At 60.6% G+C, this 55,503-nt stretch carries 55 protein-coding genes; 32 read left to right on the forward strand and 23 right to left on the reverse strand.

From position 1 onward, the window contains the following. Nucleotides 1-108 precede the first annotated feature (108 nt). The 9 genes from ACOZK9_RS02040 to ACOZK9_RS02080 all read left to right on the forward strand — a co-directional run bounded on the left by ACOZK9_RS02040 (nt 109) and on the right by ACOZK9_RS02080 (nt 9,129). The gene (locus ACOZK9_RS02040; protein WP_058415496.1) at nt 109-555 is read left to right on the forward strand and encodes an NUDIX hydrolase; all 447 of its coding nucleotides are present in this window, start codon (nt 109-111) and stop codon (nt 553-555) included. A gap of 59 nt (nt 556-614) precedes the next feature. After that, entirely contained in the window at nt 615-1,739 is a 1,125-nt protein-coding gene (gene mnmA / locus ACOZK9_RS02045; RefSeq protein WP_058415497.1) for a tRNA 2-thiouridine(34) synthase MnmA, read from the forward strand. After that, on the forward strand, nt 1,736-2,359 hold the full coding sequence (gene hflD / locus ACOZK9_RS02050; protein ID WP_058415498.1) for a high frequency lysogenization protein HflD: 624 nt from the start codon (nt 1,736-1,738) through the stop codon (nt 2,357-2,359). The genes mnmA and hflD overlap by 4 nt, the downstream gene beginning before the upstream one ends. Nucleotides 2,360-2,484: 125 nt before the next feature. Beyond that, on the forward strand, nt 2,485-3,855 hold the full coding sequence (gene purB, locus ACOZK9_RS02055) for an adenylosuccinate lyase (RefSeq protein ID WP_058415499.1): 1,371 nt from the start codon (nt 2,485-2,487) through the stop codon (nt 3,853-3,855). Between the two features lie 84 nt (nt 3,856-3,939). Further along, nucleotides 3,940-5,106, forward strand: coding sequence for a ribosomal protein uL16 3-hydroxylase (locus ACOZK9_RS02060; RefSeq protein ID WP_058415500.1), 1,167 nt, complete (start codon nt 3,940-3,942; stop codon nt 5,104-5,106). Continuing rightward, nucleotides 5,099-5,521, forward strand: coding sequence for a GNAT family N-acetyltransferase (locus ACOZK9_RS02065; protein ID WP_058415501.1), 423 nt, complete (start codon nt 5,099-5,101; stop codon nt 5,519-5,521). Before ACOZK9_RS02060 ends, ACOZK9_RS02065 begins: the two co-directional genes overlap by 8 nt. Nucleotides 5,522-5,734: 213 nt before the next feature. Then, nucleotides 5,735-6,472: a secretin N-terminal domain-containing protein gene (locus tag ACOZK9_RS02070; protein WP_421555173.1), complete on the forward strand. Its 738-nt coding sequence runs from the start codon at nt 5,735-5,737 to the stop codon at nt 6,470-6,472. 511 nt (nt 6,473-6,983) lie between these two features. Beyond that, a complete protein-coding gene (gene aceA / locus ACOZK9_RS02075; RefSeq protein ID WP_058415503.1) occupies nt 6,984-8,309 on the forward strand; it encodes an isocitrate lyase in 1,326 nt (441 codons plus the stop codon). 280 nt (nt 8,310-8,589) lie between these two features. Continuing rightward, complete coding sequence (locus ACOZK9_RS02080; protein ID WP_058415504.1) at nt 8,590-9,129, forward strand: DUF1523 family protein; 540 nt, start codon at nt 8,590-8,592, stop codon at nt 9,127-9,129. 75 nt (nt 9,130-9,204) lie between these two features. Here ACOZK9_RS02080 and ACOZK9_RS02085 read toward each other — a convergent pair whose 3' ends face one another. The 12 genes from ACOZK9_RS02085 to ACOZK9_RS02140 all read right to left on the reverse strand — a co-directional run bounded on the left by ACOZK9_RS02085 (nt 9,205) and on the right by ACOZK9_RS02140 (nt 20,010). After that, complete coding sequence (locus ACOZK9_RS02085; protein ID WP_058415505.1) at nt 9,205-9,783, reverse strand: TerD family protein; 579 nt, start codon at nt 9,781-9,783, stop codon at nt 9,205-9,207. A gap of 29 nt (nt 9,784-9,812) precedes the next feature. Beyond that, entirely contained in the window at nt 9,813-10,388 is a 576-nt protein-coding gene (locus ACOZK9_RS02090; RefSeq protein ID WP_058415506.1) for a TerD family protein, read from the reverse strand. Between the two features lie 32 nt (nt 10,389-10,420). Next, the gene (locus ACOZK9_RS02095; RefSeq protein ID WP_099239558.1) at nt 10,421-11,455 is read right to left on the reverse strand and encodes a TerC/Alx family metal homeostasis membrane protein; all 1,035 of its coding nucleotides are present in this window, start codon (nt 11,453-11,455) and stop codon (nt 10,421-10,423) included. An 11-nt stretch (nt 11,456-11,466) separates the two neighbouring features. Beyond that, nucleotides 11,467-11,916: a tellurite resistance TerB family protein gene (locus tag ACOZK9_RS02100; protein ID WP_421555174.1), complete on the reverse strand. Its 450-nt coding sequence runs from the start codon at nt 11,914-11,916 to the stop codon at nt 11,467-11,469. Between the two features lie 63 nt (nt 11,917-11,979). After that, nucleotides 11,980-13,155, reverse strand: a complete 1,176-nt coding sequence (locus ACOZK9_RS02105) for a TerD family protein (protein ID WP_421555175.1) — start codon at nt 13,153-13,155, stop codon at nt 11,980-11,982. Beyond that, complete coding sequence (locus ACOZK9_RS02110) at nt 13,152-13,742, reverse strand: TerD family protein (RefSeq protein WP_058415510.1); 591 nt, start codon at nt 13,740-13,742, stop codon at nt 13,152-13,154. Before ACOZK9_RS02110 ends, ACOZK9_RS02105 begins: the two co-directional genes overlap by 4 nt. Before the next feature lie 58 nt (nt 13,743-13,800). After that, nucleotides 13,801-14,751, reverse strand: a complete 951-nt coding sequence (locus ACOZK9_RS02115; RefSeq protein WP_421555176.1) for an HpcH/HpaI aldolase/citrate lyase family protein — start codon at nt 14,749-14,751, stop codon at nt 13,801-13,803. After that, nucleotides 14,751-15,845 carry a cysteine protease StiP family protein gene (locus ACOZK9_RS02120; protein WP_421555177.1) on the reverse strand — a complete coding sequence of 365 codons (1,095 nt, stop codon included), beginning with the start codon at nt 15,843-15,845 and terminating at the stop codon, nt 14,751-14,753. The genes ACOZK9_RS02115 and ACOZK9_RS02120 overlap by 1 nt, the downstream gene beginning before the upstream one ends. Then, nucleotides 15,838-16,596 (reverse strand): HAD family hydrolase, encoded by a 759-nt coding sequence (locus ACOZK9_RS02125; RefSeq protein ID WP_421555178.1) that lies wholly within the window; start codon nt 16,594-16,596, stop codon nt 15,838-15,840. Before ACOZK9_RS02125 ends, ACOZK9_RS02120 begins: the two co-directional genes overlap by 8 nt. Next, on the reverse strand, nt 16,586-17,722 hold the full coding sequence (locus tag ACOZK9_RS02130; RefSeq protein ID WP_421555179.1) for a phosphoribosyltransferase domain-containing protein: 1,137 nt from the start codon (nt 17,720-17,722) through the stop codon (nt 16,586-16,588). The genes ACOZK9_RS02125 and ACOZK9_RS02130 overlap by 11 nt, the downstream gene beginning before the upstream one ends. 70 nt (nt 17,723-17,792) lie before the next feature. Next, complete coding sequence (locus tag ACOZK9_RS02135) at nt 17,793-18,932, reverse strand: trypsin-like peptidase domain-containing protein (RefSeq protein WP_421555180.1); 1,140 nt, start codon at nt 18,930-18,932, stop codon at nt 17,793-17,795. Nucleotides 18,933-19,011: 79 nt separating this feature from the next. Continuing rightward, the gene (locus ACOZK9_RS02140; RefSeq protein WP_172979585.1) at nt 19,012-20,010 is read right to left on the reverse strand and encodes an ATP-grasp domain-containing protein; all 999 of its coding nucleotides are present in this window, start codon (nt 20,008-20,010) and stop codon (nt 19,012-19,014) included. Nucleotides 20,011-20,606: 596 nt separating this feature from the next. On the opposite strand from ACOZK9_RS02140, the gene ACOZK9_RS02145 reads away from it, so the two are divergent. From ACOZK9_RS02145 to ACOZK9_RS02220, 16 genes are all read left to right on the forward strand, one after another. Beyond that, the gene (locus ACOZK9_RS02145) at nt 20,607-21,020 is read left to right on the forward strand and encodes an NADH-quinone oxidoreductase subunit A (protein WP_015372409.1); all 414 of its coding nucleotides are present in this window, start codon (nt 20,607-20,609) and stop codon (nt 21,018-21,020) included. Between the two features lie 10 nt (nt 21,021-21,030). Continuing rightward, nucleotides 21,031-21,705, forward strand: a complete 675-nt coding sequence (locus tag ACOZK9_RS02150; protein ID WP_003174719.1) for a NuoB/complex I 20 kDa subunit family protein — start codon at nt 21,031-21,033, stop codon at nt 21,703-21,705. Between the two features lie 72 nt (nt 21,706-21,777). Continuing rightward, a complete protein-coding gene (gene nuoC / locus ACOZK9_RS02155) occupies nt 21,778-23,562 on the forward strand; it encodes an NADH-quinone oxidoreductase subunit C/D (RefSeq protein WP_099239578.1) in 1,785 nt (594 codons plus the stop codon). Nucleotides 23,563-23,564: 2 nt separating this feature from the next. Next, nucleotides 23,565-24,062 carry an NADH-quinone oxidoreductase subunit NuoE gene (gene nuoE, locus ACOZK9_RS02160; RefSeq protein WP_058415518.1) on the forward strand — a complete coding sequence of 166 codons (498 nt, stop codon included), beginning with the start codon at nt 23,565-23,567 and terminating at the stop codon, nt 24,060-24,062. After that, entirely contained in the window at nt 24,059-25,414 is a 1,356-nt protein-coding gene (gene nuoF, locus ACOZK9_RS02165; protein ID WP_058415519.1) for an NADH-quinone oxidoreductase subunit NuoF, read from the forward strand. The genes nuoE and nuoF overlap by 4 nt, the downstream gene beginning before the upstream one ends. Before the next feature lie 135 nt (nt 25,415-25,549). Next, nucleotides 25,550-28,264 (forward strand): NADH-quinone oxidoreductase subunit NuoG, encoded by a 2,715-nt coding sequence (nuoG, locus tag ACOZK9_RS02170; RefSeq protein ID WP_421555181.1) that lies wholly within the window; start codon nt 25,550-25,552, stop codon nt 28,262-28,264. Next, nucleotides 28,261-29,268, forward strand: a complete 1,008-nt coding sequence (gene nuoH, locus ACOZK9_RS02175; RefSeq protein ID WP_058415521.1) for an NADH-quinone oxidoreductase subunit NuoH — start codon at nt 28,261-28,263, stop codon at nt 29,266-29,268. Before nuoG ends, nuoH begins: the two co-directional genes overlap by 4 nt. Before the next feature lie 11 nt (nt 29,269-29,279). Next, nucleotides 29,280-29,828, forward strand: coding sequence for an NADH-quinone oxidoreductase subunit NuoI (nuoI, locus tag ACOZK9_RS02180; RefSeq protein ID WP_003174725.1), 549 nt, complete (start codon nt 29,280-29,282; stop codon nt 29,826-29,828). A gap of 9 nt (nt 29,829-29,837) precedes the next feature. Continuing rightward, the gene (gene nuoJ, locus ACOZK9_RS02185; RefSeq protein WP_421555182.1) at nt 29,838-30,341 is read left to right on the forward strand and encodes an NADH-quinone oxidoreductase subunit J; all 504 of its coding nucleotides are present in this window, start codon (nt 29,838-29,840) and stop codon (nt 30,339-30,341) included. Between the two features lie 2 nt (nt 30,342-30,343). Further along, nucleotides 30,344-30,652, forward strand: coding sequence for an NADH-quinone oxidoreductase subunit NuoK (gene nuoK / locus ACOZK9_RS02190; RefSeq protein ID WP_003174727.1), 309 nt, complete (start codon nt 30,344-30,346; stop codon nt 30,650-30,652). After that, nucleotides 30,649-32,502: an NADH-quinone oxidoreductase subunit L gene (nuoL, locus tag ACOZK9_RS02195; protein ID WP_421555183.1), complete on the forward strand. Its 1,854-nt coding sequence runs from the start codon at nt 30,649-30,651 to the stop codon at nt 32,500-32,502. Before nuoK ends, nuoL begins: the two co-directional genes overlap by 4 nt. A gap of 48 nt (nt 32,503-32,550) precedes the next feature. Then, the gene (gene nuoM / locus ACOZK9_RS02200) at nt 32,551-34,083 is read left to right on the forward strand and encodes an NADH-quinone oxidoreductase subunit M (RefSeq protein ID WP_058415524.1); all 1,533 of its coding nucleotides are present in this window, start codon (nt 32,551-32,553) and stop codon (nt 34,081-34,083) included. 7 nt (nt 34,084-34,090) lie between these two features. After that, on the forward strand, nt 34,091-35,554 hold the full coding sequence (nuoN, locus tag ACOZK9_RS02205; RefSeq protein ID WP_058415525.1) for an NADH-quinone oxidoreductase subunit NuoN: 1,464 nt from the start codon (nt 34,091-34,093) through the stop codon (nt 35,552-35,554). 240 nt (nt 35,555-35,794) lie between these two features. Beyond that, nucleotides 35,795-36,145: a type II toxin-antitoxin system RelE/ParE family toxin gene (locus tag ACOZK9_RS02210; RefSeq protein ID WP_058415594.1), complete on the forward strand. Its 351-nt coding sequence runs from the start codon at nt 35,795-35,797 to the stop codon at nt 36,143-36,145. Next, nucleotides 36,135-36,449 carry a helix-turn-helix domain-containing protein gene (locus tag ACOZK9_RS02215; RefSeq protein ID WP_058415595.1) on the forward strand — a complete coding sequence of 105 codons (315 nt, stop codon included), beginning with the start codon at nt 36,135-36,137 and terminating at the stop codon, nt 36,447-36,449. Before ACOZK9_RS02210 ends, ACOZK9_RS02215 begins: the two co-directional genes overlap by 11 nt. A 98-nt stretch (nt 36,450-36,547) precedes the next feature. After that, entirely contained in the window at nt 36,548-36,784 is a 237-nt protein-coding gene (locus ACOZK9_RS02220) for a DUF6555 family protein (RefSeq protein ID WP_058415526.1), read from the forward strand. Nucleotides 36,785-36,814: 30 nt separating this feature from the next. Here ACOZK9_RS02220 and ACOZK9_RS02225 read toward each other — a convergent pair whose 3' ends face one another. After that, nucleotides 36,815-37,015 (reverse strand): DUF6021 family protein, encoded by a 201-nt coding sequence (locus ACOZK9_RS02225; RefSeq protein ID WP_152748540.1) that lies wholly within the window; start codon nt 37,013-37,015, stop codon nt 36,815-36,817. A gap of 20 nt (nt 37,016-37,035) precedes the next feature. Beyond that, nucleotides 37,036-37,212, reverse strand: a complete 177-nt coding sequence (locus tag ACOZK9_RS02230; RefSeq protein ID WP_162839885.1) for a hypothetical protein — start codon at nt 37,210-37,212, stop codon at nt 37,036-37,038. 124 nt (nt 37,213-37,336) lie between these two features. On the opposite strand from ACOZK9_RS02230, the gene ACOZK9_RS02235 reads away from it, so the two are divergent. Continuing rightward, on the forward strand, nt 37,337-37,858 hold the full coding sequence (locus tag ACOZK9_RS02235; protein WP_421555184.1) for a DUF3087 family protein: 522 nt from the start codon (nt 37,337-37,339) through the stop codon (nt 37,856-37,858). On the opposite strand, the gene ACOZK9_RS02240 is transcribed toward ACOZK9_RS02235, so the two are convergent. Beyond that, entirely contained in the window at nt 37,855-39,219 is a 1,365-nt protein-coding gene (locus ACOZK9_RS02240) for an MFS transporter (RefSeq protein ID WP_421555185.1), read from the reverse strand. The genes ACOZK9_RS02235 and ACOZK9_RS02240 overlap by 4 nt on opposite strands. Nucleotides 39,220-39,417: 198 nt before the next feature. Here ACOZK9_RS02240 and ACOZK9_RS02245 point away from each other — a divergent pair, with 198 nt between their 5' ends. Both ACOZK9_RS02245 and ACOZK9_RS02250 read left to right on the forward strand, forming a co-directional pair. Continuing rightward, nucleotides 39,418-41,034, forward strand: a complete 1,617-nt coding sequence (locus tag ACOZK9_RS02245; protein ID WP_421555186.1) for an NADP-dependent glyceraldehyde-3-phosphate dehydrogenase — start codon at nt 39,418-39,420, stop codon at nt 41,032-41,034. A 91-nt stretch (nt 41,035-41,125) separates the two neighbouring features. Continuing rightward, the gene (locus ACOZK9_RS02250; RefSeq protein ID WP_058415531.1) at nt 41,126-42,187 is read left to right on the forward strand and encodes an FUSC family protein; all 1,062 of its coding nucleotides are present in this window, start codon (nt 41,126-41,128) and stop codon (nt 42,185-42,187) included. A gap of 170 nt (nt 42,188-42,357) precedes the next feature. Here ACOZK9_RS02250 and ACOZK9_RS02255 read toward each other — a convergent pair whose 3' ends face one another. Then, on the reverse strand, nt 42,358-43,110 hold the full coding sequence (locus ACOZK9_RS02255) for a TetR/AcrR family transcriptional regulator (protein WP_058415532.1): 753 nt from the start codon (nt 43,108-43,110) through the stop codon (nt 42,358-42,360). A gap of 236 nt (nt 43,111-43,346) precedes the next feature. On the opposite strand from ACOZK9_RS02255, the gene ACOZK9_RS02260 reads away from it, so the two are divergent. From ACOZK9_RS02260 to ACOZK9_RS02275, 4 genes are read left to right on the forward strand one after another with little or no spacing between them, the layout of a single operon-like run. Beyond that, nucleotides 43,347-44,051: an ABC transporter ATP-binding protein gene (locus ACOZK9_RS02260; RefSeq protein ID WP_421555187.1), complete on the forward strand. Its 705-nt coding sequence runs from the start codon at nt 43,347-43,349 to the stop codon at nt 44,049-44,051. After that, nucleotides 44,048-45,247, forward strand: a complete 1,200-nt coding sequence (locus tag ACOZK9_RS02265; protein WP_421555188.1) for an ABC transporter permease — start codon at nt 44,048-44,050, stop codon at nt 45,245-45,247. The genes ACOZK9_RS02260 and ACOZK9_RS02265 overlap by 4 nt, the downstream gene beginning before the upstream one ends. Continuing rightward, the gene (locus ACOZK9_RS02270) at nt 45,240-46,721 is read left to right on the forward strand and encodes a TolC family protein (protein ID WP_058415535.1); all 1,482 of its coding nucleotides are present in this window, start codon (nt 45,240-45,242) and stop codon (nt 46,719-46,721) included. Before ACOZK9_RS02265 ends, ACOZK9_RS02270 begins: the two co-directional genes overlap by 8 nt. Continuing rightward, nucleotides 46,711-47,958: an efflux RND transporter periplasmic adaptor subunit gene (locus ACOZK9_RS02275; RefSeq protein WP_421555189.1), complete on the forward strand. Its 1,248-nt coding sequence runs from the start codon at nt 46,711-46,713 to the stop codon at nt 47,956-47,958. Before ACOZK9_RS02270 ends, ACOZK9_RS02275 begins: the two co-directional genes overlap by 11 nt. A 342-nt stretch (nt 47,959-48,300) precedes the next feature. Here ACOZK9_RS02275 and ACOZK9_RS02280 read toward each other — a convergent pair whose 3' ends face one another. Genes ACOZK9_RS02280 through ACOZK9_RS02310 form a run of 7 tightly spaced genes read right to left on the reverse strand, consistent with a single transcriptional unit; the run spans nt 48,301 to nt 55,456 of the window. Further along, entirely contained in the window at nt 48,301-49,704 is a 1,404-nt protein-coding gene (locus ACOZK9_RS02280) for an FAD/NAD(P)-binding protein (RefSeq protein WP_421555190.1), read from the reverse strand. A gap of 12 nt (nt 49,705-49,716) precedes the next feature. Further along, complete coding sequence (locus tag ACOZK9_RS02285; RefSeq protein ID WP_058415538.1) at nt 49,717-50,484, reverse strand: ABC transporter ATP-binding protein; 768 nt, start codon at nt 50,482-50,484, stop codon at nt 49,717-49,719. A 3-nt stretch (nt 50,485-50,487) separates the two neighbouring features. After that, on the reverse strand, nt 50,488-51,828 hold the full coding sequence (locus ACOZK9_RS02290) for an ABC transporter substrate-binding protein (protein WP_421555191.1): 1,341 nt from the start codon (nt 51,826-51,828) through the stop codon (nt 50,488-50,490). 23 nt (nt 51,829-51,851) lie between these two features. Next, nucleotides 51,852-52,901, reverse strand: coding sequence for a branched-chain amino acid ABC transporter permease (locus ACOZK9_RS02295; RefSeq protein WP_421555192.1), 1,050 nt, complete (start codon nt 52,899-52,901; stop codon nt 51,852-51,854). Nucleotides 52,902-52,905: 4 nt separating this feature from the next. After that, nucleotides 52,906-53,787, reverse strand: coding sequence for a branched-chain amino acid ABC transporter permease (locus ACOZK9_RS02300; RefSeq protein WP_058415541.1), 882 nt, complete (start codon nt 53,785-53,787; stop codon nt 52,906-52,908). Continuing rightward, a complete protein-coding gene (locus tag ACOZK9_RS02305; protein ID WP_421555193.1) occupies nt 53,787-54,557 on the reverse strand; it encodes an ABC transporter ATP-binding protein in 771 nt (256 codons plus the stop codon). The genes ACOZK9_RS02300 and ACOZK9_RS02305 overlap by 1 nt, the downstream gene beginning before the upstream one ends. Then, complete coding sequence (locus ACOZK9_RS02310; RefSeq protein ID WP_421555194.1) at nt 54,554-55,456, reverse strand: acyl-CoA synthetase; 903 nt, start codon at nt 55,454-55,456, stop codon at nt 54,554-54,556. The genes ACOZK9_RS02305 and ACOZK9_RS02310 overlap by 4 nt, the downstream gene beginning before the upstream one ends. Nucleotides 55,457-55,503 lie beyond the last annotated feature (47 nt).

A 55,503-nucleotide genomic window follows, 5' to 3' on the forward strand; every position in this document is an offset into this window, starting at 1 on the left:
GCTCCCGATGGCGGTGGGTCAGTCAACTGATACTTGGCTGACTCACCACCATCGGGAGCAAGCCCCCTCCCACATTGACCCAGTCATCTCCAGATCTCGAGGCTCCCCATGACCTGGCAACCCCACATCACCGTCGCCACCGTCGTCGAAGACAATGGCCGCTTCCTGATGGTCGAAGAGCTCAAGGGCGGCCGCGCGGTGCTCAACCAGCCCGCCGGCCACTTGGACCCGAATGAAACCCTGACCGAGGCCGCCGTGCGCGAGACCCTCGAAGAAACCGGCTGGGACGTCGAAGCCACCGCCATTCTCGGGATTTACCTGTACACCGCGCCGAGCAATGGCGTGACCTATCAACGGGTGTGTTTCATCGCCAAGGCCCTGAAACACCACCCTGACTATCAGTTGGACGAGGGCATCATCCGCGCCCGCTGGCTGACGCGGGACGAACTGATGGCGGTGCGCGACGACTGGCGCAGCGAGCTGATCATCCGCTGTATCGATGATTATCTGGCGGGTCAGCGCCACAGTCTCGAATTGATCCGCCCTTCTCTTTAGCCTTGCGGGCGCGAGCCTGCTAGAATCGCGTCCTTTTTAAAGACACCCGTTGAAACCTTATGCGTGATCCAGCCCCTTCTGACACACAAAAGAAGCGCGTCATCGTCGGCATGTCCGGCGGCGTGGATTCTTCCGTTTCCGCCGTTCTGCTCATGGAGCAGGGTTATGAGGTGGAAGGCCTGTTCATGAAGAACTGGGAAGAAGACGATGGAACGGAATATTGCACCGCGATGGACGACCTGGCGGACGCTCAGGCCGTTTGCGACAAGATCGGCATCAAGCTGCACACCGCCAACTTTGCCGCTGAGTACTGGGACAACGTGTTCGAGCACTTCCTGGCCGAATACAAAGCCGGTCGTACGCCGAACCCGGACATCCTGTGTAACCGCGAGATCAAGTTCAAGGCGTTCCTCGACTACGCCATGATTTTGGGCGCAGACCTGATCGCCACTGGCCACTACGTGCGCCGCCGCGACATTGAGGGCCGCACCGAACTGCTCAAGGGCCTGGACGCGAACAAAGACCAGAGCTACTTCCTGCACGCCGTCGGCGGCGAACAGATCGCCAAGACCCTGTTCCCGGTGGGCGAGCTGGAAAAACCCGAAGTGCGCAAGATTGCCGAGAAACACGGCCTGGCCACGGCCAAGAAAAAGGATTCCACCGGTATCTGCTTTATCGGCGAGCGCCGCTTCAGCGATTTCCTCAAGCAATACCTGCCGGCACAACCGGGCGAAATCAAAACCACCGAAGGCGAGGTCATCGGCCGCCATCATGGCCTGATGTACCACACCATCGGCCAGCGTCAGGGGCTGGGCATCGGCGGGCTGAAAGATGCCGGTGAAGAGCCGTGGTACGTGCTGGTCAAGGACCTGGAACACAACGAGCTGATCGTTGGCCAGGGCAATGAACACCCTTGGCTGTTCTCCGGCGCCCTGCTCGCTTCGGACATCTACTGGGTCAACCCGGTCGATCTGAGCACACCACGCCGGCTGACCGCCAAAGTGCGCTATCGCCAGAGCGATCAGCCGTGCACCCTGGAAAAAACCGCCAGTGGTTATCGCGCGACCTTTGATGACCCGCAACGCGCGGTCACGCCGGGCCAATCCGTGGTGTTCTACGACGGCGAAATTTGCCTGGGCGGTGGCGTGATTGAAGTCGCCGAGCCCTGGAGCCGTCAGGCATGAGCCCGACCCAAGAGCAACTGACCGCACTCGGCGGGGTGTTCCTTGCCGCCGTGCTGGTGGACAAGATCGCCAAGACCGGCCAGGTCACCGAGGCAGGCCTGACCTGCATGCTCGGCAGCCTGTTGATACGCGACCCCAAGGACACCCTTGAGGTGTACGGCGGTGATGACTTGGCGCTGCGTGAGGGTTACCGCGCGCTGATCGGTGCGCTGGAGCGCGACCCAAGCACGTTGCAGCGTGAGCCGCTGCGCTACGCCCTGTCGATGCTCGGCCTTGAGCGCCAACTGGCCAAGCGCGAGGACATGCTCGACACTATCGGCAAACGCCTGCCGCAGATTCAGTCGCAGGTTGAACACTTCGGGCCGGCTCACGAAAACGTGATCGCCGCCACCGGCGCGCTGTACCAGGACACATTGAGCACCTTGCGCCAGCGCATTCAGGTGCACGGCGACATGCGCAACCTGCAGCAACCAAACAACGCCTCTAAAATCCGCGCGCTGCTCCTGGCCGGTATTCGTTCGGCGCGGTTGTGGCGGCAGTTGGGCGGCCATCGTTGGCAGTTGGTGATCAGCCGGCGCAAATTGCTCAAAGAGCTTTACCCGTTGATGCGCAACGAATAAGTCGCAGCAACAGGCCATTTTCAAGCCGTTACGCGTAATACGCCGGTCAGTTGGCAACGGGCCGGCGGATTTTTTCATGTATGATACGCGCCCCATTTCGTTGCCCGACTGTCCGAGAACACCCCATGCAGCTCTCTTCGCTCACTGCGGTTTCCCCTGTTGACGGCCGCTACGCCGGCAAAACCCAGGCCCTGCGCCCTATTTTCAGCGAATACGGCCTGATCCGTGCTCGTGTTCTGGTGGAAGTGCGCTGGCTCCAGCGCCTCGCCGCGCATTCCGCCATCAGCGAAGTGCCGGCGTTTTCCGCCGAAGCCAACGCTGTATTGAACACCCTGGCGGAAAACTTCTCGCTGGAGCACGCCGAGCGTGTGAAAGAGATCGAGCGCACCACCAACCACGACGTCAAAGCCATCGAGTACCTGCTCAAAGAGCAAGCGGCCAAGTTGCCGGAACTGGCCCAGGTCAGCGAGTTCATCCACTTTGCCTGCACCAGCGAGGACATCAACAACCTGTCCCACGCGCTGATGCTGCGTGAAGGCCGTGATGACGTAATGCTGCCGCTGATGCGCCAGACCGCCGAAGCCATCCGCGAGCTGGCGATCCGTTTCGCCGACGTGCCGATGCTGTCGCGCACCCACGGCCAACCGGCCTCGCCGACCACGCTGGGCAAAGAGCTGGCGAACGTGGTGTACCGCCTGGAGCGCCAAATCGCTCAAGTCGCCGCTGTGCCGCTGCTGGGCAAAATCAACGGCGCCGTGGGCAACTACAACGCACACCTCTCGGCCTACCCGGAAATCGACTGGGAAGAAAACGCCCGCGCCTTCATCGAAGACGAGCTGGGGCTGGGCTTCAACCCGTACACCACGCAGATCGAACCGCACGATTACATTGCCGAGCTGTTCGACGCGATTGCGCGCTTCAACACCATCCTGATCGACTTCGACCGCGACATCTGGGGCTACATCTCGCTGGGCTACTTCAAGCAGCGCACGATTGCCGGTGAAATCGGTTCGTCGACCATGCCGCACAAGGTCAACCCGATTGACTTCGAAAACTCCGAAGGCAACCTCGGCATCGCCAACGCGCTGTTCCAGCACCTGGCCAGCAAATTGCCGATCTCGCGCTGGCAGCGCGACCTGACCGACTCCACCGTGCTGCGCAACCTCGGCGTGGGCTTCGCTCACAGCGTGATCGCGTACGAAGCCAGCCTCAAAGGCATCAGCAAGCTTGAGCTCAACGCGCAAAAAATCGCCGCTGACCTGGATGCGTGCTGGGAAGTATTGGCTGAGCCGATCCAGACCGTCATGCGCCGCTACAACATCGAAAACCCGTACGAAAAGCTCAAAGAGTTGACGCGCGGCAAGGGCATCAGCCCCGAAGCGTTGCAAACTTTCATTGATGGGCTGGACATGCCAGCTGCTGCCAAGGCCGAGCTGAAACTGCTCACCCCGGCCAACTACATCGGCAACGCGGTGGCCCAAGCCAAGCGCATCTGATTAGCGTAAGCCCTCTTGAGACGCCCGGCCGCGCCGGGCGTTTTTATTCCAGTCTGAAAAGTGCTTTCTTTCAATAGGTTACACATGAATCCTGACATCCCTCTTCAACTTCTGGGCGGCATCACGGCACGGGAATTCCTGCGCGATTACTGGCAGAAAAAACCGCTGCTGATCCGTCAGGCCATTACTGATTTCGAAAGCCCGATCGACGCCGACGAATTGGCCGGCCTGGCCCTGGAAGAAGAAGTCGAATCGCGCCTGGTGATCGAGCACGGCGAGCGGCCTTGGGAACTGCGCCGCGGCCCGTTCGCCGAAGACGCCTTCAGCACCTTGCCCGAGCGCGAGTGGACGCTGCTGGTGCAGGCGGTCGACCAGTTTGTGCCGGAAGTTGCCGAGTTGCTCGAACACTTCCGCTTCCTGCCAAGCTGGCGCATCGACGACGTGATGATCAGCTTCGCCGCCCCCGGTGGCAGCGTCGGCCCGCACTTCGACAACTACGACGTGTTCCTGCTGCAAGCGCAAGGCAAGCGCACCTGGAAAATCGGCCAGATGTGCAGCTCCGAAAGCCCGCTGCTGCAACACGCCGACCTGCGCATCCTCGCTGAATTCGAACAAAGCGAAGAATGGGTACTGGAACCGGGCGACATGCTTTACCTGCCGCCGCGCCTGGCACACTTCGGTATCGCCGAAGATGACTGCATGACCTACTCGGTGGGTTTCCGTGCACCGAGCGCCGCCGAAGTGCTGACGCATTTCACTGACTTCCTCAGCCAATACCTGACGGACGAAGAGCGTTACACCGACGCCGACGCCCAGCCGGTCAGCGACCCGCACCAGATTCAGGCCGATGCGCTTGGCCGCTTGAAAAGCCTGCTGGCCGAGCACATGAGCGACGAGCGCATGCTGCTGACCTGGTTCGGCCAGTTCATGACCGAGCCGCGCTACCCGGAACTGGTAGCGGGCGAAGAACTGGGCGAAGAAGACTTCATCAACAGCCTGGAAGGCGGCGCGATCCTGGTACGCAACCCAAGCGCGCGCATGGCCTGGTCGGAAGTCGACGACGACGTGTTGCTGTTCGCCAGCGGCCAGAGCCGTTATCTGCCGGGCAAACTGCGCGAGTTGTTGAAACTGGTGTGTTCGGCCGATGCACTGCACAGCGATAACCTCGGCGAATGGCTCAAAGACGAAGATGGCTGCAACCTGCTGTGCGAACTGGTCAAGCAGGGCAGCCTGGGATTTGCCGATGAATAAAATTCACGTACGTGTCGCGGACTGGCATAAGGACATCGCTGAGATTCGGCGCATTCGTGAAGCGGTATTTATCGCTGAACAATCGGTGCCACCGGAGCTGGAGTGGGATGCGGACGACGCCGACGCGGTGCATTTTCTTGCATTCGAAGGCGACTTTCCGATTGGTACCGCTCGCCTGCTGCCCAGCGGCGAAATCGGCCGCGTGTCGGTGCTCAAGGACTGGCGCGGGCTGAAGGTCGGCGACAAGCTGATGGAAACCGTGATGGGCATGGCCGAGAAACGCGGCCAGACCAAGCAGTTCCTCAGCGCGCAGGTCTACGCTGCGCCGTTTTATGAGCGGCTGGGCTTCAAGATCGTCAGCGATGAGTTTCTTGAAGTCGGGATTCCGCATGTAGATATGGTGCGTGGGGGCTGATCCAAGACCTTGGCGCGGCCATCGCAGGCAAGCCAGCTCCCACAGGGGAATGCATTTCAACTGTGGGAGGGGGCTTGCTCCCGATGGCTATTTCAGCGACACCCAAAATGCCCTGCCCTGTCAGGGCATTTTGCCGTCTAAGATTCAACTTGCGACCTGCCAGGCCGACAAACTGGCACTATCACGCCTAAATGACTCGCAGAGATAACGGCCATGTCCCTACGCACCCTGCTCACCGCCCTCCTCCTGACCGCCAGTTGCTCGGCACTCGCCGACACACAAGTGCTGGACTTGAGTAACCGCACCAGCGCCGACCTGCTGCCGGTCGCGCAGAACTTCATCGGCAAGGACGGCACCGTCAGCGCCTACGGCAACCAACTGATCGTGAATGCCGACCCCGGCAAAATCCAGGGCTTGCGCGCCCTGCTCTCACAGTTGGACACGCCCGCCAAGCGCCTGCTGATAACCGTCGACACCAACGAAAATAATCAGCAAAGCAGCGGCGACAGCCAGAACCGCATCATCAGCTACGGCACCACCAGCCGCGACGGCGGCGTGCAACAGATCCAGGCCAGCGAAGGCGTGCCCGCGCTGATCCAGGTCGGCCAAAGCGTGCCATTGACCACCACCCAGCCAGACGCGTACGGCCGCCCGCAAAACCAGACGCAGTATCGCAACGTTACTCAGGGTTTTTACGTCACCGCCAGCGTCACCGGCGAGACCGTACACTTGGCTATCAGTACTAACCGTGACCGCATGAGCCAGGAACGTCCCGATGTAGTGAACGTTCAAAGTACCGACACAACTGTCAGTGGCCGCTTGGGCGAATGGATCCCGCTGGCCGGCATCAACCGCGACACCCAAGCCGACAAAACCTCTACAACCCGCAGCTACTCTACTCAGGGGCGTGATGACCTGACATTGCGGGTCAAGGTCGACAGCGTGAACTGAAGCGCCAAAAACTGACCGCCGAGTCGTATAAGACTAAAGATGTAGTGCTTTAAAAAAAGCACTACAAAACATTTGACGATCCAAAAAAGCCTGTGCATGATGGCCTCGCTCCCGCCAATCAGGGGCCCTGGCAAGGGCTCTCGGATCGTCGCTCTAAACTACCCACCTGAGCCGATTCGTGTCTGTACCGCCCACAAGGTGTGTTTGACGTTGGTTGCGACTGGAACGAAGTTGTCCCGAGGGACGGAAGCTAACCAGGTAACCCGGCCACACACTGATGGATCGTACAGAGGCCCACGACGCCCGAAGACCGTCCGCAGTTCGCCCTTACCTGCTCAAAGCCGCCCCTTGAGCCTATCGTTCATCCCGTCGCCACCCCCGCCAAACCCGACTTGACCGCCCAAGCTTCTGGTCAGCGAGCCGCCATTGCCACGCACTGAATACGTGGCCGGCAAACGGAATTTTCAACCCAGTAGTTTTTTCCACAAAAGACGCGACGAGGTTTTTCCCCATGGCACTGACACGCGAACAGCAAATTGCAGCCCTAGAAAAAGACTGGGCTGAAAACCCACGCTGGAAAGGCGTGACCCGCGCTTATTCCGCTGCTGACGTCGTCCGCCTGCGTGGCTCGGTTCAACCTGAGCACACCTTTGCAAAACTCGGCGCCGATAAGCTGTGGAACCTGGTGACCCAGGGTGCCAAGCCTTCCTTCCGCCCCGATAAAGATTTCGTCAACTGCATGGGCGCCTTGACCGGCGGCCAGGCAGTGCAACAGGTAAAAGCCGGTATCCAGGCGATTTACCTGTCCGGCTGGCAAGTGGCGGCGGACAACAACTCCGCCGAGTCCATGTACCCCGACCAATCGCTGTACCCGGTGGACTCCGTACCTACGGTGGTCAAGCGCATCAACAACGCGTTCCGGCGTGCCGACCAGATCCAGTGGAAAGCCGGTAAAGGCCCGGGCGACGAAGGCTACATCGACTACTTCGCGCCAATCGTGGCCGACGCCGAAGCCGGTTTTGGTGGCGTATTGAACGCCTATGAACTGATGAAAAGCATGATCGAGGCCGGTGCTGCCGGCGTTCACTTTGAAGACCAACTGGCCTCGGTGAAAAAATGCGGTCACATGGGCGGCAAAGTGCTCGTGCCGACTCAGGAAGCGGTGCAGAAGCTGACCGCTGCTCGCCTGGCCGCTGACGTGGCCGGCACGCCGACCATCATTCTGGCGCGTACCGATGCCAACGCGGCTGACTTGCTGACATCGGACTGCGACCCGTACGACCAGTCGTTTGTGACCGGCGAACGCACCAAAGAAGGCTTCTATAAAGTACGCGCAGGTCTCGACCAGGCCATCTCCCGCGGCCTGGCCTATGCGCCGTACGCCGACCTGATCTGGTGCGAAACCGCCAAACCGGACCTCGACGAAGCGCGTCGTTTTGCCGAAGCGATCAAAAAGGAATACCCGGACCAACTGCTGTCCTACAACTGCTCGCCGTCTTTCAACTGGAAGAAGAACCTCGACGACGCGACTATTGCCAAGTTCCAGCGCGAACTCTCGGCGATGGGCTACAAGCACCAGTTCATCACCTTGGCCGGCATCCACAACATGTGGCACAGCATGTTCAACTTGGCGCACGACTACGCCCGCAACGACATGACCGCCTACGTGAAGCTGCAAGAGCAGGAATTCGCCGATTCGGCCAAGGGTTACACCTTTGTGGCGCACCAGCAGGAAGTGGGCACCGGCTACTTCGACGACATGACCACCGTGATTCAGGGCGGCAGCTCGTCCGTTACCGCACTGACCGGTTCGACCGAAGAAGAACAGTTTCACTGAGTAACGCTTGAATACCTGCGAGTACGCAGATGAGTAAACGGCCATTGCGGGCCCGTTAAAGAGCTAACCGCAGTGCCGAACGATCTGACGCCCCAACTGGTTTGGGGCGTTTTTTTTTGCAACAGTTTTATCAGGCAGGCTGCTAACCCCGTCAAACCACAGCAGGCCGTGCAGATGGGCCGCGTTGTTGACCCTGCCGCACGGGCGGTGGGTAACAACTAAACATGCCCTATTACAAAGAAACGGGCAAAATTGGCGCCTGATAAAATGGAGTGCAGGTATGAAGTTGCTCAAAGGCGTAATTCTGGGTGCTGTGCTGCTTGTTGTCAGCGCTGGCGCGCTGGGGCTTTTCTACATCCTCCCGCAACACGAGGTGGTGCTGATCACCGGAGGTGAGGTTAAACGGGTCGATCAGGATGGCGTGATCAATGCCGAGAACCCGGCGGACGGTCCGACTCGCGACGTTTACTTCATCAACACCGAACACCCGGATTCCAAAGATGTGATGGTGTATCGCAATGAGGACACCGGCTGGTCGTTCCCTTGGTACTTCAAGTTCGATTCTGCCGACATCCAGGCCAAGGCCCAGGGTTACTCGCGTAATGCCGAGCAATTGGCGCTCGTGCGGTACTACGGGTGGCGCATCAAGATACTCTCGGTGTTCCCGAACATCACCGACATTGAGGCCACCAACAGCCGCGAAGAACCCTTCCCTTGGTTCAATACGCTGTTCCTCGGCGTCATCGCGCTGGTGGTTATTGTTGCGGTGGTGTTGGTCAAACGTCGCCTGAAGCGGCGGCATCAGACCGTCGCACATTGAGCCAAGCATGAGTTTATAAAACGCGCACATGAAAAAGCCCCGCTCGAAAGACGGGGCTTTTTTTAACCCGATGGGTTAGCCGATGCTGACGCCGTGCGCTTCAGCCAGCGGCTTCAAGCCACCTGCAAAGCCTTGGCCGATCGCCTTGAACTTGAACTCTTCGCCGCTGCGATACAGCTCACCGAACACCATCGCGGTTTCGGTGGAAGCGTCTTCGCTCAGGTCAAAACGTGCCAGCTCTTTGCCGTCAGCCTTGTTGACGACACGAATGAAGCTGTTGGAAACCTGACCGAAGGTCTGTTTACGCGCTTCGGCATCGTGAATGGTCACCGCAAATACCAGCTTTTTCACCTGCGGGGCCAGCGAAGTGAGCTTTACAGTCACTTGCTCATCGTCGCCTTCGCCGGCACCGGAGCGGTTATCGCCCATGTGCTCGACGGAGCCGTCAGCCGATTTTTTGTTGTTGTAGAAAATGAAGCTGTTGTCGTCGAGCACTTTGCCGTTTTCACCCACGATGAACACCGAGGCGTCGAGGTCAAACTCGGTGCCGTCGGTAACACGTGGGTCCCAGCCCAGGCCTACGACTACTTCAGTCAGCCCTGGAGCTTCTTTGGACAGTGAGACGTTGCCGCCTTTGGAAAGACTTACAGCCATGATCAGTTTCCTTGTTCTGGACGTAGGGGTTAGAAGTTCATGCCATACGAGTTGGCCAATGCCTTGAGGCCGCCGGCAAAACCCGAACCCACGGCACGGAATTTCCACTCGCCGTTGTTACGGTACAGTTCGGCGAAGATCATCGCGGTTTCGGTCGACGCATCTTCTGCGAGGTCGTAACGAACAATTTCAGCGCCGCTGACTTCGTTGACGACACGGATGAACGAACCACCCACTTGGCCGAAATTCTGCTTGCGTGCGTCAGCATCGTGAATGGTCACGGTGAAGGCGACGCGGTCGATGTCCGCAGGCACACGGCTCAGGTCGATTTTCAGCACTTCATCATCGCCATCGCCGGCACCGGTGCGGTTGTCGCCGGTGTGCTCGATGGAACCGTCAGCGCTTTTGAGCTGGTTGTAGAAAATAAAGTCGGCATCGCCACGCACTTTGCCGTTGGCACCCAGCAGGAACGCGCTGGCGTCCAAGTCAAACTCAGTACCGTCAGTCGCGCGAGGATCCCAGCCCAGACCGATAAGGATCTTGGTCAGTGTCGGGTCGGTCTTCGAAAGAGACAGGTTGCCGCCTTTTTGAAGGGTCAGTGCCATGAGTACAACTCCTTGTGAGTCACTATTTGAGGTTACGATTTATCGGTTTCGGCTTCTTCTTTTTGAGGGAAGAGCACGCTGGCAAAAATACCGATGGCCAGAACAACCATAACGATGATCAAACTGGTGTTCGGATCAATGTTGTAGCCGTGATGGAAGATATGGTCGGTCGCATTCAAGCCAAGTTTTACGGCAATGAAGAACAGCAGTGCGATGACGGCTTTTTCCAGGTGGACCAGATAGCGTTTCAAGGCTTCCAGCACAAAGTACATGGTCCGCAGACCCAGAATCGCGAAGAGCATTGCCGAGAACACGATCAATGGCTCGCGGCTGACTGCGATCACGGCCGGAACAGAGTCAAACGCAAACAGCACGTCGGAAACTTCCATCACCACCAGGCAGAGGAACAGCGGGGTCGCGAACAAACCACCTTTGGCGGCCAGCGACATGCCTGCGTTTTCTGGCTTGGTCAGCTCGGCTTCCAGGGTCTTGCGACGCACGAAGAAGTCATGGCCGTGCAATTTCGGCCACACCGGGAACAGTTTCTTGGCGAAACGGTAGGCCATGTGTTGGGAGTAATCTTCTTCTTCCTCGTCGTCGCCACCGCTTCTAAGCATCATCACAGCGGTCCAGGCAACCACCAACGCAAACACCACTTCGACCCAAGGCCCCAGTGCCAACAGGCCGGTACCAATGGCAACGAAGATCAGGCGGAATACGATGGCGCCGATGATGCCCCAGTACAGCACGCGGTGACGCAGGCCATTAGGCACCTTGAACCAGGCGAAGATCGCCATGAACACGAACAGGTTGTCCACGCTCAGCACTTTTTCAAGGGCGTAACCGGTGATGAACAGCGTCGCAACTTCAGAACCGTGCTCGACGTACAGGAACCCTGCAAAGCCGAACGAGATGAGGATCCAGAACACCGACCAGGCCGAGGCACGCGCCAGGCTGATGGGCTGGTCACCACGGTGGGTAAACATGTCGAGAACCATTGCACCAATCGCCAGTGCTACAAACACGGCGATGGTCAGCGGGGGGAAACCCAGGTGGCTAACTTCCACAGTAATGTTCCTTAGAGTTCAAAGTCAGCTGGGGGAAGGCCCAGCTCGAGACAAATCAAACGGCAAACGGCTTTTTCTTTGTCGTCGAAATTACCGTCCGACGCGCCAATGGCGCAGGCGACACGCACGAGCAAACGCCCGGCGCCGTCCTTGCCTTTAATTTTGTTGATGTTTTTCAGGGCTTCGGCCTGACCGATCTGAAAGTCGAACTCGAACTTGGCACACGCGTCATTGAACACGTTGATGACGTCGGTCAAGTTGAACACTTTCAGTTCGGGCGAGTTGCTGATGAAACCTGCCATCTTGGTTTTTTCGGCCGAAGAGACTTCACCATCGGCCGCTGCGACCATTGCACAACTGTTGGCGACGGCCTCCATGAACTCTCTGCTTTTGAACTTGGCCACCTCGGTGGTCAATTTCTCGCGGGCCAGCGCCGCATTCGTTTTCAGCCATGACAACATGTCGTTCACCTCAAGGGCGGGCCGGTGTGGCCCGCCATATTCAACCGCACGTTTAAAATAGGTTTATTTGGAACCTGCCGCCCAGCGCATGCCCCAGCCGTAGGCCTTGTCCATCGGTGAATGGCCTTTGTGGAAGTCGACACGTCGGCTGACCTTGACGCTGCCACCGACGTTTTCCAGCAAAGCAATTGCACACATGCCCAAGCGACCGCCCTCTTCATTCAAGCGAACTTCAATCGGCGGCTGACCGGGAATGTGGATGGTCACAACGCCATCGGTCTCGCGCCAGTTCGGCGCGCCTTCGTAAATGAAGGCGAATACCAGTACCCGGCGAATTTCACCCCAGTGTTTACCGTTGATATGCAGCCATTCGCCATCGCTGACGGCACCGGTACGGTCGTCACCTTTGAGTTGAATGTAAGGGTCGTAATCCAGTTCGCCAAAGCAGTTGCCCAGCGCCTGCACGACGCCCTTGGAGCCGTCCTGCAACTCGTAAAGGCAGCCGACATCCAGGTCGATCGAGGTGTTGCGCGAGAAGAAACCGCCGCCGCCTTTGCCTTTGTTCCAGTTCAGGTTGACTTTGATTTCGCCAAAGCCCTCTGACGTTTTTTCCAGGCTGATCGACGAGCGAGTCTTGTCGAGGGTGATTTTGCTCAGGCTGACCGAAGATTTCGGCGCCACTACAGGTGCGGGCACAGGCGCTGCTACCGGTGCAGGCGTTGCGACCGGTGCAGGCGCCGCCACTTCAACACCAAAGTGCTTGGCCAGCGGCTCCAGGCCACCGGCAAACCCTTGGGCCACACAGCGGAATTTCCACTCGCCCTGGCGACGATAAAACTCGCCGAGGATCAGCGCGGTTTCCTGCATGCCAGCGGTGGGTATCTGCGCCTCGATGCCGCCGGTGATGGTCAGCGCAAGCTGAGACACACGCTCGAAACGGGCCTTGTTCTCGTAAATGGTCGCGGTCAACGCGACTTTTTCCACCACCGCCTCAAGGCGTGACAGGTCAAGCGTGAACACCGCACGGCCCGCCGAGGACTCGGTCATTTGCACCGCACCGGCGAGTACATTGGTCTGCCCGTAGAAACACATGTCGGTGTCGCCACGCACTTTACCGGAAGCCCCCAGCACAAACGCCGACACGTCGATGTCAGCGTCGGCAATCGCCGAGTAGCTGATTGTGACCTGCACCTGAGCGCTGGTGACGGGCGCGTTTGCACCTGGCCCCAGGGTCGTCATGAGCGCACGGCCTGAACGGCGAGGTTGACCAGGTCATCAGCGGTACGCCCCTTGGTCACCTGACCGATCGCCTTGAACTCCCAGCCGTCATTGCCGCGCACCAGGCTCGCCATGACCACACCGGTGTGGCTGCCCTTTTCGGAAAGATTGAATCGCGCCAGTTCGGTTTTAGTGCTCGAATTGACGATGCGGCAATAGGCGTTGGCAATTTTTTCGAAGTTTTGCCCGGTGAAACTGTTCACCGTAAACACCAGCGATTTAACCGTGGCCGGCAGGCGTTGCAGGTCAACGTTGATGGTTTCGTCGTCGCCATCGCCTTCGCCGGTGCGGTTGTCGCCGGAGTGCTTGATCGAACCGTCGCGCGATTCCAATTGGCGAAACCACACCAGGTCGATCGGTTGCAGATCTGCATCAAACAGGATGCAGGAAGCGTCCAGGTCGATTTCACCGCTGTTGCCCATCAATCGCCCCAGGAACCCGGCTTTCTCCGGGTCCCAGCCCAAGCCAAGGCTGATCTTGGTCAGGCCACCACCGCCCGCGGTTTTTTCCAGCGAGATTGTTTGGTTTTTAGTCAGAGTCAGGGCCATTGGTACACTCCTTGTTGATCGTGGTTTTCGGGTAGGACCGACACGCGCAGTTGCGCGGTCATCCGGCCGCCTCAGCGAGGCGAATCGATTGATCGGTATGGCTGGTCTCGGCGTGCCGGACACCGTGCCACTTGGCACGCTCGAGAATATTGGTTGCCCACTTAAGGTGGGTCGCTGGTTCGCACATTGCGTCATTGTGTTTGAAAACAGCGGGCGCAATCTCATTCAGCATTAATTTGGCACAATTTAAATCCTCAAGACTGACGCGCAAGCTGTCCTGAATGGCGTTGATCTGGCTTGGATGAATCGCGGTTTTACCCACCAGACCGTGGGCAATATCCAGGCCCAACTCTTCCAGCAACAGGTGCGGTGTTGCCAACTGCTCGAATACCGGTGCAGTCAGTGCAAACCCCTGCGAACCCATGACGCCGGCCAGCATCGGGATCACATACCCCATGGGCGTGTTGTACAGCGTCATGGCCGGGTTACGCCGTAAACCCAGGCAACCGAGCAAGTCATTGCCGCCGATGCGCAGCGCGAGGATGCGCGAAAACAGGTTCTGGTGCAGCGCCTGGCCCAGTTCGACCATCGCCTGAGGGTTGAAGACTTCGCGGGTTTCCAGGGTCGGCATCAACAGAATCTGCGGGTTGGTAACCGCCGACTCCCAGGCACGCAGGTTGGACAGGCTCAATTTGGGCACGACAAAACCGTCGACATGCGCCATCAGCGGCCAGTCGTTCAGCACGGCGGCCATCTGCGAGTCACGCGGTCGCACGAACAGCATCGGGCCGTCTTCCGCCCGCCCGCCCTGCTGCTCGATGGCGCTCAGTAAGCGGTGCAGGTTGCGCAACGCGGTGTCGACATCGATTTCAGCCACCGCGTCCTCAAGGCACACCACCATCGAGCGCAGTTGCGGCAGTTTTTTACCCAACACCACGTCGAGGATGTCCTCGCGGGTGGCGGGCATGTAGAGCGTGGCGCCGAGGGCGTAGGGCGATATTTCAGGCATCAGCTCAAACTCCGGATGACCGTCACTGCACGGTAAGGGCCAAGCGCTGCGCCCACCGCCTCAACCGTCACGCCTGCGCGTTCGGTCAAGTGCATCAGCAACTGCACGTCCGGGTCACTCAGGTCGCGCACCAGTACGTGGTCCGGCACACGGCGCAATACGGCCCGTGTGGCCTCGGCGATACCGGGCTTAACCCGGTTCAAATTGGTAATCTCAAAACGCGCGGCAATCACCTCGATCACCTGCAGGGCCGCCGCCTGCAACTCAGCGCGTTGTGCCGGCGTCCATGGCGTGGCCGCGGCTACCGCCGGCAAGGCCTGGCGGATGGCGTCGATCTGGCTGACAAAATCGCGGGTTACGTCGTGTTCCTGCAGGTGGTCGTAGACCACGCAACCATGCAACCCGCCCTCGGCAGGCCAGATGGAACGAGAGACCAAACCAGACACCGTGGCGCCAAGAATGCCCGACGGAATAACCCAGTCTTCGGCCGACGCCGCCAGCCAGGCGCGCCCGCACGGGTCCGCCAGTACGACCAAACGCGGCTGCTCGGGAAACCGCGCGTCGCCCTTGAGGCTGCGCTGGATCTCGCCGGCGATGGCGCCCTTGCCGGTCCAGCCGTCCACAAACACAATATTTTCGGCACCGTGGGCAGCGATGACCGCCTGCAGCGCAATCATGTCGATGCCGCGATCACGCACGATACTGATGCCGTAATGATGGGCATCACGCCCCAGGTCAACCAACGCACGGCGCAACAGCACACCGAGCGGCAAGCCCGCACGCACAAAAGACACCAGCGCAATCGAAGGGCCGCTGCAGGCCTGGTCCAAAGCAAGCGCCAGGCACTGAACGTCGCGGGCCATTCTGGCCGCGTTCTGCTGCATGGCTTGCGCGTAAAGGGTTTTGTGAACCTGGGTAGGTGCCGACTCCTGGCTGATCATCTCCGAGTAATGTTTTTGTCGGGTCTGGATCAGGCGCTCTTTCTCATGCACCTCCGTCACTTCGATCTCGACGGGTTGCAACAGAAAAAGTACGTCGTCGGCCTGGTAGCTACCGCTACCGACGGTGTTCAAATGGGCGAAGGCTTCACGCATGGATCATCGCCTCCACCACTTTAGCCAACTGGCTATGGGCCGGGGTCGCCCAAAAGTTGCACTCATTCATAAAGCCAAGGTCGGTGACACTGTCGCCAAAGCCCAACACCGGGCGTTCGCCATTAACGTCGCGGTCTCGACGCAGTAGCGCCTGCACCGCGTGGCGCTTGGCCAGGCCGTCGGGCAGAAACGCCAGGTTGTTGCCGTTGCCATGAATATGAAAACCTTCCAACAGGCCCCGCGCCTGAACTTCTGCGAGTACTTTTTGCAGCACCGAGTCGTCAGACTCGTTGTGCTTGGTCACCACATAGTTGAGCAAGCCCTGCTCTTCGACCACCCAACCACGCAGCGAAACACCGAGCTCTTCGCCGATGGCCAAGGTGGCTGCGCTGAGCGCGGGCAGACGCGCCTGGTAGGCGGCGAGCACGTCGGTCATCTGCGCGTGCCAAGCGGGATCCAGCGTGCCGTCGGGCTGCAGAATCACGCCGCCGTGGGAACACACCGCGCCCGCCACAAACGGCAGTTTCACGCGGCTGTAGGCTTCAACGCTGCGCGCGGTCACCGGCACGACATCGGCCGACGCCAGCAGCCATTCCACGAAGGTTTTTTGCACCGCACTCATGTAGCCGTTGGGTTGCCCGTCGACATCCACCGTCGCCGTATGCCGGGCGCTGCCTTCAGGCATTTTGCGCGCGGTCTGGAACAAGGTGTCATCCAGATCGATGAGTATCAGGGGGCGCTTACTGCTCATCGACGATGACCTCTGCGTGCAATGCATCTATTAACGTGTGCGCAACCGCTTCGGCAGGTGTTTCGCTACAGATCAACACCCGCTCGAACTGGCCTGGCCGCACGTTGTAAAGAAAATTGGGAATACCCAGGCCATAGTTGTCGGAAAACGACAGTGCGTGGCCGATCTCGTGGCCCAAGGCGATTGGCGAGCGCGTGGTGGAGCTGAAATGCACGTCTGCCCCGGCCCGCTCCAGGCGCTCGGCCAACAGGAACGGGCGCCACACGAACTCGCCAGTGCCGACCACCAGAATCCGCTCGCCCGGCTTGACCTGAATATCCGGCGCAAGCGTGTCAGCCACATGACGCACGCCCAAACGGCCCCAGTCGTTACGCGGATCAATCGGCCAGTCGCCGACCGCAACGGCCGCCACATCGGGCATGTGCGGCAGCGGTGCATTCACGTCTTCAAGGAAGCGGTAGCTGCCCTGCAGCAGCGACACCTCGTCGGCCGTCTCGCCAAGCACCTTGCGCACGGCGCCTTGCGACCAATCGGTGAGCACGCACGTGACCACCCGTTCTACCTTGCTCAGCCCGGCGTCTATCAGCGCGCGGTGCAGGTTGATGAACGTCTTGCCGGTTGACGCTTCATCGTCCACCAGCACCAGCGAGCGCGCGTGTTGCATCATTTCGCGGACAGCCGGGTCGGTTGGCTGATGAATCAGGTGCGCACTGGCGTGGCTGTGTTCTTCTTCAAAACGCGCAAACATCTCGGTGCCCACCGGGTGCCGCGTGCTCACCAGATACACCGTGTCACTGCGGGTTTGGCTATACACCCGGTGCACGCCGGCGCCGAGGCCCACAGCGGTTTCGGCCATGCCGATCACCAGCACCGGCCCGGGCAAGTCTGCGGGGATCTTGGCCGCAAGGCTTGCGTAGCTCGCCTGCATGGCCGAGGGGCGCACAGGAATATGCTTGCCCAACACCCGCGAGACAAACAGGAACGCGCGCTTGGGATTACGCCGCTCGGCGAACCCGAATAATGACTCGGGTGCGAAGGTGGATGGGTCTACATCAACTTCCATCAACCCGCGCGCAAGCTGCGCGCTGAGTCGATGGGCGGAGGGTTTGATGACTACAGATTCCATGTACGATTTTCCTAAAAGAGGCGGTTAAGTGAGCGCAACGCCTCTCACTACTTCTTCAAACTGGGTGCCTCTACGGATTTCTGGCTTCGATCCGCCAGAGCGAGGATTGAGCTTCACGGGCCATGTCCGAGGTCGAATACGTTCGACCCGCTGGTGATTTGGCCGGGGTAACGTGGCAGCCATCAAGGAAGGCCAACAGCAGGCCCGCCTTGACCGCAAAATTCATGTTTTGCGCGTCCGGCAAGGTCGACGTGACCATCGCGATAACCCCGCCGCTACTGTCAAACAACGGGCTGCCACTTGAACCTGGCTGAATGGCGGCGGTGAATTGCAGCAAACTGGCGTCGTTGTGTAACCCGAACAAACTTGACACACCGCCCTGGGTTACGTGAACACCGCCACCGGCGAGGCCCGCCATGGGAAACCCCAAGGCAATCACTGATTCGCCCAACGCGCATCCCGCGCCGTCCTTGAAGCGCACTGGCGACAGCGGCGGGCACTCTTGAATACGTAACAGGGCAATATCGTTGCGTTGATCAACCACCACCACTTCAGCGCGGTAGCGGCCGGCAAAAGAGGCGATGTGCAGTTCCTGCATGCCTTCGATGACATGCGCGCAGGTCAAGACGTGACTGGGTGAAACGGCAAAACCGGTGCCCGTGGCAGAATCCCGGTTTCTTGCAGAATCACTTGAATGCGGGCGACGATCAGGGTGTGCGTCGTTGATGCTGATGCCCATGCGCCGGCCCATAGCAGCCAGACCGTAGGCCGAACCTTCGGCGAGCGCGCGGAACTTCCACTGATCGTTACGTTTATAAAACTCCCCGATGACAATGGCCGATTCGCCGTTGTTGCGCAAATCCAGGTGCAGTTCGACGTGGTTGTCGACCTGTAGCTGCAATGACTTGAGTTCGCTGACGGGGGCTGCTGCGGCAAACGTATACACCACCAGCAACAGCCCTTCACTGCCGCCAGGCAGCGCCGACAAATCCAGGGAGCAGCCAACGCAGGCTGGGTCGCCGCTCCACTCCATCCACTTCTGAGTGATTTGGAACAGCGCAGCATCGCCCGTCGGCAGACGCTTGTCGGTGACCGGGATTAACGCAACGGCAGCGTATTCACCGAAGGCGCTGGCGTGCCCGGATTTGAGTGTCCATACAGTGTTTACACCTGAAATAGCGGTGTTTGCTCCGGGTGTAAGCACCTTCATCCTAACCTTCCCTGTTCGATGTGGCGGCGATTATGCCAATACATCCACAATCATTCACCCTTTGCATAGCACCGTCATATCAGGAAGGCGCAAGCACAGCAACCGTGATCGGCTTGACGCGTACGCCCTCGACCCAGCGGCTAATCGGCTCGGGCAGGCCCAAGCGACGAGTGGCAAATATGCCCGGCAGGTTTACCCCGGTCGCGCGCGTGTAGCCGATGCCACCGGAATAGCGCGGGTTGATCTCCAGCAAGTGCGGCACACCTGCATTATCGTCGCGCGTTTGCACGTTGACCAAGCCGTCGCACTGAAAATGCGCCGCGGCCTTGAGCGCCAGCGCCACGGCGGCGGACTCGCGTTCGAAGGTCTGATGCACGCCCTGTTTTCGCCTGCCCACAAATGCGACCGGCTTGCCCGCCTCACACACCATGTCCACCGAACACTCGCTGCCGGCCAGGTACGGCATGACCAGCATGGGCACGCGCTCTGCCGCAGCCGCGTACAGGCTCAGGTAGGTTTGAAAGTCGACTTCGCGCGCGTCCGGGTTTTCCAGACAGCGGAACGGGTCGGCGGCCGATTTGAACCGCCAGAAACCCTGGCCATAAATGCCGACCACAGGCTTGATGCAGACCTCGCCCTGACTCGACAGCAGCGCATGGGCCGCCGCCAGTTCCTGGGCATTGGTCACGGTGATAGCCGGCGTGCAGGCCAGGCCAGCGCGTTCTGCTTCGGCCGTGAACAGGCTTTTATCGTCAACCTTGTTAAAGGTATCCATGCTCAGGCCGCCGGTTACCAGGCACACACCTGCGGCCTCGAATCGGCTGCGTGCGGCTTCGTATTGACTGCCGGTGCGCCCCGCGAGGACGACTTTAATACGCTGCTCTACGGCCGTTTCAAGCACCCAGTCGATACGCTCGTCGGGGTCCAGCGGTTCTTGAAAAGCGACGTCGGCTTGCCCGGTGATCTCGGGCCGATCCTGACGGTGAGACGCGAACACCTTCACACTCGCCGGTAACGCCTCGCGCGCGCCGATAATAATCTCGCGTTGGCTGGATTGACCTTCAAGAAACCAGATCACGTGGGTGCTCCTCAATGAACATCGGCGAAACCTGCGGCACCGTATGGGCAGCAGTTCTGAATGGCAGGTAATTTTTCCCACACCTTAACGGACATGATGCAAAAGGCTACTTAATTCCTGTTTCGCCGTGTCACCGAGTACCCAATGCCGCGAACGTGCAACGGGCACGCGGCGCAAGGCCTTTTTTCGCCAAACATTGATCCAGCGCAGCCCCCCGCTGCGCAAAATCACTTAAAAGATGGTTTTTACCAACTTGCACCATGCGCGCAAGTAACGACAACTTTCCCCGCTAAACACCGCCCTGCTGTTTAAAACCCACGCAAACAATATTCATTATCATTTAGAACATGAAAACTGCGCTGTCGAACAAACAAAAGTTAATTACTCAAAAACCCGCTAACGCCCGCCCCGCATGGGCCAAAGCCCCAAGAAGGTGCACTATGTGCTTATTCCATCGAATAATTTCGCTCTCGGAATTTTACTTGCCCGGTGTTTAGCCATAAAATCACCGCGATTGATTGCAGTGCGACATATCGTCACTGCCTCGTTACTTTTTCGAGCTCAGAGGCTTTTGCTCTCTGTTAAGGATTTCCAGCATGACCGAAGCGACAGGACTCATCGCCCACAACTGGGGCTTTGCCATTTTCCTCCTCGGTGTTGTAGGCCTTTGCGCCTTCATGCTCGGTGTCTCCAGCCTTCTTGGGTCAAAAGCCTGGGGCCGCAGCAAAAATGAACCGTTCGAGTCCGGCATGCTGCCCACAGGTGGCGCCCGCTTGCGGCTCTCAGCCAAATTCTATCTGGTCGCGATGCTCTTCGTGATCTTCGACATCGAAGCCCTTTTTCTCTTTGCCTGGTCTGTGTCTGTCCGCGAAAGCGGCTGGACCGGATTCGTCGAAGCCCTCGTTTTCATAGCAATTCTGTTGGCAGGCCTTGTCTACCTATTTCGAGTGGGCGCCCTTGATTGGGCTCCGGAAGCTCGTCGCAAGCGGCAAGCGAAGCTGAAACAATGAGGCTTTGGCGATGCAATACAATCTCACCAGGATCGACCCGGATGCTCCTAACGAGCAGTACCCCATCGGCGAACGGGAAACCGTTTCCGACCCGTTAGAAGACCAAGTCCACAAAAACATCTACATGGGCAAGCTCGAAGACGTGCTGAGTGGCGCGGTTAACTGGGGGCGTAAAAACTCCTTGTGGCCGTACAACTTTGGCCTGTCGTGCTGCTACGTGGAAATGACCACTGCCTTCACGGCGCCCCACGACATCGCGCGCTTTGGCGCCGAAGTTATCCGGGCATCACCGCGTCAGGCCGACTTCATGGTTATCGCCGGCACCTGCTTTATCAAGATGGCGCCGATCATTCAGCGCCTCTACGAGCAAATGCTTGAACCGAAGTGGGTTATCTCCATGGGTTCGTGCGCCAACTCCGGCGGCATGTATGACATCTACTCGGTGGTTCAGGGCGTGGACAAGTTCCTGCCCGTGGACGTCTACGTGCCTGGCTGCCCGCCCCGCCCTGAAGCATTTTTGCAAGGCTTGATGCTGTTGCAGGAATCGATTGGCAAGGAGCGTCGCCCGTTGTCCTGGGTTGTCGGCGATCAAGGCGTGTACCGCGCCGAGATGCCGTCGCAAAAGGAACAGCGCCGCGAACAGCGTATCGCAGTCACCAACCTGCGCAGCCCCGACGAAGTCTGATCCAGCACCGCTTCTTATATAGAACGAACACCTGGCTTCATTCTTTACGTTGACCCAAAGCGATAAAAAACCATGACTACAGGCAGTGCTCGACGCATCCCGCCTTATAAGGCAGACGACCAGGATGTGGTCGTCGAACTCAATCACCGTTTTGGCCCTGAGGCCTTCACCGCCCAGGCCACGCGCACCGGTATGCCGGTGCTGTGGGTGGCGCGCGCCAAGCTCGTCGAAGTACTGAGCTTCCTGCGCAACCTGCCCAAGCCGTACGTCATGCTCTATGACCTGCATGGCGTGGACGAGCGCTTGCGCACCAAGCGCCAAGGGCTGCCGAGCGGCGCCGATTTCACCGTGTTCTACCACCTGATGTCGCTGGAACGTAACAGCGACGTGATGATCAAGGTTGCGCTGAGCGAAAGCGACCTGAGCGTGCCGACCGTGACCGGCATCTGGCCCAACGCCAACTGGTACGAGCGCGAAGTCTGGGACATGTTCGGCATCGACTTCCCGGGCCACCCGCACCTGTCGCGCATCATGATGCCGCCGACTTGGGAAGGTCACCCGCTGCGCAAGGACTTCCCTGCCCGCGCGACTGAATTCGACCCGTTCAGCCTGACCCTGGCCAAACAGCAGTTGGAAGAGGAAGCCGCGCGCTTTCGCCCTGAAGACTGGGGCATGAAGCGTTCAGGGACCAACGAGGACTACATGTTCCTCAACCTTGGCCCGAACCACCCTTCGGCGCACGGTGCGTTCCGTATCATCCTGCAACTGGACGGCGAAGAAATCGTCGACTGCGTGCCGGACGTCGGTTACCACCACCGTGGTGCCGAAAAAATGGCTGAGCGTCAGTCCTGGCACAGTTTCATCCCGTACACCGACCGTATCGACTACCTCGGCGGCGTGATGAACAACCTGCCGTACGTGCTCTCGGTCGAGAAGCTGGCCGGTATCAAAGTGCCGGACCGCGTCGACACTATCCGCATTATGATGGCCGAGTTCTTCCGCATCACCAGCCACCTGCTGTTCCTGGGTACGTATATTCAGGACGTCGGCGCCATGACCCCGGTGTTCTTTACCTTCACCGACCGTCAGCGCGCCTACAAGGTCATCGAAGCGGTGACCGGTTTCCGCCTGCACCCTGCCTGGTATCGCATCGGCGGCGTGGCCCACGACCTGCCGAACGGTTGGGAGCGGCTGGTCAAGGAATTCATCGACTGGATGCCCAAGCGTCTGGACGAGTACCAGAAAGCCGCGTTGGACAACAGCATTCTCAAGGGGCGTACCATCGGCGTCGCGGCCTACAACACCAAAGAGGCCCTGGAATGGGGCGTCACCGGTGCTGGCTTGCGTTCCACCGGTTGCGATTTCGACCTGCGTAAAGCGCGCCCGTACTCCGGCTACGAAAACTTCGAATTCGAAGTACCGCTGGCGGCCAACGGCGATGCCTATGACCGTTGCATCGTGCGCGTTGAAGAAATGCGCCAGAGCCTGAAGATCATCGAGCAGTGCATGCGCAACATGCCGGCCGGCCCGTACAAGGCGGATCACCCGCTGACCACGCCGCCGCCGAAAGAGCGCACGCTGCAGCACATCGAAACCCTGATCACGCACTTCCTGCAAGTTTCGTGGGGCCCGGTAATGCCGGCCAACGAATCCTTCCAGATGATTGAAGCGACCAAGGGTATCAACAGTTATTACCTGACGAGCGATGGCGGCACCATGAGCTACCGCACCCGGATTCGTACCCCAAGCTTCCCGCACCTGCAGCAGATCCCTTCGGTGATCAAAGGTGAAATGGTCGCGGACTTGATTGCGTACCTGGGTAGTATCGATTTCGTTATGGCCGACGTGGACCGCTAAGCATGAATAGCACGCTTATCCAGACAGACCGTTTCACCTTGAGTGAAACCGAGCGCTCGGCCATCGAGCACGAGCTGCATCACTACGAAGACCCGCGCGCGGCGTCGATCGAAGCCTTGAAGATCGTCCAGAAGGAACGTGGCTGGGTGCCGGACGGCGCCCTCTACGCCATCGGCGATATGCTCGGCATTCCGGCCAGCGACGTGGAAGGCGTGGCGACGTTCTATAGCCAGATCTTCCGCCAGCCGGTGGGCCGCCACATTATTCGCGTATGCGACAGCATGGTTTGCTACATCGGTGGCCACGAGTCGGTGGTCAGCGAAATCCAGGCCAAACTGGGCATTGGCCTCGGCCAAACCACCGCCGACGGCCGCTTCACGCTGCTGCCGGTGTGCTGCCTGGGCAACTGCGACAAGGCGCCGGCGTTGATGATCGACGACGACACATTCGGTGACGTGCAGCCTGCTGGCGTGACCCAATTGCTCGAGGGCTACCCATGACCCTGACTTCCTTCGGCCCGGCCAACCTGATCAAGCGTTCGGCCGAGACCCACCCGCTGACCTGGCGCCTGCGTGACGACGGCGAGGCGGTATGGCTCGACGAATACCAGGCCAAGAACGGTTACGCGGCGGCGCGCAAAGCCTTCGCCGAGATGGCCCAGGACGACATCGTCCAGACCGTGAAAGACGCAGGCCTTAAAGGTCGCGGCGGTGCTGGCTTCCCCACCGGGGTGAAGTGGGGCCTGATGCCCAAAGACGAATCCATCAACATCCGCTACCTGCTGTGCAACGCGGATGAAATGGAGCCGAACACCTGGAAAGACCGCATGCTGATGGAGCAACTGCCCCATCTGCTGATCGAAGGCATGCTGATCAGCGCCCGTGCGTTGAAAACCTACCGTGGCTACATCTTCCTGCGCGGCGAATACACCACCGCCGCCAAGCACCTCAACCGTGCCGTGCAAGAAGCCAAAGCCGCTGGCCTGCTGGGCAAGAACATCCTCGGTTCGGGTTTTGACTTCGAACTGTTCGTGCACACCGGCGCCGGGCGTTACATCTGCGGTGAAGAAACCGCACTGATCAACTCCCTCGAAGGCCGCCGCGCCAACCCGCGTTCCAAGCCGCCCTTCCCTGCCGCCGTTGGCGTGTGGGGCAAGCCGACGTGCGTGAACAACGTTGAAACCCTGTGCAACGTGCCGGCGATCATCGGCGATGGCGTGGAGTGGTACAAATCGTTGGCCCGCGAAGGCAGTGAAGACATGGGCACCAAACTCATGGGCTTCTCCGGCAAGGTCAAGAACCCTGGCCTGTGGGAGCTGCCATTCGGCGTGACCGCGCGCGAGTTGTTCGAGGACTACGCCGGCGGCATGCGCGACGGCTACACCTTGAAAGCCTGGCAGCCAGGCGGCGCCGGCACCGGCTTCCTGCTGCCCGAGCACCTCGACGCACAAATGTATGCCGGCGGCATCGGCAAGGTTGGCACCCGGATGGGTACTGGCCTGGCGATGGCGGTGGACAACACCGTGAACATGGTGTCGTTGCTGCGCAACATGGAGCAGTTCTTCTCCCGCGAATCCTGCGGGTTCTGCACCCCATGCCGCGACGGTTTGCCATGGAGCGTGAAGCTGCTGATGGCCCTGGAAAACGGCGAAGGCCGCGAAGGTGACATCGAAACCTTGCTCGGTCTGGTCGGTTTTCTCGGCCCTGGCAAGACCTTCTGTGCTCACGCACCGGGCGCCGTGGAGCCATTGGGCAGCGCAATCAAATACTTCCGTTCGGAGTTCGAAGCCGGCATCGCGCCTACCAGCGCCGCCGTCCCGCCTCTGGCGAGGCCGATCGTAGTCGGCGCGTAACGCATAACCTGGCGTAGGGTCCGTGCCCTGCGCCTGCTCATGTGCTGACGCCGTAAAGGCTGTGTAGATGCACATGAATAACAAGATTCCATTAGCCACGCCCGCTGACAACGGGCCAACGAAGAACTTTGAACCATGGCCACTATCCACGTAGACGGCAAAGCGCTCGAAGTCGATGGGGCGGACAACCTGTTACAGGCATGTCTGTCACTAGGCCTCGACATCCCGTATTTCTGCTGGCACCCAGCGCTTGGTAGCGTCGGTGCCTGTCGCCAGTGTGCGGTCAAGCAATACACCGACGAGAACGACACCCGTGGTCGTATCGTCATGTCCTGCATGACGCCAGCCACCGACAACACCTGGATCTCCATCGAAGATGAAGAATCCAAGGCGTTCCGCGCCAGTGTGGTCGAATGGCTGATGACCAACCACCCTCACGACTGCCCGGTCTGTGAGGAAGGCGGTCACTGCCACCTGCAAGACATGACGGTGATGACCGGCCACAACGAGCGGCGTTATCGCTTCACCAAGCGTACTCACCAAAACCAGCAACTCGGCCCGTTCATTTCCCACGAAATGAACCGCTGCATCGCCTGTTACCGTTGCGTACGCTTCTATAAAGACTACGCCGGCGGCACCGACCTCGGCGTCTTCGGCGCCCACGACAACGTGTACTTCGGTCGTGTTGAAGACGGCGTGCTCGAAAGCGAGTTCTCCGGCAACCTCACCGAGGTCTGCCCGACCGGTGTGTTCACCGACAAAACCCACTCCGAGCGCTACAACCGCAAGTGGGACATGCAGTTCTCGCCGAGCATCTGCCATGGCTGCTCCAGCGGCTGCAACATCTCGCCGGGCGAACGTTACGGCGAACTGCGCCGCATCGAAAACCGCTTCAACGGTTCGGTCAACCAGTACTTCCTGTGCGACCGTGGCCGCTTCGGTTATGGCTACGTCAACCGCGAAGACCGCCCGCGCCAGCCGCTGCTGGCCGATGGCGCCAAGCTGAGCCTCGACGCTGCGCTGGATAAAGCCGCCGAGCTGCTGCGCGGTCGCAACATCGTCGGTATCGGTTCGCCGCGCGCCAGCCTCGAAAGCAACTACGCGTTGCGCGAGCTGGTCGGCGCCGAGCACTTCTACTCGGGTATCGAAGCCGGTGAACTGGAGCGCATCCGCCTGGTGCTGCAAGTGCTGAACGACAGCCCGCTGCCGGTGCCGAACATGCGCGACATCGAAGACCACGATGCGATTTTCGTGCTCGGTGAAGACCTCACACAAACCGCCGCGCGTATCGCCCTGTCGCTGCGCCAGTCGGTCAAAGGCAAGGCCGAAGACATGGCCGACGCCATGCGCGTACAGCCGTGGCTCGACGCCGCGGTTAAAAACATCGGCCAGCACGCGCTGAACCCGCTGTTTATCGCAAGCCTGGCGGAAACCAAGCTCGACGACATCGCCGAAGAATGCGTGCACGCAGCGCCGGACGACTTGGCCCGCATCGGTTTTGCCGTGGCCCACGCCCTCGACGCCAGCGCGCCGGCCGTTGAAGGCCTCGACACTGAAGCCGTGGAACTGGCCCAGCGCATCGCCGACGCCTTGCTCGCGGCCAAGCGCCCATTGATCATCGCCGGCACCTCGCTGGGTTCCAAGGCGCTGATCGAAGCGGCTGCCAACATCGCCAAAGCCTTGAAGCTGCGTGACAAGAACGGCTCGATCAGCCTGGTTGTGCCGGAAGCCAACAGCCTTGGCCTGGCCATGCTCGGTGGCGAGTCGCTGGACGCCGCCCTGCAAAGCGTGATCGACGGCACGGCCGACGCTATCGTGGTGCTGGAAAACGACCTGTACACCCGCACGGATTCGGCCAAGGTCGACGCCGCGCTGGATGCTGCCAAAGTACTGATCGTCGCCGACCACCAGAAGACCGCCACCAGCGAACGTGCCGACCTGGTGCTGCCAGCCGCCTCTTTCGCCGAAGGCGACGGTACGCTGGTCAGCCAGGAAGGCCGCGCCCAGCGCTTCTTCCAGGTGTTCGATCCGAAATACATGGACGCCAGCATTCTGGTTCACGAAGGCTGGCGCTGGCTGCATGCCCTGCGCGCGACCTTGCTGAACCAGCCGATTGACTGGACCCAGCTCGACCACGTCACCGCAGCCGTCGCCGCAAGCGCGCCGCAGCTTACGCGTATCGTCGACGCCGCACCGTCCGCCGCGTTCCGCATCAAGGGCCTGAAACTGGCGCGTGAACCGCTGCGTTACTCCGGCCGTACCGCGATGCGCGCCGACATCAGCGTGCACGAACCGCGTACGCCACAAGACAACGACACCGCGTTCGCCTTCTCCATGGAAGGCTATTCGGGTTCGGTCGAACCGCGTCAACAGGTGCCGTTTGCCTGGTCGCCAGGTTGGAACTCGCCGCAAGCCTGGAACAAGTTCCAGGACGAAGTCGGTGGTCACATCCGCGCGGGCGACCCAGGCACTCGCCTGATCGAAAGCACTGGCGACGCGCTGAACTGGTTTGCCGCTGTACCGCGCCCGTTCAACCCGGCGCAAGGCACGTGGCAGGTTGTGCCGTTCTTCCACTTGTTCGGCAGCGAAGAGACCTCTTCCAAAGCCGCGCCGGTGCAAGAGCGCATTCCAGAAGCGTACGTGTCGGTGGCCAAGTCCGAAGCTGATCGCCTGGGCGTCAACGACGGTGCCCTGCTCAGCCTGAGCGTGGCGGGCCAGACCCTGCGTCTGCCGCTGCGCATCAACGAGGAGTTGGGTGCTGGCCTGGTTGCATTGCCAAAAGGCCTGGCCGGTATTCCGTCGGCGATCTTTGGCAAAACCGTTGACGGTCTGCAGGAGGCAGCGCAATGACCTGGTTCACCCCTGAAGTGATCGACGCGATCATCTCGGTCGTCAAGGCCATCGTGATCCTGTTGGCCGTGGTGGTTGCGGGCGCTTTGCTCAGCTTCGTCGAACGACGCTTGCTGGGCTGGTGGCAGGACCGTTACGGCCCGAACCGCGTTGGCCCGTTTGGTATGTTCCAGATCGCCGCCGACATGCTCAAAATGTTCTTCAAGGAAGACTGGACGCCGCCGTTTGCCGACAAGGTGATCTTCACCCTGGCACCGGTGGTGGCCATGAGCGCCTTGCTGATTGCCTTCGCAGTCATCCCGATCACCCCGACCTGGGGCGTCGCGGACCTGAACATCGGCTTGCTGTTCTTCTTCGCCATGGCCGGTTTGTCGGTCTATGCGGTGCTGTTCGCCGGTTGGGCCAGTAACAACAAGTTCGCCCTGCTGGGCAGCTTGCGGGCGTCGGCGCAAACCGTGTCTTACGAAGTGTTCATGGGCCTGGCGCTGATGGGCATCGTGGTGCAGGTTGGCTCGTTCAACATGCGCGACATCGTTGAGTACCAGGCGCAGAACCTGTGGTTCATCATTCCGCAGTTCTTCGGCTTCTGTACCTTCTTCATCGCTGGCGTCGCGGTGACTCACCGTCACCCGTTCGACCAGCCGGAAGCGGAACAGGAACTGGCTGACGGTTACCACATTGAATACGCCGGCATGAAGTGGGGCATGTTCTTCGTTGGCGAATACATCGGCATCATTTTGATCTCGGCCCTGCTGGTCACGCTGTTCTTCGGCGGCTGGCACGGACCGTTTGGCATCCTGCCGCAACTGGCATTCCTGTGGTTCTTCTTGAAGACCGCGTTCTTCATCATGCTGTTCATCCTGCTGCGCGCCTCTATTCCGCGCCCGCGCTATGACCAGGTGATGGATTTCAGCTGGAGATTCTGCCTGCCGCTGACCCTGATCAATTTGCTGGTGACGGCTGCTGTGGTGTTGTTGAACACGCCAGCGGCTGCGGTTCAGTGAGGATTTGACCCATGTTCAAATATATTGGCGACATCGTTAAGGGTACTGGTACCCAATTGCGCAGCCTGGTGATGGTGTTCGGTCACGGCTTTCGCAAACGCGACACCCTGCAATACCCGGAAGAAGCGGTGTACCTGCCGCCGCGCTATCGCGGCCGCATCGTACTGACCCGCGACCCCGATGGCGAAGAGCGTTGCGTTGCCTGCAACCTGTGCGCCGTGGCGTGCCCGGTGGGTTGCATCTCCCTGCAGAAAGCTGAAACCGAAGACGGTCGCTGGTACCCGGACTTCTTCCGCATCAACTTCTCGCGCTGCATTTTCTGCGGCCTCTGCGAGGAAGCTTGCCCGACCACCGCGATCCAGCTGACACCGGATTTCGAGATGGCCGAGTTCAAACGTCAGGACCTGGTGTACGAGAAAGAAGATCTGCTGATCTCTGGTCCCGGTAAAAACCCTGATTACAACTTCTATCGTGTTGCAGGTATGGCCGTTGCCGGTAAGCCGAAAGGCGCCGCACAAAACGAAGCCGAGCCGATCAACGTGAAGAGCTTGCTGCCTTAAGGAAGAAAGATGGAATTCGCTTTCTATTTCGCATCGAGTATTGCAGTGGTGTCCACGCTTCGCGTGATCACCAACACTAACCCTGTGCACGCCCTGCTCTACCTGATCATTTCGCTGATCGCCGTGGCCATGACCTTCTTCAGCCTCGGCGCACCGTTCGCCGGTGTGCTGGAAGTGATCGCCTACGCCGGCGCCATCATGGTGCTGTTCGTGTTTGTGGTGATGATGCTTAACCTCGGCCCGGCGTCGGTCGCCCAGGAACGCGTCTGGCTCAAGCCCGGCATCTGGCTCGGCCCGGTAATCCTGGCAGCGCTGCTGCTGGCTGAACTGCTGTATGTGCTGTTCGCTCACCAGAGCGGCCAGGCCATCGGCCACACCACCGTGGACGCAAAAGCCGTGGGCATCAGCCTGTTCGGCCCGTACCTGCTGGTGGTCGAACTGGCTTCGATGCTGCTGCTGGCTGCAGTCATCACCGCCTTCCACTTGGGCCGCAACGAAGCCAAGGAGCAATGACGATGCCTGCTATCCCTTTGGAGCATGGTCTGGCGGTCGCCGGCATCCTGTTCTGCCTTGGCCTGGTCGGCCTGATGGTTCGCCGTAACATTCTGTTCGTGTTGATGAGCCTGGAAATCATGATGAACGCCGCCGCACTCGCGTTCATCGTAGCGGGCGCACGTTGGGGCCAGCCGGATGGGCAAGTCATGTTCATCCTGGTGATCAGCCTGGCAGCCGCCGAGGCCAGTATTGGTCTGGCGATCCTGCTGCAGCTGTATCGTCGCTTCCACACGCTTGATATCGACGCTGCCAGTGAGATGCGCGGATGAACATGATCTTTCTGACTTTCGTATTTCCCCTGATCGGTTTCCTGCTGCTGTCGTTCTCTCGCGGGCGCTGGTCGGAAAACCTGTCTGCCTTGATTGGCGTAGGCTCCATTGGCTTGTCGGCGATTGTTGCCGCCTATGTCATCTGGCAATTCAATGTAGCGCCGCCCGAAGGCGGTCACTACACCCTGGTGCTGTGGCAGTGGATGTCGGTTGAGGGCTTCAAGCCCAACTTCGCCCTCTACGTCGACGGCCTGTCGATCACCATGCTTGGCGTGGTCGTCGGTGTGGGCTTTTTGATCCACCTGTTCGCGTCCTGGTACATGCGCGGTGAAGCCGGTTACTCGCGCTTCTTCGCCTACACCAACCTGTTTATCGCGAGCATGCTGTTCCTGGTGCTCGGCGATAACCTGTTGTTCCTGTACTTCGGCTGGGAAGGCGTGGGCCTGTGCTCGTACCTGTTGATCGGTTTCTACTACAGCAACCGCAACAACGGTAACGCGGCGCTCAAGGCGTTTATCGTCACGCGCATCGGCGACGTGTTCATGGCCATCGGCCTGTTCATTCTGTTCCAACAAGTGGGCACGCTGAACATCCAGGAACTGCTGGTGCTGGCACCGCAGAAATTCCAGGTCGGTGACTTCTGGATCACCCTCGCCACCCTGATGCTGCTGGGCGGCGCCGTGGGTAAATCCGCGCAACTGCCGCTGCAAACCTGGCTGGCGGATGCGATGGCCGGCCCTACCCCGGTTTCTGCACTGATTCACGCGGCAACCATGGTAACGGCGGGTGTTTACCTGATCGCGCGTACTCATGGCCTGTTTACCCTGGCGCCGGACATCCTGCACCTTGTCGGCATTGTCGGCGGCGTGACGCTGGTACTGGCAGGTTTCGCCGCGCTGGTACAAACCGACATCAAGCGCATCCTCGCCTACTCGACCATGAGCCAGATCGGCTATATGTTCCTGGCCCTCGGCGTTGGCGCCTGGGACGCGGCGATTTTCCACCTGATGACGCACGCGTTCTTCAAGGCGCTGTTGTTCCTTGCATCGGGTGCGGTGATTGTTGCCTGCCACCACGAGCAGAACATCTTCAAGATGGGCGGCCTGTGGAAGAAACTGCCGCTGGCCTACGCCAGCTTCATCGTCGGTGGCGCCGCACTGGCTGCCCTGCCGTTGGTGACCGCAGGTTTCTACTCGAAAGATGAAATCCTCTGGGAAGCGTTTGCCAGCGGTAACCAGAACCTGCTGTACGCAGGCCTGGTGGGTGCATTCATGACCTCGCTGTACACCTTCCGCCTGATCTTCATCACCTTCCACGGTGAAGCCAAGACCGAAGCGCACGCAGGCCACGGCATCTCCCACTGGTTGCCATTGTCGGTGCTGATCGTTCTGTCGACGTTCATCGGCGCCCTGATCACCCCGCCACTCGCCGGTGTACTGCCGGAAAGCGCCGGGCACGCCGGTGGCGCTGCCAAGCACAGCCTGGAAATCGCCTCGGGCGCCATCGCCCTGGCCGGTATCCTGCTGGCGGCGCTGTTGTTCCTCGGCAAGCAGCGCTTCGTCACCGGCGTTGCCAACAGTGGCATCGGCCGCTTCCTGTCGGCCTGGTGGTTCGCTGCCTGGGGCTTCGATTGGCTCTACGACAAACTGTTCGTCAAGCCGTACCTTGCAATCAGCCATGTACTGCGCAAAGACCCGCTCGACCAGACCATTGGTTTGATCCCGCGCGCCGCCAAGGCCGGTCATACCGCCCTGAGCCGCAGCGAAACCGGCCAGTTGCGTTGGTATGCAGCGTCCATGGCGATCGGTGCCGTGCTGGTGATCGGCGCCATCGTAGTGGTAGCGGTCTGATATGAACCTTGCGAACTGTAAGAACCTGCGAAAGGAAACGAGCCCGTCATGATTCTGCCCTGGCTAATCCTGATCCCCTTTATCGGCGGCCTGCTCTGCTGGATGGGTGAACGCTTCGGCGCCACCCTGCCCCGCTGGATCGCGTTGCTGACCATGTCCCTGGAACTCGCGCTCGGCCTTTGGCTGTGGGCCCATGGCGACTATTCATTTGCTCCGGCACCGGGTGTCGATCCAACCTTCGCGCTTGAATTCAAGCACGTCTGGATCGAGCGCTTCGGCATCAACGTGCACTTGGCCCTCGACGGCCTGTCGCTGTTGATGATTTTGCTGACCGGCCTGCTGGGTATCCTCTCGGTACTTTGCTCCTGGAAAGAAATTCAGCGCCACGTGGGCTTCTTCCACCTGAACCTGATGTGGATTCTGGGCGGTGTTGTCGGCGTGTTCCTCGCGCTGGACCTGTTCATGTTCTTCTTCTTCTGGGAAATGATGCTGGTGCCGATGTACTTCCTCATCGCGCTCTGGGGTCACAGTTCTTCGGACGGCAAGAAAACCCGGATTTACGCGGCGACCAAGTTCTTCATCTTCACTCAGGCTTCCGGCCTGATCATGTTGGTGGCGATCCTCGGTCTGGTACTGGTCAACTTCAACAGCACGGGCGTGATTACGTTTAACTACGCCGACCTGTTGAAAACCAAGATGTCGCTGACCACCGAGTACATCCTCATGCTGGGCTTCTTCATCGCCTTTGCGGTGAAGCTGCCGGTGGTGCCGTTCCACTCCTGGCTGCCGGACGCGCACGCGCAGGCACCGACTGCCGGTTCGGTCGATCTGGCCGGTATCCTGTTGAAGACTGCGGCGTATGGCCTGCTGCGTTTCGCCTTGCCGCTGTTCCCGAATGCGTCGGCCGAGTTCGCGCCGATCGCCATGACCCTGGGCCTGATCGGGATCTTCTACGGTGCGTTCCTCGCCTTCGCCCAAACCGACATCAAGCGTCTGATCGCCTTCTCGTCCGTGTCCCACATGGGCTTCGTACTGATCGGCATCTACTCCGGCAGCCAATTGGCGTTGCAAGGCGCCGTAATCCAGATGTTGGCGCACGGTGTGTCGGCCGCCGCGTTGTTTATCCTCAGCGGCCAGTTGTACGAGCGCCTGCACACGCGTGACATGCGTGAAATGGGTGGCGTGTGGTCGCGCATCGCGTACCTGCCAGCCATCAGTCTGTTCTTTGCCGCCGCGTCACTCGGCTTGCCGGGCACCGGTAACTTTATCGGCGAGTTCCTGATCCTGATGGGTGCCTTTGTGCAAACGCCGTGGATCAGCGCGATCGCCACGTCCGGCCTGGTGTTTGGTTCGGTTTACTCGCTGATCATGATCCACCGCGCCTACTTCGGCCCGGCCAAGTCCGACACCGTCCTTAAGGGGATGGACGCTCGCGAACTGATCATGGTGCTCGGCCTTGCGGTGCTGCTGATCTACATCGGCGTGTACCCGCAACCGTTCCTGGACACTTCTGCCGCGACGATGCATGGCGTGCAGCAGTGGTTCGGCACCGCCTTCTCTCAACTCGCTTCGGCCCGGTAAGAGCGCTATGGAATTCACGATCCAACACTTTATCGCGCTTGCGCCGCTGCTGATTACCAGCCTCACCGTTGTGGTGGTGATGCTGGCAATCGCCTGGCGCCGCAATCATTCACAAACATTCCTGCTGTCCTGTGCCGGTTTGAACCTGGCCTTGCTGTCGATTATCCCGGCACTCAAGGTCGCGCCACTGGCGGTCACGCCGTTGATGATGGTCGATGACTTCGCGCTGCTGTACATCGCGTTGATCCTCGTGGCCACCCTGGCCTGCGTGACGCTCGCCCACGCCTACCTCGGCGAAGGCGGCAGCGGTTATCCGGGCAACAAAGAAGAGCTGTACTTGCTGATTCTGCTGGCTGCGGCCGGTGGCATCGTGTTGGTCAGCGCGCAACACCTGGCCGGTTTGTTCATCGGCCTGGAACTGCTGTCGATTCCGACCTACGGCCTGGTGGCGTATGCCTTCTTCAACAAGCGTTCGCTGGAAGCCGGTATCAAGTACATGGTGCTGTCGGCCGCCGGTTCCGCGTTCCTGTTGTTCGGTATGGCCTTGCTTTACGCCGAAGCCGGCAGCCTGAGCTTCACCGGCATCGGTCACGCCCTGGCCGCGACCAGCATGCCTGCGCCGCTTGCCCAACTGGGCCTGGCGATGATGCTGATCGGCCTGGCGTTCAAGCTCTCCCTGGTGCCGTTCCATTTGTGGACCCCGGACGTGTACGAAGGCGCCCCGGCGCCGGTGGCTGCGTTCCTGGCTACTGCGTCGAAAGTTGCGGTGTTTGCGGTGATGGTGCGTCTGTTCCAGATCTCGCCTGCGGCCAACACCGGCGTGCTGAGCGACGTGCTGACAGTGATCGCGATTGCCTCGATTCTGTTCGGCAACCTGCTGGCACTGACCCAGAACAACCTCAAGCGCCTGCTCGGTTACTCCTCCATCGCGCACTTCGGCTACCTGCTGATCGCTTTGGTGGCGAGCAAAGGCCTGGCGGTGGAAGCGATTGGCGTGTACCTGGTCACTTACGTGGTCACCAGCCTCGGCGCGTTCGGCGTGATCACGCTGATGTCGTCGCCGTTCAAAGGCCGTGACGCCGACGCCCTGTACGAGTATCGCGGCCTGTTCTGGCGCCGTCCGTACCTGACCGCCGTACTCACCGTGATGATGTTGTCGCTGGCGGGTATCCCGCTGACGGCGGGCTTTATCGGCAAGTTCTACATCGTCGCTACCGGTGTTCAAGCCCACGAATGGTGGCTGGTCGCGTCCCTGGTGCTGGGCAGCGCCATCGGCGTGTTCTACTACCTGCGCGTGATGGTCACCTTGTACCTGATCGAGCCAAACCTGCGCCGTGTGGACGCCGAACTGCACTGGGAACAGAAAGCCGGCGGCGTGATGCTGCTGGCCATCGCCCTGCTCGCGTTCTTCCTGGGTGTGTACCCACAACCGTTGCTCACCCTGGTGCAGCACGCGGTACTCGGCGTTTGATCGCTTAGCGGCAACTCAGTCAACAGAACGGCGCCTTTAGGCGCCGTTTTGCGTTTAGGCGGCGGGGTGCTTTTACCCTCGCATACTTACGGAAATTTCCTCACCCGGCTGACGCCTCGTCTGGCATCTATCAACTGAATGCGGCCTTATGTTGATTGCGTTTTAGGAAAGTTCCCACAGCCAGGTCACTTGACCCTCGGCGAGTGGGCCACCAAACTATACGCAGGCTACGTACAGAACATGGACGCTCTATTTATCGAACTGCCGGCCTTCGAGCGGCACCGCCAAGACTATCTAAGTGACGAGCTGTTCCACGGCTTTCAACAGGAACTGATGAAGAACCCGCAAGCGGGAGAAGTGATCGAGGGCACAGGCGGGCTGCGCAAAGTGCGCTTTGTGGATGAACGACGCAACAAAGGCAAACGCGGTGGCCTGCGGGTCATTTACTACTGGTGGTCGGGCGGCACGCAATTCTGGTTATTCACCCTGTACGGCAAACACGAACAGGACGACCTGACTCCCCACCACAAGAAAGCCCTGAAACACATGCTGGACAGGGAAATCAAAGCGAGAACACATGATGAAACGTGAAATTTTTTCCGAATTGGTCGAAGGCTTTGACGCACTGGCGGGCGAGCGCGAAGGCAAAGTCACCCTGCGCACCCACAAGGTTCACCTCAACAACCTGGCGCCGTTGACCGCCGAAGAGGTGGTTGCGGTGCGCCAGCAACTCAACCTCTCGCGCTCGGTGTTCGCCATGTACCTGCGCACTAACGTGCGCACCCTGGAGAACTGGGAGCAAGGCCGGGCGAAACCAAACGCTCAGGCAACCACCTTGATTCGCCTGGTGGCGCGGTTTCCAGAAACCGTGGCGCAGTTGGCCGCACTCGGTTGAAAAGCAGGCAAACTCGCTCGCCACCGGTGCGACTTGTCATTTTGAGTGAACCTTTTTGAACGCTCGCCTATCCATCTATAACAAGACAGGGAGGCAACATGAGTACCGCAAAAATCTACACTATTAACTACCAGCTGCACGGTCAACCCAAGTCCTTTGTGGTGCGTGCCGAAGTGATGAACAACGCCGAGGCCTGGCACTGGGCGGCGGTCGATGCCGACATCGCCCACGTCAGCCGTATTGGGCGCGTAGGTCACGAACAGGTGAAAAAAACCACCCGGCCCTGGGCGGAGAAGTTCGGTATTACCGACGTCGCCTGGGTAGCCCCCAAATAAGCACAAGCCCCGCTTATAGCGGGGCTTGCTTTACTTCTTCAAACCGCCCAACGGATCGTAGGGCGGTTTTTTTTCGGTGGTATCTTTCTTTTCTTTGTCCAGGGGCGCAATGGCCGGGCCGATGGGGTCGACTTGCGGGTCGGCGACATCCGGCGAATCCGGGTCGAAACCCAGTTCGTCCTTGCCGCTGGCATGCTCGCTTGAACGCGGGCCTTTTGGGGGATTAGTCACAGTGATCTCCTTGCTTATGCTTAAAGCGGGCGCGCTTTGTCATGCAGGTTTTCGAGGTCTTCCTCGACCTGCTCTACGTCGTCGTCCTGGCGATCCGCCGGGTCATTGGGGCGCAACGCATCGTTGTCACGCTCCTCTTCGCCAGGCATGCGGTCAGGGTTTGGCGTACCCGGTGGTGGCTGCTTGTATTCAGGCATGGTGGTTCACCTCATGGGAGTTGGTGGCCTACACAAATTTAGAGAAAGCTGCCTGACGCATCGTTCAACTTGATTGCTCAAGCGTGAGAAGATGCAGCCCCGCCCCCTCTGAGACCTGACCCGGATGTTTGAGCTCAAACCCTGCGACGCTGTCACCTATCGCCAACACACACGCCGTAGCACTTTGATCATCGCCGGGCTGTTCGTGGCCTTGGCGATGCTGCTGTCGAGCCTGGCGGTGAGGCTGTTCGGCGAACCCGGTGAAGACAACCTGCGCTTCAATGTCGGCGGCGTGTTTGCCGGCGTGCTGGTCACGCTCGCGCTGGTGCGCGGGCCTTTTTGGCGTCAACCCTGGCTTGCGCCTGCGGCGTATGGCTGGCAGCTCAAGCGCAGCCTGATGAGCGTGACCAACGTGATGCACAAGGTTACCGAGCGGGTACAGGGCAACGACCCGACGGCGCTCAAAGTGCTGCGGTTCTATCACCTTGGGCTGATGCAGATGCATGAACTGGATGCCAATTCGAGTGCACATGCGCAATTACAGGCCGAGGTGCAAGCGCACGCGGCGAAGATGCAGGCGCTGGGAATCGACACCGGGCAAACGCGCCTGGACCCCGCTTGGCTGGAAGGCCTTAAAACCCCTTAAACACTCTGACGTGACGGCAACAGCCGCAGGCCACTGGCGACGCTGCCCACCAACGCAAACGCACACCCCAGCCACAGCGCGTAGTGCGCGCCGCTGCCCAGCGATAAGTGAAAACAAAAAGCCACCAACGACGCGCCGAGCGTTTGCCCCAGCAAGCGTGAAATCGCCACGATGCCACTCGCCCCGCCACTGCGCGCGAGCGGTGCACTGGTCATCAACGCCTTGAGGTTGGGCGACTGGAAGAAGCCGAAACCGGCGCCGCACAATGCCATGCGCCAGCCAATATCCAGCGCTGACGCGTCATTGCCCAAGGTCGCCAGTGCGGCCATGCCCACGCTGAGCATCAGCAAACCGATGCCGCACAACAGGCCCAGCGACACGCGGTCCGCCAGGCGCCCCGCGACCAAGGCCATCACCGCCACCACAGCTGGCCACGGCGTCATCAGAAAGCCGGTTTCCACTTGGCTATGGCCAAGCGCGGCCTGCAACAGGAACGGCAACGACACAAAGGCCAGGCCCTGCGCGCTGAAGGCACAGATCGCAGTCAGCGAAGACAACGCAAACACTGGGCGCTTGAACAGGTCCAGCGCCAGCATCGGCGCCGGGTGACCGGCCTGACGCCGCAACAGCAGTGCGCCGCACACCAGCGCCAACCCGATCAACCCCAGCGTCACGCCACTTTGGGCGCCGTGTACCGCCGTGCCCAGGCCCAGCACCAGCAAGGCAAATAACCCCGCACACAGCAGCGCTGCGAGGCGATCAAAGGCGTGCCCGGTGATCGGCATCCTCGGCAATGAACGCAGGCCCAAGGCCAGTGCCAGCACGCCCAGCGGCACATTGATCAGGTACAGCCAGTGCCAGCTTGCCACCGACAGAATCGCCGACGCAGCGGTCGGCCCGAGGGTAAACGCCAGCCCCACCACCAGCGAGTTATAGCCCAAGCCGCGGCCAAGCATTTTTGACGGGTAGATATGCCGCAGCAACGCGGTGTTAACACTCATCACAGCCGCCGCGCCGAGCCCCTGCATCACCCGCGCCGCCGTGAGGGCCACCAGCGACCCGGCCAGCCCGCAGAACAGCGACGACACAATAAACACCAGCAACCCGCCGAGGTAGACCCGGCGGTGGCCGAGCACATCACTCAATGACGCAAACGGCAGCACCGTGGCGATAATCGCCAACTGGTAAGCGTTGACCACCCAAATGACCGAGGCAGCATCGGTGCCGATGCCTTGGGCCAGGGTCGGCAAGGCGGTGTTGACGATCGCCGTGTCGAGGGTTGCCATGCCGATTCCCAAAGAGAGGGCGATGACCGCCGGCAGGCGTTTATTGAGGGGCAATCCATCGGCAACAGAGGGCATGAACAATCCGTACAAGTGGGCAGGCCCACTAGATTAAGGCCAGCAATGATTTTTTTCAGTGAGTGGTTGCGTAGCTGTCGCAATATTCATGTAGCGCGCAGGCAGCGCTGCGAACAACAAAACGCGTAAGCCTTGCCATTGGACTGCGTGTTGGGCGACTCTCTCGTCATGTTTTGCAACTATTACAGGGGTAGCGACATGACCACCAATAACCTGCTCGCCCAGCTGTTTCCCGCCCACGCAGCGGATATTCCCGAGCAATTTCGCCTCGCGGCCCCGATTGAACAGCGTGATTACCTGGTCGACGGCCAGTTACACGTATGGAACGGCGCGCTGGCTCAGGTGCTCAGCCCGGTGCAATTGGGTGATGAGCGTGTGCACATCGGCAGTACGCCGCTGCTCGACGCCGACACCGCCCTGACTGCCCTCGACGCCGCGGTGCGCGCTTACGATCGAGGCCAGGGTGAATGGCCGACGATGCGTGTGGTAGACCGCATCCAGCATGTGGAAGCGTTTTTGCGACGCATGCGTGAACAGCGCGATGCGGTGGTCAAGCTGTTGATGTGGGAAATTGGCAAGAACCTCAAAGACTCGCAAAAGGAATTCGACCGCACCTGCGACTACATCACCGACACCATCAATGCGCTCAAGGAACTCGACCGCCGCAGCAGCCGTTTTGAGCTGGAACAGGACACGCTCGGCCAAATCCGCCGCGTGCCGTTGGGCGTGGCGCTGTGCATGGGCCCCTACAATTACCCACTCAACGAGACGTTCACCACGCTGATTCCGGCGCTGATCATGGGCAACACCGTGGTGTTCAAACCGGCCAAGCTCGGCGTGTTGCTGATTCGCCCGTTGCTGGAGGCGTTTCGCGACAGCTTCCCGGCCGGGGTGATCAACGTGATCTACGGCAGTGGCCGCGAAACCGTCAGCGCGCTGATGGCCAGCGGCAAAATCGACATCTTCGCGTTTATCGGCACCAACAAGGCCGCCAGCGACCTGAAGAAGCTGCACCCCAAACCGCACCGCTTGCGTGCGGCATTGGGCCTGGATGCGAAAAACCCCGGCATCGTGCTGCCCGAGGTCGACCTGGACAACGCGGTCAGCGAAGCGCTGACCGGTTCGTTGTCATTCAATGGCCAGCGCTGCACCGCGTTGAAAATCCTGTTTGTGCACGAAGACGTCGTCGACCGTTTTATCGAGAAGTTCAACTCCAAACTCGCCACCCTCAAACCCGGCATGCCGTGGGAAGACGGCGTCTCGCTGACACCGTTGCCCGAGGCCGGCAAGGTCGACTACCTCAATGGCCTGGTGGCAGACGCGGCGCAGCACGGCGCCAAGGTGGTCAATGAGAATGGCGGCAGCAGCAACGGCGCGTTCTTCTACCCGGCGGTGCTGTACCCGGTGAACCCGCAAATGCGCGTGTACCACGAAGAACAGTTCGGCCCTGTGGTGCCCATCGTGCCTTACCGTGACCTGGAGACGGTGATCGATTACGTGCTGGAATCGGACTTCGGCCAGCAACTGAGCCTCTTTGGCACCAACCCGGTGGAGATCGGGCGCCTGGTCGACACATTCGCCAACCAGGTCGGCCGTATCAATATCAACGCCCAGTGCCAGCGCGGGCCGGACACCTTTCCTTTCAACGGGCGCAAGAACTCGGCCGAGGGCACGCTGTCGGTACATGACGCGTTACGCGTGTTCTCGATCCGCACCCTGGTGGCGACCAAGTTCCAGGAGAGCAACAAAGCGCTGGTCAGCGACATTTTGCGCAACCGTGACTCGAGCTTCCTGACCACCGACTACATCTTCTGAAGACACTGCAGATCAACAATGTGCGAGCGGGCTTGCCCGCTCGCACATTTAGAACCCGTTCAACCTGTGTACCGAGGCCACTTTACTAGCGATGAACCTGCCCTTTTTTGCCCGACGCCTGTTGCGCCCTTTGCTCGACCCCTACCGCCGTTATCGCAATGCCAAGCTGATCCACGCCGTGCGCGTGTCCATCGGCTTGCTGGCGACGATCCTGCTCACCACCGGCATCAACCTGCCCCACGGCGAGTGGGCCTCGGTGACCATGCTGATCGTGATCGGCGGCTTGCAGCACCACGGCAACATCGGCAAAAAAGCCGTAGAGCGCGCGTACGGCACCTTGATCGGTGCCAGCGTCGGTTTACTGCTGGTGGTGCAACAGGCGTATTTCGGCCAAACGTTTTTGACCTATTTGCTGATGTCGGTGGTGTGCGGGTTCTTTTCCTATCACGCCATCGGCAAGGGCGGTTATATCGCGCTGCTGTCGGCGATCACCGTGTTCATCGTCGCCGGCCACGGTGACAACCCGATCTCGGATGGCTTGTGGCGCACAGTCGATATTCTGATCGGCATTGTGCTGGCGCTGGCGTTTTCTTTCGCCCTGCCGCTGTATGCGGTGTATTCGTGGCGCTACAACCTGGCCAGTGCGTTGCGCGATTGTGCCGAGATTTACAGCCGAATCATCACTGGCCAGTCGGTCACCGACGATGAGCACCTGAAATTGCTCAACCGTTTGAATGCGGCAATGGTGCAATTGCGCTCCTTGATGCCGTCGGTGTCCAAGGAAGTGCGCATTTCCATGACCGAACTGGACGCGGTACAGCGCCATTTGCGCCTGTGCATCAGCACCCTGGAGATTCTCGGCAATACCCGGCCCGACCCACGCGATACGCAGGCAATGGCGCGCATGCAGGTGATGCTCAAAGCCGAGCATCGGCAAATTCGGGTGCAGTTAGTCGGTATGGCGCGGGCCTTGAAGTCAGGCTTTACCGATCGGCTGGAACGGCCTGCCGCGCAAGTACCGGAAGACGGAGCGCTGGAAGCGCCGCTGCAAAATGCGTTGGACGGGTATCGGTTGTTGACGTTGCAACTGGCCGGGAATGTGGATGCGATGCGTCAGCGCTTGGCGAAAACGTCGAGCCATTGGAAGATTTGACTGGCCGATAAAAGTCCACAGAAGAGGCTCCACTCATCGCCTCAATTTTTCTCACATATTTTTCACGATTTATTCACATGCAGAGACGTAGGGTGAAGCCTCATCCGTTACAAACGTTGCATATCAAGCCCGCCGCCCCAGCGGGCTTTTTTTTGCCCATGATTTACAGGCTAGCGTGCGGCCTTGGTGGCAGGCGCTGCCGCTTGCTCACGAATCGCGCGCTGGGTGTCCAATACCCTGGCTAACGCCGTTTCAGCTTCGGGACTTTGTTGCGGCACGCGAATCGCTGCCGAAACCAAAGTGATCAATTTGGCCATCACTTCGGCATCAGTGGCTGGGCGGCCCAGGCTCATGGAGTTCATCAGCAGGCGCAGTTCGGTCCCCGCCATCACCCCGGAAATCGCCTTGAGCGCAAATTGCAGGCGTACGCCCAGTTCATTGCGTGGCAGCTCCGGCAAGGCCAGGGCGAAGGCTTCAAAGAAGCGCTGGAATACCGGCTGATAATGCACTTTGAGGTATTCCTGGATAAACGGCGACGTATCGCTGTAGACCCGGCCCAGAAAGCGAATAAACGAGCGCCCTTCGCCGCTGGCCGGGTCGCTGCGTTCCAGGCCCATGGCCGGCGCGAACAGCACGCCGAGCAAGGTATCGCAATCGAGCGGGCCGTCGGATTGCGCTTCGCAGCGCGCGAGCAGTTCCAGGCGCTGCTCGTTGAGCGGCTCCAGGCGCTGCATCAGCAGGGTTTTCATCAGGGAGTCCTTGTCCCCGAAGTGGTAGTTGACGGCGGCCAGGTTGACTTGCGCGCGCTCGGTAATCTGCCGCAGCAGCACGGCGTCATAGCCGTATTTGATGAAGAGAGCCTCTGTCGCATCCAGCAGTCGAGTCTTGGTAACGTTTGGAGCGCTGAGTTTCTTCGCGACCATAGGTGATGAGTTCCACGCGGGAAATATTGTTTTAAAAAATAATTTGATTTTTTATACCGGTGCAGCCCTGCGAAAGCAAGCAGTGGCGAAGCGGATTCAACGCGGCTACTATTCAAACAATATTTTAAAAACAAGAAACGAAACCAGTCCGTGACGCGCATCAAACAGCTCCCGAGCTCGTTACAAGGCTTTACCGGGAGCGTGACGGCAGCGTCGGGATTGCAGGCGTAGTCACGATGACAGTAACCCCCACGCACCCTGGCCTGATTTGCCTGCGAGGCATCGGCAAAAGCTATCAGCTCGCCGGCCAGCACCTGCCCATCCTTAATGATGTGTGCCTGTCCATCGCCAGCGGTGAGAGTTGCGGCATTCTTGGCGCTTCCGGTTCCGGCAAAAGCACCCTGCTCAATATCCTCGGCCTGCTCGACCTGCCGGACTGCGGCGAGTACCAGTTTGCCGGCCACGACATTTTCAACGCGACGCCGGATGAACTGGCAGCGATCCGCAATCAACAGATCGGCTTTGTGTTCCAGAGCTTCAACCTGCTGCCGCGCCTCAGCGCGTTGGAGAATGTCGCCCTGCCCTTGAGTTATCGCGGCGTGTCGCGGCATGAATCAGTCGCACAGGCGTTGAGCATGCTTGAGCAAGTCGGCCTGGCCGAACGTGCGCAGCACCGCCCGGCCGACCTCTCCGGTGGCCAGCGCCAACGCGTGGCGATTGCGCGTGCGCTGGTCGGCAAACCCTCGGTGATCCTCGCCGACGAACCTACCGGCAACCTCGACAGCAGCACCGCCCAAGAGATCATGGACATACTGCTGGCCCTCAACCGCGAGCAACAGGTGACGCTGATCATCGTCACCCACGACGCGCAAATCGCCGAGCGCCTGAACCGCAAAATTCTGGTGCGCAATGGCGTGGTGCATGAGGCGGAGCGCCCATGAATGCGCGCGTCGACCAAAGCCTGAGCCAGTTGCTGCACGAAGCATCTGTAAGCCTGCGCACCCTCGGCAAACGCTCGGTCCTTGCCTTGCTGGGCATCGTCATCGGCAGTTCATCGGTGGTGGCGCTGATCAATATCGGCCATAACGCGGCGGTGGATGCCGCGATGATTTTCAAGGACCTGGGCACCGACACGCTGCTCGTTCAGTTCCCGCCCAAAGGCAACAGCACTGCACCGATGCGCGCCAGCCTCGACCTTGAGGCGCTGCGCCAAGCGGTGCCCGGCATTGCGCATATCGGCGCACTCAGCGTGTTCAGCGGGCCGATCGTGTTCCATGGCCGCAGCACCAACGCCAACTTTGTCGGCGCCACCCCGGGCCTCAAGGACGCCATGCGCCTGGCCTTGCGCAGCGGGCGCTTTTTGTCCGCCTTCGACGCCAACGAGACCTACGCCGTGATCGGCGATCAACTCGCGCAGGCCTTGGGCGCACCGGGCGCGCCGTTGAAGCTCGGCGACCGCATCCGCATCAATGATTACCTGTTCCTGACCGTCGGCATCCTGCACAACCAACCCCGCGCCATGCTGCTGCCGGTGCAAGCCAACGAATCGTTATTCATCCCCGCCGAGGGTATGCGGCGTATCTACCCCACGCCGCAAATCGGCAATGTGATCATCCGCGCTGCGCCGGGCCAAGACATGGAGCGCATCGCCCGTGACGCCGCCAACGCATTGAAAAGCCAGCTCAGCGAACACGACGTCGATATTCAGGTGCCCCAGCAAATGATCGACGGCATGACCCGGCAAAGCCGCACGTTCGCTTATTTGTTGCTGGCGTTGGGCGCTATTTCTCTGGTGGGCGGCGGTGTCGGCGTGATGAACGTGATGCTGATGAATGTCGCGGAGCGCCGCCGTGAAATCGGCATTCGCATGGCCCTCGGCGCGCGTCGGCGAGACATCCGCAACTTGTTTTTGCTGGAGGCGGTGAGCCTGACCGCCGTCGGCGCGCTGTGCGGCGCAGTGCTCGGCATGACAGCCGCCTGGCTCTATGCCTGGCTGTCGGGCTGGCAGTTTTCGCTGGCGGCCGCGGCCCTGCCGCTGGGGGTTGGCAGTACGCTGCTGGTGGGCCTGTTCTTCGGCCTCTACCCGGCGATCGCGGCCTCGCGGCTGCAGCCGGTGGAGGCCTTGCGCGATGAGTAAATGGCTGCTGCTCCTGGCACTGACAAGCCTGCCGGGCATGGCCGCCGACGTGCTGATCAACCCGTCCGCGCCCAGCACCACCCGCAGCGGTTATGACCGCAGCGTGTCGCTGAACGCCCAAGTCACCACCCTGACGCTGGGCGATGCGGTGTACCTGGGTTTGCGCAATAACCCGGCGATCCGCAGCGCGTACCTGCAACGGGTGGCGCAGAAGTTCGACCTGCGCGTGGCCGAAGACACCTTCAACCCCAAGCTCAGCCTCAACAGTTATTACCGCCAAAGTCGCGGTTCGGCCGACACCTCGCGCAATGCCAACCTGGCACCGAATGCGAGCTTGCTTGGCGAATATGGCACGCGGCTGAGCATGGCCTGGACCCAACAACTGAACAACGCCGACCGCGCCGGCCGCTACCGCAGCGACGGCCTCGACCTGGCGCTGATTCAACCGCTGATGCGCGGCGCCGGCTGGGACGCCACCACCGCGCCGCTGCGCCTGTCGCGCCTGTCGGAGCAGGCCAACCGTTTGAACCTCAAGGCCACCGTGGCGCAGACCATCAGCCAGATCATCGCCACCTACCGTGAGCTGCTGCGTGCCCAAGAGCAGTTGAGCATCGTGCAGGATGCGCTTGAACGCGCCACTGCCTTGCTGGAGGTGAACAGGGCCTTGATCAGCGCGGGGCGCATGGCCGAGTTCGACATCGTGCAGACCGAAGCCGATATTGCCACCCAGCAATTGGGCGTGGAAGAGGCCCGCAACCAACTGGACACCAGCCGCCTGGCGCTGCTGCGCCTGCTGGCCCTCGACTTGTCTACGCCGATCCGCGCCAGTGAGGCGCTGGAGGCCAAGCCGATGAGCATCGACAAACGCCAGGCCTTTAACCTGGCGCAAAGCCAACAGCCGGAATACCTCGCCGCCCTGCTCGGCAGCCAACAGGCCGACCTCAACCTGGTGATCGCCAAAGACTCCGGGCGCTGGCAGGTTGACCTGGTGGCCGGCGCCAACCAACTGCGCGATGCCTACAGCAACAACGACGACGGCAACCACACTAACCGCACGTGGAACAGCTACGCCGGGGTGCAGGTGCAGATCCCTATCGGCGACATCAGCACACGCCAGGCCGAGGTGCGCGCACGGGTCAACGTGGAAGATCAAGCGCTGCGCATCAGCGATGCGCGCCAGGCACTGGAACGCAACGTCAACGACGTGGTGCGCGACCTCGGCACGCGCTGGCGCCAGTATGAAATTTCGCAGCGCGCCGTGGAGTTGTCGCGGCGCAAGATCGACATCGAGCGGGAAAAACTCAGCGCCGGGCGCTCCACCAACTTCCAGGTGCTGAGTTTCGAGACCGACCTGCGCAACGCCGAAAACGCGCGGCTGAATGCGTTGATCGCGTATTTGAACGCCCAGACCCAGCTCGATTTGACGCTGGGCATGACGCTGGAAAGTTGGGAAATCAGCCTCAATGACTACTAATAAGAAATATTTGCTGGGTGCCGTGATCGTCGTGCTGTTGGCGGGCGCTGGTAGTGCGCTGCGCAGCCCGGCCAGCCGCCAGCCTGCCGCGACAGAACAATGGCTGGCGGTGAAACCCGACCCGCTGGTGCACCAGATCGGCCTGGTGGGCAAGATCGAACCCGACACCACCCTCACCCTCACCGCGCCGTTCGATGGCAACGTATTGGCCAATCGGGTGGAACAAGGCCAGCGCGTCGAGGCGGGCGAGGTGCTGTTGCAAATGGACCCGACCACCCTCGACGTGCAACTGCGCGATGCCCTGTCCGCCCAACTCAAGGCCCGCCGTGCCGTGCAAGAGCTGCAAGACTGGGACAGCGGCCCCGCCGTCAGCCGCGCCCGCCGCAGCCTGCGCACAGCCGAAATGACCGCCGGCAACACCCAACGCAAACTGACTGAAAGCGAAAACCTGTTCAAGCGCGGGATCATCCCACGCAACGAGCTGGACGATCTCAAGCAGCAGGCCCAACAGCAACAGCTCGACCTCGCCGCTGCACGCAGCGAACTGCAGCAGGCGCAGGATCAGGGCAAAGGCGAGTACAAACAGATCGCCGAAATGGAGCTGACCAACGCCACGGTGAAGTACGACGCTCTGCACACGTTGCTCGATGGCCAAGCCGTCAAGGCGCCGTTCTCCGGCATCGTGGTGCCCGCCCCCGGCAGCAATAACTCAGCGCAAAGTGGCGGCAATAACAACGCACCGGTGCAGGCCGGCAGCAAGGTCAGCCAGGGGCAAGTGTTGTTTGGCCTGGCGAATATCGAGCGGCTTAAAATAGTCGCAAAGGTCTCGGAATTGGACATCAACCAACTGCACCCCGGCCAGACGGTAGAGGTGCTGGGTGATGGGTTCGATGGCGAACGGCTGACCGGCTCGGTGAGTGTGGTGAGTGGTTTGGCGATTGCCGGCGACGGCCAGGGCAGCGCGCAATTTGCAGTGACGCTGTCGATTCCCAAGCTGACGCCGCAACAGGTGCAGCGGGTGCGATTGGGCATGAGTGCGCGGCTGAGCATTGTGACTTACAACAATGCGCAGGCGATTGTGATTCCGAGCCAGGCTATCCAGCAGGACCTGACGGTTGAGTATCGGCCCGCGATGGATCAGCCGGTGGAGCGGGTGAAAGTCACCACCGGACAGTCGACCCCGCAAGGTGTTGAGGTATTCGGTCTCAAGCCCGGGTTTGTGAGGGTCGGGAGCTAAGGAGTGGTTAGATCAAAAGCGCTCCTGTCAAACGACAAATAACCAATTTTTTACTATTGAACTTTATGCTGACTTGACCAGTTCCAGGTGGCAGCGCTCAGGTTTATGGCTGGGGTTTTGAGTGTATATCGGTATTTGGGTAACGGCTTATATCGGTTCCGCTCTTACAGCGGGTCATCCGAAAGCCGACCCAATCTCCCAAGCAGAAATGCAGTCAACTGTGGGAGCGGGCTTGCTCGCGATTACGGTGTGTCAGATAAATATTTTTCAACTGTCACACTGCAATCGCGAGCAAGCCCGCTCCCACAAAAAGCGCTTTTGAGCTGCTTTAATACATCAGACTCAAACGCTGGCATGGCAGGCAAGCCTGGTGGCCAGCGCCTTGGCTTGCAGTGCGACGTCGGTGACCGCCGTGCTTTCCCACCACATCCCGCGTAACGGTGGGCCCAGCGCGAACAATCGCTGGCTGACCCGGCCTTGCGCATCCAGCACCGCGCCAGACGCATCCGCCGCAATCCCCAGCGCCAGCGGCCCCGGCTGAATCAACCCGCGCTTGAGCAACTGCTGCGGCAACGGCCGGGCCACACGGCGCCAGTCGTATTCGATGCCGCTGGAGTTAATCAGCGCCGCCCCCGACACCTGGCTAACCACGTGCTCGCCGCGGCGCCGCAGACGCAGGGTCACGCCCTCACCCGAAGGCACCACACCCTTGAACGACGCCGCCTGAACCCGCAACCGCCCTTGCGCATGCAACCGCGCCACCAACTGCGCACTCAACGGCGGCGAGCGATGGTGATGGCTTTCCCACCAGGGCCGTACATGCCGCACAAACTGGCGCTTCTCGCGCTCGCTGGCCTGGCTCCACAAGCGCGGGATGTGCGCACGCACGGTGTCCAGCGGCGCTTGCCAATCGATGCCTTGGGCCAGCGCCAGGCGGCATTGGCGGCGCAGCTCGCGCAGCAATTGCCGCGGGCTGCGCAGGCGGTGATCGTCGGCCAGAAAATCCGCCCAGCTCGGCGGTTGCCGACGCACATGCGGCAGCAGGCCGTGACGTGAAAAAACCTCAATCGGGCCGCGATGGCCCGCCTGCTCCAGCGAAACCACCGCATCCACCATGGTCAGCCCGGAGCCGATAATCAGCACGCTCGCCTGCGGGTCGAGTTGGCGCATGGCCTGCACATCCCACGGGTCCACCGCCGCTGCGTTCAAACCGCTGGACTCGGTTTGTGGCGTGCGCGCCGCCGGGAACATGCCGGTGGCCAATACCGCGCAGGTGCCGCGCAGTTGCTGGCCGTTGTCCAGCGTCAGCAGGGTTGACGTTGCGTCCACTTGCAGGTCAACCACCTCGGCACGCACGTGTTCAACGCTGGCTGCCGACAAGGCCTTGGCCTCGGCCAAGCGCTGTTGCGCGTACACACCAAAAATACCGCGTGGCGGGAACAGTTCGCTGACCGGCACCGGCTGCTCGTGCGCCTGCGGCCAACCGCCGCCGTCGAGGTAGTGGGTAAGCCACTGCGTCAGGTCATCGGCGTTGTCCGGGTCGACGCTCATGCGCGCGGCGTTGCCATTCAACGTATGGCCCAGCTCGACGGCACTGTAGGCCTCACCACGCCCCAGTTCGGCGCGCGGTTCGATCAGCAGAATCCGCCGCCGCCCCGGCAGGCGCAGCAGTTGCATGGCTAACAGGGTGCCGCTCAGGCCGCCGCCGATGATCAGCACATCAGCGTTGCGGGTAGGTTCAGTCATGCACATTCGCCCTTACTGTTTACCCAGATAAATATCATGCAAATCACCCCGCGCCAGCAACTCAGCGGCGCCGCCACTCAACACCACCCGCCCAGTATCCAGCACGTAAGCCTGCGACGCATAGTTGAGCGCGACGTTGATGTTCTGCTCGGCGATCAAAAAACTCACCTGCTGTTCGCGGTTGAGCTGCGCAATGATCTCGAAAATCTCCTGCACGATCATCGGCGCCAAGCCCATCGACGGTTCATCGAGCAGCACCAACGTCGGCCGCGTCATCAAGGCTCGGCCGATGGCGACCATTTGCTGTTCGCCACCCGAGGTCAGCCCCGCGCGGGTGTGGCGCTTGGTCTTGAGCCGTGGGAACCAGGCGTAGATGCGCTCCAGGTCGTGTTCCATGTCTTTACGGCTCAGGCGCCGCACAAAACCGCCGCTGCGCAGGTTGTCCTGCACCGTCAGTTGGCCGAACACATGGCGGCCTTCCAGCACGTGGACCATGCCCTGACGCACGCGCTGGCTCGGGTCGACACCGGCCAAGTCGCGGCCGGCATACTCAATCACGCCGCGGCTGACCTCGGCGCGCTCGGCACGCACCAAACCCGAGATGGCTTTGAGGGTGGTGCTTTTGCCCGCGCCGTTCGCGCCGAGCAAGGCCACGATCGCGCCCTTGGGCACGCTTAACGAGACCCCGGCCACCGCGAGAATCGCGCCGTCGTAGATCACTTCAATGTCGTTGACGCTCAGCAGCGCTTGGCTGGCGGACTCGGCTGCAGGCTCGCGCATGGTTTATTCATCCCCGGTGCAGGTGCGTGGCGTCAGGCCTTTTTCCTTGGCGAAGGCGGCGGATTTTTCATCGATCAATGGGCGCAATAGCGCACGGTCGGCGGCGATCCAGTCGCTGATCAGCGTCCAATTGGCGCCATCCCATTGCTGCACGCGCGCCGAACCGCCGCCTTCGTGGTCGCGGCACGACAGTTTGAGGTTTTGCATCAAGCCCAAGTAGCCCATCGCCTTGAGGCGCGCGTCATCAATATTCAGGTGCTCCAGGCCCCAACGGCCTTCCTCGCCATTCAGTGGGCGCTGGCCGAACCTGGCCTGGCCGGTGCGGATCGCTTCCACCGCCACGGCGGCGTTCACCAGGCCGGAGTTGTAGTAAACGCTGCCGAAGTTTTTCAGGTCCTTAAGGTCGCTGTGGCCCTTGTCGAGGACGAATTGCTTGAGGCGTTTGTGAATCTCGAAATCGGCACCGGCGGGGTACGGCGTGAGTGCCAGGTAGCCTTTGGCGGCGGCGCCTGCGGGCAATACGTCTTCGCTGGAACTGGCCCAAATATCGCCGATGATATGGTCCACCGGGAAGCCGAAGCGCGCGGCCGTCTTCACCGCCACCGGGGTGGACACGCCCCAGGTGCGCAGGAACACCCAATCCGGGTTGGCCTGGCGCACCTGGCGCCATTGCGCAGATTGTTCGTTGCCAGGGTCGGCGACCGGGATCTGGATATTTTCAAAGCCGTACTTCTCCGCCAGCAACTTCAGCGGGCCGAGGGTTTCACGCCCGTAAGCCGAGTCGTGGTAAACCGTGGCGATCTTCTTGCCCTTGAGTTTGTCGAAACCGCCTTCGCGCTGGGCGATGTAATTCACCAGGGTCGACGCCTCGCTGTAAAACGTCAGCATCACCGGAAAGTTGTACGGGAACACCGTGCCGTCGGTGGCTTCGGTGCGCCCGTAACCCAAGGTGATCAGCGGGATTTTGTCGACCTCGGCGCGCTCGCTCAACGCGTAGGCTGCCGGTGCGCCGTTGGGCTGATACACCGCGACCGGCGCGCCATCCAGGCCATTCTTGAAGCGCTCGTAGCACTCGATGCCCTTCTCCGCCGTCCATTCGGTCTCGCATTCCTGCCAGACCAATTTAACCCCATTGATGCCGCCTTCGACCTCGTTGATGTAACGCAGGTAGTCGATCATCCCGGCCCACACTTGCACGCCGCTCGACGCATAAGCGCCCACACGGTAGGTGGCCAACGGAATGAATTGCTGGTCGGGCGAAGCCATCGCCGGGGGCACAGCGCCGGCCAATGCAGCCAGCGCGAAGGCAGCGCCGGCGAGGGAACGTTTCAAGGATGCACGCATGGGAATTCTCTTGATGGAATGTTTTAGAAGCGCAACGGCCACTGCCGCAGCCGATCACGCAGGTTGTGCAACAGGCGAATCAAGCCCTCGGGTTCCTTGATCAGGAACACGATGATCAACACGCCGAAGATGATTTTTTGCAGGTTCTGCAACTGCCCCGCATCCACCGAACCGCCAAACAAAGCTTGCCCGGCGTGGCTGAGAAAGATCGGCAACAAGCTGATAAACGCTGCGCCGACGAAGTTGCCGGCGATGCTGCCCATGCCACCGATAATGATGATGAAGAGGATCTGGAACGAACGATTAATATCAAAGCTACTGGCGCTGGCGGTGCCCAGGTAAGCGAACGCCCACAGCGCACCGGCGATGCCCAAGTAGAACGAACTGACGGCGAACGCCAGGCGCTTGTAGCGCACCACCGGAATGCCGACCACTGCGGCGGCGGTGTCCATGTCGCGGATCGCCATCCAGTTGCGCCCCACTTGGCTGCGCACCAGGTTGATCGCGGTCCAGGTCAGCAGCAGCACCGTGACCAGCGTCAGCAGGTAGCGGCCCAGCGGCGTGTTGAGGTCATGCCCGAACAGCGCCAGCTTGGGCGCAGAAATCGTGCCCGATGAGCCGTAGTTGTAGAACCAGGGGAATTTTACGAACAGCCATTCGAGAAAAAACTGCGCGGCCAGCGTGGTGACCATCAAGTAAAAGCCCTTGATCCGCGAGCTGGGCAAGCCGAATAACAAGCCGACCGATGCGCTGATAACCCCGCCACCGAGCAGCGCCACCGGCAAGCCCAGCTCCGGCAGGCGCAGCAGAAAGCCATAGGTGGCAAACGCGCCCACGGCCATGAACCCGGCTGCGCCGACCGAGGTTTGCCCGGTGTAGCCAGTCAACAGGTTCAGGCCGAGCCCGGCCAGCGACAGCACCAGAAACGGGATCAAAATTGCGTTCAGCCAGTAGTCGTTGCCCCACAGCGGCACGGCCAAAAACGCCACCAGCAACAGGCCCGGCAGGCCCCAGGGCACGCGCCGCTGCGTCAGCAGCAAAGGCGCGGTGTGTTGAGCAATAGGTATCGACATGGTTTCACACTCGCTCGATGGCACGCTCGCCGAACAGGCCGGCGGGGCGGATATACAGGAAGGCCAGGGCCAATACGTAGGCGAACCACGGGGTGATGCCGCCGCCGATCAGCGGGCCGATATACACCTCGGCGAGGTTCTCCGCCGCGCCGACAATCAAGCCGCCGACAATCGCTCCGCCAATCGAGGTGAAGCCGCCGATGATCAACACCGGCAAGGCCTTGAGCACCACCAGCGACAATGAAAACTGCACGCCCTGGCGCGCGCCCCAGAGCAAACCGGCGACCAGCCCGACCACGCCGGCGACCGCCCACACGATCTGCCAGATGCGGTTGAGGTTGATGCCGATCGACAGCGCCGCCGTGGTGTCGTCGGCCACTGCGCGCAGCGACACGCCGATGCGCGTCTTGTTGAACAACAGCGCGAGCACCGTCACCAGCACCACGGCGGCAGCAGCAGCGATCAGGTCGAACTGGCTGAGCATCAGCGGCCCGACAAACAGCGGCACGTCATCAATGCCCACGTCCAGCGCGCGCACTTGCGAGCCCATCAAGCCTTGGGCCAGGCCTTCGATGATGAATGACAGGCCCAGCGTGGCCATGAACAAGGTGATTTGCGAACGGTTGACCAAGGGTCGCAACACCAGCCGCTCGATCAGCAAGGCGCCGACGATCATCACGATCACCGTCAGCAACAACGCCAGCGCAAACGGCACGCCTTGGTCATGCAGGCTGACGAAGGTCAGGGCGGCAAACAGCAGCATCGAGCCTTGGGCAAAATTGAACACGCCGCTGGCCTTGTAGATCAGCACAAAGCCGATGGCGACCAGCGAGTACATGGTGCCGGCGAGCAGGCCGCCGAGCAGGGTTTCGAAGAAGAAGGTCATCAGTGGGCAACTCCCAGGTAGGCGGCAATCACCTCGGGGTTGGCTTGCACCTCGGCGGGTGTGCCATCGCCGACCTTGCGCCCGTAATCGAGCACCACCACATGGTCGGACAAGCCCATCACCACGCCCATGTCGTGTTCGATCAACACCACGGTGGTGCCGAGGTCGCGGTTGACGTCGGCGACGAAGCGCGCCATTTCTTGTTTTTCTTCAGCGTTCATCCCGGCCATCGGTTCATCCAGCAGCAACAGGCTTGGCCCGGCGATCAATGCGCGGCCTAGCTCCACGCGCTTTTGCAGGCCATACGAGAGGTTGCCAACCAGCACATCGCGATGCGCTTGCAGCTCAAGGAACTCAAGAATGCCTTGGGCGCGCAGACGGAACGCGCGCGCTTCACGCCGTGCACGCGGCAGGCCAAGGGCTTGCTCGATGAAGGTGCTGCGCAGATGCCGCGACAAGCCAGTGAGCAGGTTGTCGAGCACGCTCATCTTTTTGAACAGCGCGTTATTCTGGAACGTGCGGCCAATGCCTCGGCGCGCGGCGCCCAGCGGGTCGATGCGATGGAAATCTTGTTGTTCGAAGACGATCTCACCGGCGTCGAAGCGATACACGCCGTTGAGCACGTTGAGCAACGAACTTTTGCCGGCGCCGTTGGGGCCGATCAGTGCGCAGATTTCGCCGCGCTGCACCTCGAACGACAAGCCATTGATGGCCTTGACCCCTTTGAACGACAGCGAAATATCGCGCACCTCTAAAATGGCTTGGCTCATGCGGTATCCCGTTTGAATTCAGCCAGCCAGGCAGGCTCGGCAGTTGATTTAAGCGGTTGCCAGATATAAGCCAACCGCTGGAAGCCAAGCAGTTTGCGCACGCGGTTTTTGAGCAACCGGCGCAGGCCGCTTTGCGGGTGGGCAATCGCCCAATCGCACAACCGTCGTCGCCAACTGCCGAGGGGCGCCAGGCGACGTTCGATGTCATCGGCCACGTGCTGTAAACGCGCAGGTGACAGCAGCAAACCGGTAGGCTCGACTTCGCTGCGGTCACGGCGGGCCGAGGCCAGGCTCTCGGGGAAAGCCAGGCTGTGGCCGCGGCTCAGCCATTGCTCCAGCAGCACCGCCAGCCCACCCTGCCAATGCGTGCCCTCCTCGCTCCACAACGCAGTTTCGCCCGCAGGTTGCCACCAGCGCGAAAGGTGCTGCGCGGGGTCGACCGGGCCGAGCAGTTGCGCGTAATCCAACGGGTTGGCCGACTGCCAGTGCGGCCGTTGCCGGCGAGCTTGCACGTAAGCGTGGGTGGGGCGGATACGCCACAGGTGTTGCTGCACGACCTGCGGCTCAAGGTCATCGGCCAGGGTCAGCACCTGCCCGCCGACCGACTCGGCCGCCAAGGCGAGTAACAGCAGGTTCGGCTCAAATGGCCCGCTTAAAGCCAGGCGCGATTGTTCGCTGAAACCCTCTTGGCGCAAACCATCAGCCAGCCGCTCAACATCGCGCAGGGCATCAATCCAGCGCCACGCATACCACTGGCCCTGGCGCTTGTGGCGCAACGCCGTTTGCAGCGGCGTGGTCTGCGCCCAATGCCGCAGTTGCTCCAGCGCCTTGGGTAAATTGCCGAGCTGTTCGGCGGGCCATTCCAGAACCAGCGGGCGTTTGAGTTCGTGCACGCTCATAGCGGTGATGCTCCTGGTGAGGATGTGGGAGGGGGCTTGCTCCCGAT

It is taken from the genome of Pseudomonas kitaguniensis (assembly GCF_049199985.1).
Taxonomy (GTDB): domain Bacteria; phylum Pseudomonadota; class Gammaproteobacteria; order Pseudomonadales; family Pseudomonadaceae; genus Aquipseudomonas; species Aquipseudomonas kitaguniensis.

Excerpts from the sequence above, each read along its gene's own strand:
- ACOZK9_RS02245 (WP_421555186.1), top strand. The coding sequence starts at position 39,418 with ATGACCACCAATAACCTGCTCGCCCAGCTGTTTCCCGCCCACGCAGCG.
- nuoF (WP_058415519.1), top strand. The coding sequence starts at position 24,059 with ATGACCCTGACTTCCTTCGGCCCGGCCAACCTGATCAAGCGTTCGGCC.
- ACOZK9_RS02150 (WP_003174719.1), top strand. The coding sequence starts at position 21,031 with ATGCAATACAATCTCACCAGGATCGACCCGGATGCTCCTAACGAGCAG.
- nuoH (WP_058415521.1), top strand. The coding sequence starts at position 28,261 with ATGACCTGGTTCACCCCTGAAGTGATCGACGCGATCATCTCGGTCGTC.
- ACOZK9_RS02120 (WP_421555177.1), bottom strand. The coding sequence starts at position 15,845 with ATGCGTGAAGCCTTCGCCCATTTGAACACCGTCGGTAGCGGTAGCTAC.
- ACOZK9_RS02280 (WP_421555190.1), bottom strand. The coding sequence starts at position 49,704 with ATGACTGAACCTACCCGCAACGCTGATGTGCTGATCATCGGCGGCGGC.
- ACOZK9_RS02255 (WP_058415532.1), bottom strand. The coding sequence starts at position 43,110 with ATGGTCGCGAAGAAACTCAGCGCTCCAAACGTTACCAAGACTCGACTG.
- ACOZK9_RS02235 (WP_421555184.1), top strand. The coding sequence starts at position 37,337 with ATGTTTGAGCTCAAACCCTGCGACGCTGTCACCTATCGCCAACACACA.
- ACOZK9_RS02265 (WP_421555188.1), top strand. The coding sequence starts at position 44,048 with ATGAATGCGCGCGTCGACCAAAGCCTGAGCCAGTTGCTGCACGAAGCA.
- ACOZK9_RS02090 (WP_058415506.1), bottom strand. The coding sequence starts at position 10,388 with ATGGCACTGACCCTTCAAAAAGGCGGCAACCTGTCTCTTTCGAAGACC.
- nuoG (WP_421555181.1), top strand. The coding sequence starts at position 25,550 with ATGGCCACTATCCACGTAGACGGCAAAGCGCTCGAAGTCGATGGGGCG.
- ACOZK9_RS02295 (WP_421555192.1), bottom strand. The coding sequence starts at position 52,901 with ATGTCGATACCTATTGCTCAACACACCGCGCCTTTGCTGCTGACGCAG.
- hflD (WP_058415498.1), top strand. The coding sequence starts at position 1,736 with ATGAGCCCGACCCAAGAGCAACTGACCGCACTCGGCGGGGTGTTCCTT.
- ACOZK9_RS02135 (WP_421555180.1), bottom strand. The coding sequence starts at position 18,932 with ATGAAGGTGCTTACACCCGGAGCAAACACCGCTATTTCAGGTGTAAAC.
- ACOZK9_RS02250 (WP_058415531.1), top strand. The coding sequence starts at position 41,126 with ATGAACCTGCCCTTTTTTGCCCGACGCCTGTTGCGCCCTTTGCTCGAC.
- ACOZK9_RS02040 (WP_058415496.1), top strand. The coding sequence starts at position 109 with ATGACCTGGCAACCCCACATCACCGTCGCCACCGTCGTCGAAGACAAT.
- ACOZK9_RS02275 (WP_421555189.1), top strand. The coding sequence starts at position 46,711 with ATGACTACTAATAAGAAATATTTGCTGGGTGCCGTGATCGTCGTGCTG.
- ACOZK9_RS02300 (WP_058415541.1), bottom strand. The coding sequence starts at position 53,787 with ATGACCTTCTTCTTCGAAACCCTGCTCGGCGGCCTGCTCGCCGGCACC.
- ACOZK9_RS02210 (WP_058415594.1), top strand. The coding sequence starts at position 35,795 with ATGGACGCTCTATTTATCGAACTGCCGGCCTTCGAGCGGCACCGCCAA.
- mnmA (WP_058415497.1), top strand. The coding sequence starts at position 615 with ATGCGTGATCCAGCCCCTTCTGACACACAAAAGAAGCGCGTCATCGTC.
- ACOZK9_RS02215 (WP_058415595.1), top strand. The coding sequence starts at position 36,135 with ATGAAACGTGAAATTTTTTCCGAATTGGTCGAAGGCTTTGACGCACTG.
- ACOZK9_RS02065 (WP_058415501.1), top strand. The coding sequence starts at position 5,099 with ATGAATAAAATTCACGTACGTGTCGCGGACTGGCATAAGGACATCGCT.
- nuoN (WP_058415525.1), top strand. The coding sequence starts at position 34,091 with ATGGAATTCACGATCCAACACTTTATCGCGCTTGCGCCGCTGCTGATT.
- ACOZK9_RS02145 (WP_015372409.1), top strand. The coding sequence starts at position 20,607 with ATGACCGAAGCGACAGGACTCATCGCCCACAACTGGGGCTTTGCCATT.
- ACOZK9_RS02070 (WP_421555173.1), top strand. The coding sequence starts at position 5,735 with ATGTCCCTACGCACCCTGCTCACCGCCCTCCTCCTGACCGCCAGTTGC.
- ACOZK9_RS02240 (WP_421555185.1), bottom strand. The coding sequence starts at position 39,219 with ATGCCCTCTGTTGCCGATGGATTGCCCCTCAATAAACGCCTGCCGGCG.
- nuoK (WP_003174727.1), top strand. The coding sequence starts at position 30,344 with ATGCCTGCTATCCCTTTGGAGCATGGTCTGGCGGTCGCCGGCATCCTG.
- ACOZK9_RS02100 (WP_421555174.1), bottom strand. The coding sequence starts at position 11,916 with ATGTTGTCATGGCTGAAAACGAATGCGGCGCTGGCCCGCGAGAAATTG.
- purB (WP_058415499.1), top strand. The coding sequence starts at position 2,485 with ATGCAGCTCTCTTCGCTCACTGCGGTTTCCCCTGTTGACGGCCGCTAC.
- ACOZK9_RS02110 (WP_058415510.1), bottom strand. The coding sequence starts at position 13,742 with ATGGCCCTGACTCTGACTAAAAACCAAACAATCTCGCTGGAAAAAACC.
- nuoE (WP_058415518.1), top strand. The coding sequence starts at position 23,565 with ATGAATAGCACGCTTATCCAGACAGACCGTTTCACCTTGAGTGAAACC.
- ACOZK9_RS02105 (WP_421555175.1), bottom strand. The coding sequence starts at position 13,155 with ATGACGACCCTGGGGCCAGGTGCAAACGCGCCCGTCACCAGCGCTCAG.
- ACOZK9_RS02230 (WP_162839885.1), bottom strand. The coding sequence starts at position 37,212 with ATGCCTGAATACAAGCAGCCACCACCGGGTACGCCAAACCCTGACCGC.
- nuoJ (WP_421555182.1), top strand. The coding sequence starts at position 29,838 with ATGGAATTCGCTTTCTATTTCGCATCGAGTATTGCAGTGGTGTCCACG.
- ACOZK9_RS02305 (WP_421555193.1), bottom strand. The coding sequence starts at position 54,557 with ATGAGCCAAGCCATTTTAGAGGTGCGCGATATTTCGCTGTCGTTCAAA.
- ACOZK9_RS02060 (WP_058415500.1), top strand. The coding sequence starts at position 3,940 with ATGAATCCTGACATCCCTCTTCAACTTCTGGGCGGCATCACGGCACGG.
- aceA (WP_058415503.1), top strand. The coding sequence starts at position 6,984 with ATGGCACTGACACGCGAACAGCAAATTGCAGCCCTAGAAAAAGACTGG.
- ACOZK9_RS02270 (WP_058415535.1), top strand. The coding sequence starts at position 45,240 with ATGAGTAAATGGCTGCTGCTCCTGGCACTGACAAGCCTGCCGGGCATG.
- ACOZK9_RS02310 (WP_421555194.1), bottom strand. The coding sequence starts at position 55,456 with ATGAGCGTGCACGAACTCAAACGCCCGCTGGTTCTGGAATGGCCCGCC.
- ACOZK9_RS02260 (WP_421555187.1), top strand. The coding sequence starts at position 43,347 with ATGACAGTAACCCCCACGCACCCTGGCCTGATTTGCCTGCGAGGCATC.
- ACOZK9_RS02220 (WP_058415526.1), top strand. The coding sequence starts at position 36,548 with ATGAGTACCGCAAAAATCTACACTATTAACTACCAGCTGCACGGTCAA.
- nuoM (WP_058415524.1), top strand. The coding sequence starts at position 32,551 with ATGATTCTGCCCTGGCTAATCCTGATCCCCTTTATCGGCGGCCTGCTC.
- ACOZK9_RS02125 (WP_421555178.1), bottom strand. The coding sequence starts at position 16,596 with ATGAGCAGTAAGCGCCCCCTGATACTCATCGATCTGGATGACACCTTG.
- nuoL (WP_421555183.1), top strand. The coding sequence starts at position 30,649 with ATGAACATGATCTTTCTGACTTTCGTATTTCCCCTGATCGGTTTCCTG.
- nuoC (WP_099239578.1), top strand. The coding sequence starts at position 21,778 with ATGACTACAGGCAGTGCTCGACGCATCCCGCCTTATAAGGCAGACGAC.
- ACOZK9_RS02080 (WP_058415504.1), top strand. The coding sequence starts at position 8,590 with ATGAAGTTGCTCAAAGGCGTAATTCTGGGTGCTGTGCTGCTTGTTGTC.
- ACOZK9_RS02085 (WP_058415505.1), bottom strand. The coding sequence starts at position 9,783 with ATGGCTGTAAGTCTTTCCAAAGGCGGCAACGTCTCACTGTCCAAAGAA.
- ACOZK9_RS02130 (WP_421555179.1), bottom strand. The coding sequence starts at position 17,722 with ATGGAATCTGTAGTCATCAAACCCTCCGCCCATCGACTCAGCGCGCAG.
- ACOZK9_RS02115 (WP_421555176.1), bottom strand. The coding sequence starts at position 14,751 with ATGCCTGAAATATCGCCCTACGCCCTCGGCGCCACGCTCTACATGCCC.
- ACOZK9_RS02290 (WP_421555191.1), bottom strand. The coding sequence starts at position 51,828 with ATGCGTGCATCCTTGAAACGTTCCCTCGCCGGCGCTGCCTTCGCGCTG.
- nuoI (WP_003174725.1), top strand. The coding sequence starts at position 29,280 with ATGTTCAAATATATTGGCGACATCGTTAAGGGTACTGGTACCCAATTG.
- ACOZK9_RS02285 (WP_058415538.1), bottom strand. The coding sequence starts at position 50,484 with ATGCGCGAGCCTGCAGCCGAGTCCGCCAGCCAAGCGCTGCTGAGCGTC.